The sequence below is a fragment of the Streptomyces sp. NBC_00376 genome (assembly GCF_036077095.1).
Classification (GTDB): domain Bacteria; phylum Actinomycetota; class Actinomycetes; order Streptomycetales; family Streptomycetaceae; genus Streptomyces.
In genome coordinates this window covers 1,319,145-1,376,560 of the sequence record NZ_CP107960.1, presented here as the reverse complement: position 1 = coordinate 1,376,560, position 57,416 = coordinate 1,319,145, and the positions used below count along the sequence as shown (strand labels likewise).

General features: G+C 71.8%; 49 protein-coding genes and 1 pseudogene (2 of these 50 cut by a window edge). 25 read left to right on the top strand and 25 right to left on the bottom strand.

Annotation, left to right across the window (positions count from 1 at the left end; translation table 11 throughout):
- Positions 1-102: the 5' end (the start) of an NADP-dependent oxidoreductase gene (locus tag OG842_RS06280; protein ID WP_266728221.1), read on the bottom strand. 816 nt of this gene lie to the left of the window's left edge; 102 of the gene's 918 nt are visible here — the first part of the coding sequence; the start codon lies at positions 100-102; its stop codon lies beyond the left edge, outside the window.
- A gap of 122 nt (positions 103-224) precedes the next feature.
- On the opposite strand from OG842_RS06280, the gene OG842_RS06275 reads away from it, so the two are divergent.
- On the top strand, positions 225-674 hold the full coding sequence (locus OG842_RS06275; protein WP_266728219.1) for a winged helix-turn-helix transcriptional regulator: 450 nt from the start codon (positions 225-227) through the stop codon (positions 672-674).
- A gap of 218 nt (positions 675-892) precedes the next feature.
- On the opposite strand, the pseudogene OG842_RS45170 reads toward OG842_RS06275, so the two are convergent.
- Positions 893-1,275, bottom strand: a pseudogene (locus tag OG842_RS45170) (Tn3 family transposase); the annotation flags it as partial.
- A 276-nt stretch (positions 1,276-1,551) separates the two neighbouring features.
- Here OG842_RS45170 and OG842_RS06265 point away from each other — a divergent pair.
- The 7 genes from OG842_RS06265 (at position 1,552) to OG842_RS06235 (ending at position 9,396) form a co-directional block, all read left to right on the top strand.
- A complete protein-coding gene (locus tag OG842_RS06265) occupies positions 1,552-2,568 on the top strand; it encodes a LacI family DNA-binding transcriptional regulator (RefSeq protein WP_266728215.1) in 1,017 nt (338 codons plus the stop codon).
- Positions 2,565-4,124: a sugar ABC transporter ATP-binding protein gene (locus OG842_RS06260; RefSeq protein ID WP_266728213.1), complete on the top strand. Its 1,560-nt coding sequence runs from the start codon at positions 2,565-2,567 to the stop codon at positions 4,122-4,124. Before OG842_RS06265 ends, OG842_RS06260 begins: the two co-directional genes overlap by 4 nt.
- Complete coding sequence (locus OG842_RS06255) at positions 4,114-6,087, top strand: ABC transporter permease/substrate-binding protein (RefSeq protein ID WP_266728211.1); 1,974 nt, start codon at positions 4,114-4,116, stop codon at positions 6,085-6,087. Before OG842_RS06260 ends, OG842_RS06255 begins: the two co-directional genes overlap by 11 nt.
- A 44-nt stretch (positions 6,088-6,131) precedes the next feature.
- Positions 6,132-7,052: a ribokinase gene (locus OG842_RS06250; RefSeq protein WP_266728209.1), complete on the top strand. Its 921-nt coding sequence runs from the start codon at positions 6,132-6,134 to the stop codon at positions 7,050-7,052.
- Positions 7,049-7,438 carry a D-ribose pyranase gene (gene rbsD, locus OG842_RS06245; protein ID WP_266728207.1) on the top strand — a complete coding sequence of 130 codons (390 nt, stop codon included), beginning with the start codon at positions 7,049-7,051 and terminating at the stop codon, positions 7,436-7,438. Before OG842_RS06250 ends, rbsD begins: the two co-directional genes overlap by 4 nt.
- A 177-nt stretch (positions 7,439-7,615) precedes the next feature.
- Entirely contained in the window at positions 7,616-8,563 is a 948-nt protein-coding gene (locus tag OG842_RS06240; RefSeq protein ID WP_266728205.1) for an ATP-grasp domain-containing protein, read from the top strand.
- Positions 8,564-8,571: 8 nt separating this feature from the next.
- Positions 8,572-9,396 (top strand): ATP-grasp domain-containing protein, encoded by an 825-nt coding sequence (locus tag OG842_RS06235; RefSeq protein ID WP_323185705.1) that lies wholly within the window; start codon positions 8,572-8,574, stop codon positions 9,394-9,396.
- Between the two features lie 99 nt (positions 9,397-9,495).
- On the opposite strand, the gene OG842_RS06230 is transcribed toward OG842_RS06235, so the two are convergent.
- The 5 genes from OG842_RS06230 to sph all read right to left on the bottom strand — a co-directional run bounded on the left by OG842_RS06230 (position 9,496) and on the right by sph (position 14,619).
- Positions 9,496-10,140: a class F sortase gene (locus OG842_RS06230; protein WP_266728201.1), complete on the bottom strand. Its 645-nt coding sequence runs from the start codon at positions 10,138-10,140 to the stop codon at positions 9,496-9,498.
- 78 nt (positions 10,141-10,218) lie between these two features.
- On the bottom strand, positions 10,219-10,662 hold the full coding sequence (locus OG842_RS06225; RefSeq protein ID WP_266728199.1) for a hypothetical protein: 444 nt from the start codon (positions 10,660-10,662) through the stop codon (positions 10,219-10,221).
- 152 nt (positions 10,663-10,814) lie between these two features.
- Positions 10,815-12,791: a sensor histidine kinase gene (locus tag OG842_RS06220; protein ID WP_266728197.1), complete on the bottom strand. Its 1,977-nt coding sequence runs from the start codon at positions 12,789-12,791 to the stop codon at positions 10,815-10,817.
- The gene (locus OG842_RS06215) at positions 12,781-13,491 is read right to left on the bottom strand and encodes a response regulator transcription factor (protein WP_266733456.1); all 711 of its coding nucleotides are present in this window, start codon (positions 13,489-13,491) and stop codon (positions 12,781-12,783) included. Before OG842_RS06215 ends, OG842_RS06220 begins: the two co-directional genes overlap by 11 nt.
- 147 nt (positions 13,492-13,638) lie before the next feature.
- Positions 13,639-14,619, bottom strand: coding sequence for a sphingomyelin phosphodiesterase (gene sph, locus OG842_RS06210; RefSeq protein ID WP_266728195.1), 981 nt, complete (start codon positions 14,617-14,619; stop codon positions 13,639-13,641).
- A 180-nt stretch (positions 14,620-14,799) separates the two neighbouring features.
- Here sph and OG842_RS06205 point away from each other — a divergent pair, with 180 nt between their 5' ends.
- Complete coding sequence (locus tag OG842_RS06205) at positions 14,800-15,636, top strand: maleylpyruvate isomerase family mycothiol-dependent enzyme (RefSeq protein ID WP_266733454.1); 837 nt, start codon at positions 14,800-14,802, stop codon at positions 15,634-15,636.
- A gap of 19 nt (positions 15,637-15,655) precedes the next feature.
- Here OG842_RS06205 and OG842_RS06200 read toward each other — a convergent pair whose 3' ends face one another.
- The gene (locus OG842_RS06200; protein WP_266728193.1) at positions 15,656-17,485 is read right to left on the bottom strand and encodes an AAA family ATPase; all 1,830 of its coding nucleotides are present in this window, start codon (positions 17,483-17,485) and stop codon (positions 15,656-15,658) included.
- 364 nt (positions 17,486-17,849) lie between these two features.
- On the opposite strand from OG842_RS06200, the gene OG842_RS06195 reads away from it, so the two are divergent.
- Positions 17,850-19,982 (top strand): tetratricopeptide repeat protein, encoded by a 2,133-nt coding sequence (locus OG842_RS06195; RefSeq protein ID WP_266728191.1) that lies wholly within the window; start codon positions 17,850-17,852, stop codon positions 19,980-19,982.
- A 33-nt stretch (positions 19,983-20,015) separates the two neighbouring features.
- On the opposite strand, the gene OG842_RS06190 is transcribed toward OG842_RS06195, so the two are convergent.
- Both OG842_RS06190 and OG842_RS06185 read right to left on the bottom strand, forming a co-directional pair.
- On the bottom strand, positions 20,016-21,416 hold the full coding sequence (locus OG842_RS06190; protein WP_266728189.1) for a hypothetical protein: 1,401 nt from the start codon (positions 21,414-21,416) through the stop codon (positions 20,016-20,018).
- 553 nt (positions 21,417-21,969) lie between these two features.
- Positions 21,970-22,461 carry a GtrA family protein gene (locus OG842_RS06185; protein ID WP_266728187.1) on the bottom strand — a complete coding sequence of 164 codons (492 nt, stop codon included), beginning with the start codon at positions 22,459-22,461 and terminating at the stop codon, positions 21,970-21,972.
- Between the two features lie 233 nt (positions 22,462-22,694).
- On the opposite strand from OG842_RS06185, the gene OG842_RS06180 reads away from it, so the two are divergent.
- The gene (locus tag OG842_RS06180) at positions 22,695-23,519 is read left to right on the top strand and encodes an SAM-dependent methyltransferase (protein WP_266728185.1); all 825 of its coding nucleotides are present in this window, start codon (positions 22,695-22,697) and stop codon (positions 23,517-23,519) included.
- A gap of 121 nt (positions 23,520-23,640) precedes the next feature.
- Complete coding sequence (locus OG842_RS06175) at positions 23,641-24,471, top strand: SAM-dependent methyltransferase (RefSeq protein ID WP_266728183.1); 831 nt, start codon at positions 23,641-23,643, stop codon at positions 24,469-24,471.
- Between the two features lie 84 nt (positions 24,472-24,555).
- Here OG842_RS06175 and OG842_RS06170 read toward each other — a convergent pair whose 3' ends face one another.
- The 6 genes from OG842_RS06170 to xylB form a co-directional block, all read right to left on the bottom strand.
- Positions 24,556-27,228, bottom strand: a complete 2,673-nt coding sequence (locus OG842_RS06170; RefSeq protein ID WP_266728182.1) for a glycoside hydrolase family 31 protein — start codon at positions 27,226-27,228, stop codon at positions 24,556-24,558.
- Positions 27,229-27,520: 292 nt separating this feature from the next.
- The gene (locus OG842_RS06165) at positions 27,521-28,042 is read right to left on the bottom strand and encodes a DUF4232 domain-containing protein (protein WP_266728181.1); all 522 of its coding nucleotides are present in this window, start codon (positions 28,040-28,042) and stop codon (positions 27,521-27,523) included.
- 191 nt (positions 28,043-28,233) lie between these two features.
- On the bottom strand, positions 28,234-29,601 hold the full coding sequence (locus tag OG842_RS06160; RefSeq protein ID WP_266728180.1) for a cytochrome P450: 1,368 nt from the start codon (positions 29,599-29,601) through the stop codon (positions 28,234-28,236).
- A gap of 209 nt (positions 29,602-29,810) precedes the next feature.
- Positions 29,811-30,656, bottom strand: coding sequence for a hypothetical protein (locus OG842_RS06155; RefSeq protein ID WP_266728178.1), 846 nt, complete (start codon positions 30,654-30,656; stop codon positions 29,811-29,813).
- A complete protein-coding gene (locus OG842_RS06150; protein WP_266728176.1) occupies positions 30,656-31,930 on the bottom strand; it encodes a VWA domain-containing protein in 1,275 nt (424 codons plus the stop codon). Before OG842_RS06150 ends, OG842_RS06155 begins: the two co-directional genes overlap by 1 nt.
- 63 nt (positions 31,931-31,993) lie before the next feature.
- Positions 31,994-33,475: a xylulokinase gene (xylB, locus tag OG842_RS06145; RefSeq protein ID WP_266728174.1), complete on the bottom strand. Its 1,482-nt coding sequence runs from the start codon at positions 33,473-33,475 to the stop codon at positions 31,994-31,996.
- Between the two features lie 219 nt (positions 33,476-33,694).
- Between xylB and xylA the strand changes: the two genes are divergently transcribed.
- On the top strand, positions 33,695-34,864 hold the full coding sequence (gene xylA, locus OG842_RS06140; protein WP_266728172.1) for a xylose isomerase: 1,170 nt from the start codon (positions 33,695-33,697) through the stop codon (positions 34,862-34,864).
- Positions 34,865-34,903: 39 nt separating this feature from the next.
- Here the strand turns inward: xylA and OG842_RS06135 are convergent, their stop codons facing one another.
- The 3 genes from OG842_RS06135 to OG842_RS06125 form a co-directional block, all read right to left on the bottom strand.
- Positions 34,904-36,145 carry an ROK family protein gene (locus tag OG842_RS06135; RefSeq protein ID WP_266728170.1) on the bottom strand — a complete coding sequence of 414 codons (1,242 nt, stop codon included), beginning with the start codon at positions 36,143-36,145 and terminating at the stop codon, positions 34,904-34,906.
- Positions 36,146-36,214: 69 nt separating this feature from the next.
- The gene (locus OG842_RS06130) at positions 36,215-37,213 is read right to left on the bottom strand and encodes a formylglycine-generating enzyme family protein (protein ID WP_266728168.1); all 999 of its coding nucleotides are present in this window, start codon (positions 37,211-37,213) and stop codon (positions 36,215-36,217) included.
- Positions 37,210-38,457 (bottom strand): ROK family transcriptional regulator, encoded by a 1,248-nt coding sequence (locus OG842_RS06125; RefSeq protein ID WP_266728166.1) that lies wholly within the window; start codon positions 38,455-38,457, stop codon positions 37,210-37,212. Before OG842_RS06125 ends, OG842_RS06130 begins: the two co-directional genes overlap by 4 nt.
- A gap of 210 nt (positions 38,458-38,667) precedes the next feature.
- Here OG842_RS06125 and OG842_RS06120 point away from each other — a divergent pair, with 210 nt between their 5' ends.
- From OG842_RS06120 to OG842_RS06100, 5 genes are read left to right on the top strand one after another with little or no spacing between them, the layout of a single operon-like run.
- Positions 38,668-40,194, top strand: coding sequence for a sulfatase-like hydrolase/transferase (locus OG842_RS06120; protein ID WP_266728164.1), 1,527 nt, complete (start codon positions 38,668-38,670; stop codon positions 40,192-40,194).
- Positions 40,191-41,048 (top strand): ABC transporter permease, encoded by an 858-nt coding sequence (locus OG842_RS06115; RefSeq protein ID WP_266728162.1) that lies wholly within the window; start codon positions 40,191-40,193, stop codon positions 41,046-41,048. Before OG842_RS06120 ends, OG842_RS06115 begins: the two co-directional genes overlap by 4 nt.
- Positions 41,049-41,050: 2 nt before the next feature.
- A complete protein-coding gene (locus OG842_RS06110) occupies positions 41,051-41,833 on the top strand; it encodes an ABC transporter ATP-binding protein (protein WP_266728160.1) in 783 nt (260 codons plus the stop codon).
- Positions 41,830-42,861, top strand: coding sequence for an aliphatic sulfonate ABC transporter substrate-binding protein (locus OG842_RS06105; protein WP_266728158.1), 1,032 nt, complete (start codon positions 41,830-41,832; stop codon positions 42,859-42,861). Before OG842_RS06110 ends, OG842_RS06105 begins: the two co-directional genes overlap by 4 nt.
- Positions 42,858-45,149 carry a DUF4838 domain-containing protein gene (locus OG842_RS06100; protein ID WP_266728156.1) on the top strand — a complete coding sequence of 764 codons (2,292 nt, stop codon included), beginning with the start codon at positions 42,858-42,860 and terminating at the stop codon, positions 45,147-45,149. The genes OG842_RS06105 and OG842_RS06100 overlap by 4 nt, the downstream gene beginning before the upstream one ends.
- Positions 45,150-45,232: 83 nt before the next feature.
- Here OG842_RS06100 and OG842_RS06095 read toward each other — a convergent pair whose 3' ends face one another.
- From OG842_RS06095 to OG842_RS06085, 3 genes are all read right to left on the bottom strand, one after another.
- Positions 45,233-45,859 (bottom strand): DUF305 domain-containing protein, encoded by a 627-nt coding sequence (locus OG842_RS06095; RefSeq protein ID WP_401876991.1) that lies wholly within the window; start codon positions 45,857-45,859, stop codon positions 45,233-45,235.
- A 26-nt stretch (positions 45,860-45,885) separates the two neighbouring features.
- The gene (locus OG842_RS06090) at positions 45,886-46,536 is read right to left on the bottom strand and encodes a DUF3105 domain-containing protein (RefSeq protein WP_266728152.1); all 651 of its coding nucleotides are present in this window, start codon (positions 46,534-46,536) and stop codon (positions 45,886-45,888) included.
- 88 nt (positions 46,537-46,624) lie between these two features.
- Positions 46,625-47,047, bottom strand: a complete 423-nt coding sequence (locus tag OG842_RS06085; RefSeq protein ID WP_266728150.1) for a hypothetical protein — start codon at positions 47,045-47,047, stop codon at positions 46,625-46,627.
- A 94-nt stretch (positions 47,048-47,141) separates the two neighbouring features.
- Between OG842_RS06085 and OG842_RS06080 the strand changes: the two genes are divergently transcribed.
- Complete coding sequence (locus OG842_RS06080; RefSeq protein WP_266728148.1) at positions 47,142-47,411, top strand: hypothetical protein; 270 nt, start codon at positions 47,142-47,144, stop codon at positions 47,409-47,411.
- Positions 47,412-47,524: 113 nt separating this feature from the next.
- Positions 47,525-48,133 carry a GNAT family N-acetyltransferase gene (locus OG842_RS06075; RefSeq protein ID WP_266728146.1) on the top strand — a complete coding sequence of 203 codons (609 nt, stop codon included), beginning with the start codon at positions 47,525-47,527 and terminating at the stop codon, positions 48,131-48,133.
- Positions 48,134-48,186: 53 nt separating this feature from the next.
- On the opposite strand, the gene OG842_RS06070 is transcribed toward OG842_RS06075, so the two are convergent.
- On the bottom strand, positions 48,187-49,713 hold the full coding sequence (locus OG842_RS06070; protein ID WP_266728144.1) for an APC family permease: 1,527 nt from the start codon (positions 49,711-49,713) through the stop codon (positions 48,187-48,189).
- Positions 49,714-49,940: 227 nt separating this feature from the next.
- On the opposite strand from OG842_RS06070, the gene OG842_RS06065 reads away from it, so the two are divergent.
- Positions 49,941-50,681, top strand: a complete 741-nt coding sequence (locus tag OG842_RS06065) for a GntR family transcriptional regulator (protein ID WP_266728142.1) — start codon at positions 49,941-49,943, stop codon at positions 50,679-50,681.
- Between the two features lie 56 nt (positions 50,682-50,737).
- Positions 50,738-51,943: an amidohydrolase gene (locus OG842_RS06060; protein WP_266728140.1), complete on the top strand. Its 1,206-nt coding sequence runs from the start codon at positions 50,738-50,740 to the stop codon at positions 51,941-51,943.
- A gap of 30 nt (positions 51,944-51,973) precedes the next feature.
- Here OG842_RS06060 and pcaB read toward each other — a convergent pair whose 3' ends face one another.
- Both pcaB and OG842_RS06050 read right to left on the bottom strand, forming a co-directional pair.
- Positions 51,974-53,335, bottom strand: coding sequence for a 3-carboxy-cis,cis-muconate cycloisomerase (gene pcaB / locus OG842_RS06055; RefSeq protein ID WP_266728138.1), 1,362 nt, complete (start codon positions 53,333-53,335; stop codon positions 51,974-51,976).
- A gap of 45 nt (positions 53,336-53,380) precedes the next feature.
- Positions 53,381-54,148, bottom strand: a complete 768-nt coding sequence (locus OG842_RS06050; protein ID WP_266728136.1) for a VOC family protein — start codon at positions 54,146-54,148, stop codon at positions 53,381-53,383.
- 140 nt (positions 54,149-54,288) lie between these two features.
- On the opposite strand from OG842_RS06050, the gene OG842_RS06045 reads away from it, so the two are divergent.
- From OG842_RS06045 to thrS, 3 genes are all read left to right on the top strand, one after another.
- On the top strand, positions 54,289-55,998 hold the full coding sequence (locus OG842_RS06045; RefSeq protein WP_266728134.1) for an FUSC family protein: 1,710 nt from the start codon (positions 54,289-54,291) through the stop codon (positions 55,996-55,998).
- Positions 55,995-56,501 carry a MarR family winged helix-turn-helix transcriptional regulator gene (locus OG842_RS06040; RefSeq protein WP_266728132.1) on the top strand — a complete coding sequence of 169 codons (507 nt, stop codon included), beginning with the start codon at positions 55,995-55,997 and terminating at the stop codon, positions 56,499-56,501. Before OG842_RS06045 ends, OG842_RS06040 begins: the two co-directional genes overlap by 4 nt.
- A gap of 230 nt (positions 56,502-56,731) precedes the next feature.
- Positions 56,732-57,416: the 5' portion of a threonine--tRNA ligase gene (thrS, locus tag OG842_RS06035; RefSeq protein ID WP_266728130.1), read on the top strand. Its footprint extends 530 nt past the window's final position; only the first 685 of its 1,215 coding nucleotides appear in the window; its start codon is at positions 56,732-56,734; the stop codon falls past the right edge of the window.

Below are 57,416 nucleotides of genomic sequence, written 5' to 3'. Positions count from 1 at the left end.
CCGGCCGGGGCCGGGCTCGACGACGGGCGCCTCGATGACCTCGATCGAGTCGGGCCCGTTCGGGATGCGGACGACGGCGGTGCGGAAGGTGGCGGTGCCCATGGTTTTGTTCCTTTGCGGTGGGGTGATCGTTTCCGTGCTCCCATGCTCGTTTCGTGGATTCCGCGGCGGAAGAAGGCACTTGAAAGTGCGTAAGCTGCCGCCAGGTACGGAAGGGGAGATCGATGTCGACGCAGACGGCGGCTCAGCAGCGGGCTGAGGCGAAGGCGAGCTACAACGCGTTCATGGAGGGCTGCCCCAGCCGCCAGTTGCTGGACCGAATCTCCGACAAGTGGGTCGCGTTGATCCTCGCGGCGCTCGGCAGCGACGGCCCGCACCGCCCCGGGGTCGACCACGAGGACGGGCCCCGGTCGATGCGCTATTCCGAACTGTCCCGCCGGCTCGCGGGCGCCAGCCAGAAGATGCTCACCCAGACCCTGCGTTCCCTGGAAGTAGACGGCCTGGTCACCCGTACCGTCACGCCCACCGTGCCCGTCACCGTCACCTACGAACTGACCGACCTCGGTCTGTCCCTGAACCACGTCATGGCCGGCCTCAAGGACTGGGCCGAAACGCACATGACCGACGTACTCGCCCACCGCGAGGAACACCACCGCAGGGCAGCCGAGCACTGAGCGCGCCGGTTGAACCCGCAGCCGGACGAACTGGGGCGTTCAGCGGTGTTCCGTGAATCGCGTCCGCGCGGTCGGGCTTCGCCGGTGTTGCTCAAGTTCTTCGAGATTCGCGCGTGGTTCTCGAGTTTCCTCCGGAACCGCTGGTCCCGGGATTGTTCAGGGTGCCGATGGAATGGCGACGGCCCGCAAAGGCTGCAGGTGGGCAACCAGGAAGTCGCGCGCGACGGCTTCGCCCCGGTGCGCGACGTCTTCTCCAGCTGCAGCAGCGTCGACAGCCTCACCTTCTCCGTCTTCCGCTTCGCGGTGCCCGGCAACCGGGTGGCCATGAGGACCAGGAACAGGGCCAGGGCCTCGTCGATCGCCTTCGCCTCCAGGTGCCGCACAACCGTGGTGAGCATCGCCGTACGCTTGGGCTCCGCCGCCCGTTCCGGCAGCGGCGCCTTCGGCCCCAGCGCCTGCCGGGCCGGCGCCGCCGTCCGGTTCGGCGGGATCTGCGACAGCCTCAGCCGGCCGAGCTGAACGAGCCGATCTCGGCCACCCGCTCCGGCGCGTGGGCGAACGCCGTCCCGGTCGTCGGCGGCCGGCGCACCCGCTCCAGCTGGTGGTGCTTCGTCCGCCGCAGGGCGATCAGGTCCCGGTCCGCATCGTCCGGGAAGAAGAACCGAACCGTTCCAGCTGCTCGGGCCTCGTCGGCTCCTCGGTGAGCTTTCTCTCCGCCGCCCGCGCTTCCGTCCCGCTCGTCACGATCCGGTCTCGGACAACGGGTGGGGGCTTGTTTTCGGCCGTGTAATCGTTTCCAATCTTCCGTGTAATCGATTCCACGGGTTCGGCCCGCTGGTTTCGAGGCTCACGGAAACCACAAGGAGGTGGTCCGGACGTGACGAGCATCAAGGACGTCGCGGCTCAGGCAGGGGTCTCTGTCGCCACGGTCTCCCGCGTTCTCAACAGTCATCCCTCCGTCAGCCCGGACGCGCGGACCCGGGTCCTCGCCGCCGTCGACGCCCTCGGCTACCGGCCCAACGCCGTCGCCCGTTCGCTGCGCACCGATCAGACGCGCACCCTCGGCCTGGTCATCAGTGATGTGCTCAATCCGTACTTCACCGAGCTGGCCCGCTTCGTCGAGGAGGAGGCCCGCGCCCTCGGCTACAGCGTCATCATCGGAAACGCCGACGAGCGGCCGGAGCTGCAGGACCACCACGTCCGCACGCTCCTCGACCGAAGGATCGACGGGCTCCTCGTCTCTCCCGCCGACGGCGACTCCCCGCTGATGGCGGACGTGGCGCGCGCCGGAACCCCGATGGTCTTCGTGGACCGCTGGATGCCCGGCGTCGACGTCCCCGTAGTACGCGCCGACGGCCGCCACGCGATCCGCGACCTGGTCGCCCATCTGTACGCGCTGGGCCGCCGCAGGCTCGCGATCATCGCCGGCCCCGCGGCCACCACCACGGGCGACGAGCGCGTCGAGGCCTTCCGCGAGGCGTTGCGCGCGCACGAGCTCGGCCTGCCGGAGGTCTACATCGGCCAGGGCGACTTCCAGGCGGACAGCGGCCGGCGCGTCACCGAAGGCTTCCTGGCGCTTCCCGAGCCGCCCGAGATCGTCTTCGCCGCCGACAACCTGATGGCGCTCGGCGCCCTGGACGCCATCCGCGCCGCCGGCCTGCGCGTCCCGCAGGACATCGGGCTCGCCGCATTCGACGACATCCCGTGGTTCGTCCACACCGACCCGCCGATCACCGCGATCGCCCAGCCGACCGGCGAACTCGGCCGCGCCGCCGTCCGCGCACTGGTCGACATCGTCGAGGGCCGGTCCCCGCAGTCCGTCACCCTTCCCGCCCGCCTCGTCGTACGCCGTTCCTGCGGCGAGCCCGCTTCGGACCAGAGGAGCAACTTGTGAGCAAGCCGGACGAGTTGCTGCGCATCGAAGGCGTACGCAAGACCTTCCCCGGTGTGGTCGCGCTGGACAGCGTCGACTTCGACCTGCGCAGCGGCGAGGTGCATGTCCTGCTCGGCGAGAACGGAGCGGGCAAGAGCACCCTCATCAAGATGCTCTCCGGTGCCTACCGCCCGGACAGCGGGCGGATCTTCGCCCAGGGGCGCGAGGTCCGCATCCACAGCGCGCAGGACGCCGAACGGCTCGGCATCGCGACGATCTACCAGGAGTTCAACCTGGTGCCCGATCTGACGGTCGCCGAGAACATCTTCCTCGGCCGGCAGCCGCGCCGTTTCGGGATGATCGACCGCCGCCGCATGGAGGCGGACGCCGAGGTGCTGCTGCGCCGGGTCGGCCTGCACGTCTCGCCGAAGGCCAAGGTCCGTGAACTGGGCATCGCCAGGCTCCAGATGGTGGAGATCGCCAAGGCGCTCAGTCTGGACGCGCGTGTCCTGATCATGGACGAGCCGACCGCGGTCCTCACCTCGGAAGAGGTCGACAAGCTCTTCCGGATCGTGCGGCAGCTGCGCGAGGACGGGGTCGGGGTCGTCTTCATCACCCACCACCTCGAAGAGATCGCGGCGCTCGGCGACCGGGTCACGGTGTTGCGCGACGGCCGGAGCATCGACCGGGTCCCGGCCTCGACGCCCGAGGCGGAGCTCGTACAGCTGATGGTGGGACGCAGCATCGACCAGCAGTACCCCCGTGAACGCCCCGAGACCGGCGAGCCGTTGCTCGCGGTGCGCGGTCTGACCCGCAACGGTGTCTTCCACGACATCAGCTTCGAGGTGCGGGCCGGTGAGGTGGTCGGTCTCGCCGGTCTCGTCGGCGCGGGCCGTACCGAGGTCGCCCGCGCCGTCTTCGGCGCCGACCCCTACGACGGCGGCACCGTGGACGTCCTCGGTGAGCGGCTGGCCAAGCACGACGTCACCGCCGCGATGGGCGCCGGGATCGGCCTCGTACCCGAGGACCGCAAGGGGCAGGGCCTGGTGCTCGACGCCTCGGTGCAGGAGAACCTCGGCCTGGTCACCCTGCGTTCGGCGAGCCGCTCCGGACTCGTCGACCTCAAGGGGCAGCGCCTGGCCGCCGCCCGGATCGCCGAACAGCTCGGCGTACGGATGGCGGGTCTCGGCCAGCACGTCCGTACGCTCTCCGGCGGCAACCAGCAGAAGGTCGTCATCGGCAAGTGGCTGCTCGCCGACACCAGAGTGCTGATCCTCGACGAGCCGACGCGCGGCATCGACGTCGGCGCCAAGGTCGAGATCTATCAGCTCATCAACGAACTGACCGCATCGGGCCACGCGGTTCTGATGATCTCCAGCGATCTGCCCGAAGTCCTCGGCATGAGCGACCGGGTGCTGGTCATGTCCCAGGGCCGGATCGCCGGAGAGCTCCCCGCGCACGAAGCCACCCAGGACGCCGTGATGGCCCTCGCCGTCAGCGCGGCCCCCATGACACATCTGCCGGCCGGCCCGACCGGTCCGGCAGCGAACGAAGAGGAGAGCCCCCGTGGCCACTGACACGCTCAAGAGCGATACGGGCGCCAGTGGCGCCGCAGGGCGCACGGTCCGCCGGCTCCTGCTCGACAACGGCGCACTGAGCGCCCTGGTCGTACTCCTGGTGGCGATGTCGCTGCTCTCCGGCGACTTCCTGACCACGCAGAACCTGCTGAACGTCGGTGTACAGGCCGCCGTCACCGCGATCCTCGCCTTCGGTGTCACCTTCGTCATCGTCTCGGCGGGCATCGATCTGTCCGTCGGCTCGGTGGCCGCGCTCTCCGCGACGGTCCTCGCCTGGTCGGCCACCTCGCAGGGGCTGCCGGTCTGGCTGGCGCTCGTCCTCGCCGTCGTCACCGGAATCGCCTGCGGTTTCGTCAACGGGGCCCTCGTCTCGTACGGCAAACTGCCGCCGTTCATCGCGACCCTGGCGATGCTGTCGATCGCGCGAGGTCTGTCCCTGGTCATCTCCCAGGGGAAGCCGATCGACTTCCCCGGCTCGGTCTCCGTGCTCGGCGACACGCTCGGTGGCTGGCTGCCCGTCCCCGTCCTCGTGATGGTCGTGATGGGACTGATCGCGGCGCTGATCCTGGCCCGCACCTACATCGGCCGTTCGATGTACGCCATCGGCGGCAACGAGGAGGCGGCCCGCCTCTCCGGACTGCGCGTCAAGCGGCAGAAGCTGGCCATCTACGCCCTCTCCGGGCTCTTCGCCGCCGTCGCGGGCGTCGTCCTCGCCTCCCGGCTGACCTCCGCGCAGCCGCAGGCCGCGCAGGGGTACGAACTCGACGCGATCGCCGCGGTCGTCATCGGCGGCGCCAGCCTCGCCGGCGGTGTCGGGAAGGCGTCCGGGACGCTGATCGGCGCGCTCATCCTCGCCGTGCTGCGCAACGGGCTGAACCTCCTCTCCGTGTCCGCCTTCTGGCAGCAGGTCGTCATCGGTGTCGTCATCGCCCTCGCGGTGCTGCTGGACACCGTCCGCCGCAAGGCCGGATCCGGAGCCGTCGCACCGGGCGGTTCGTCCGCCGCGCCGGGCTCGCCGGGATCCGGCCGCAAGGGGGCGGGCGCGGTCAAGTTCGGCATCACCGCACTGTGCGTGGCCGTCGTCGTCGGCGCGGTGTCCTACTTCAACTCCGGTTCCTCCGGCGGCAACACCAAGGTGGGCATGTCGCTCTCCACGCTCAACAACCCCTTCTTCGTGCAGATGAAGGCGGGCGCGCAGGCGGAGGCGAAGACGGCCGGGGTCGACCTCACCGTCACCGATGCGCAGAACGACGCCTCGCAGCAGGCCAACCAGCTCCAGAACTTCACTAGTTCGGGCATGAAGTCGATCATCGTCAATCCGGTGGACTCGGATGCGGCGGGCCCCGCCGTCCGGGGCGCCAACAAGGCGGACATCCCGGTGGTCGCCGCCGACCGAGGGGTCAACAAGGCACGGACCGCGACGCTCGTGGCATCCGACAACGTCGCCGGTGGCAGGCTCGCCGCCAAGGCGCTGGCCGACCGGCTCGGCGGCAAGGGCGGCATCGTCGTGCTGCAGGGGACGGCCGGTACCTCGGCCAGCCGTGAGCGCGGCGCGGGCTTCGCCGAGGGGCTCAAGGCGTATCCGGGCATCAAGGTCGTGGCCAAGCAGCCGGCGGACTTCGACCGCACGAAGGGGCTGGACGTCATGACCAACCTGCTCCAGTCCCACCCCGGGATCACCGGTGTCTTCGCCGAGAACGACGAGATGGCGCTCGGTGCGGTCCGGGCGCTCGGCAGCAAGGCGGGCAAATCGGTCTCCGTCGTCGGATTCGACGGAACTCCCGACGGTCTGAAGGCGGTTGGTGCGGGAACGCTGTACGCGTCCGTGGCCCAGCAGCCGAAGGAACTGGGCCGGATCGCCGTGCAGAACGCGGTGAAGGCCGCTGAGGGCAAGAAGGTCGACAGCACGGTGAAGGTGCCGGTCAAGGTCGTCACCAAGAACAACGTCGCCGATTTCTCCTGAACAGCGCCCCTTCGCGCAGCGTCCGACCTCGGAAAGCAGGAACAATGCACGTCAACGATCAGGACCGGTACGACCTGCTGGTCGTGGGCTCCGCCAATGCCGACCTGGTCGTCGGCGTCGAACGGCGCCCCGCCGCCGGTGAGACCGTGCTCGGCTCCGACCTGGCCGTCCACCCGGGCGGCAAGGGCGGGAACCAGGCGGTCGCCGCCGCCCGCCTCGGAGCCCGCACGGCACTGCTGGCCCGGGTCGGGGACGACGCGCACGGCCGACTGCTGATGGAGTCGCAGAAGGCGGCGGGCGTCGAGACCGCCGGCGTCCTCGTGGGCGGGGCCCCCACCGGGGTCGCGCTGATCACGGTGGACCCCTCGGGTGACAACAGCATCGTGGTGTCGCCGGGGGCCAACGCCCGCCTCACCCCGCAGGACATCCGGGCGGCAGGCCCGCTGTTCGCTGCCGCCCGGGTCGTCTCCGTACAGCTGGAGATCCCGCTGGAGACGGTCGCCGAGGTGGCCGCCGCGATGTCGGCCGATACTCGGCTGGTGCTGAACCCGTCCCCGCCCGCGCCGCTGCCCGATCATGTGCTGGCCGCCTGCGACCCCCTGGTGGTCAACGAGCACGAGGCGCGCTACATGCTGGGCGACGACGCGGGCAGCACACCCGAGGAGTGGGCGCGCGCACTGCTGGGTCTCGGCCCGCAGTCGGTCGTGGTCACGCTGGGGGCGGCGGGGGCGCTCGTCGCGGACGGCCGCACGGGCGAGGTGGTGACCGTGCCGAGCCTCAAGGTCGAAGCAGTGGACACGACCGGGGCGGGCGACGCCTTCACGGCAGCACTGGCCTGGCGGCTCGGCCTCGGCGAGGAACTCGCCCAGGCCGCCGCGTTCGCCGTGCGGGTGGGGGCGGCGGCCGTCACCAGGCAGGGCGCGCAGGCGTCCTTCCCGACCGCCCACGAGGTCCCGGCCCCGTGAAGAAGGCAGGAATTCTCAACCGGCACCTCGCGGGGGCCCTGGCCGAACTGGGCCACGGCGACGGAGTGCTGATCTGCGACGTGGGCATGCCCATCCCGCTCGGCCCCCGCGTCGTCGACCTGGCCTTCCGGGCCGGCGTCCCGTCGTTCGCCCAGGTGCTCGACGGCCTGCTGGACGAACTCGTGGTGGAGGGAGCGACGGCGGCCCACGAGGTCACGGAGGCCAACCCGGAGGCCGCGCGTCTCCTGGACGACCGCCTCCCGGGACTCGTCCACATACCCCACGACGAACTCAAGGCACTCTCCGCGGGAGCCCGGCTGGTGGTACGGACGGGGGAGGCGCGGCCGTACGCGAACGTGCTCCTGCGGTGCGGGGTCTTCTTCTGACAGGGACACACGGCGAATCACAGGGCCGCAAGGCGAAGGAACACACCATCAGTAACCCACGGCCGAGCTTGCCTTGGGGCGGACGTGACGTAGCGTTGCCCTTTTGGTGGTGTTCGAAGGAGCACCGCGAGGCACCGTTGTGCCCCCATCAGTCATGGGGCACCGAGGGGTTTTGGGATGAAGCTCTGCTTCCTCGTCGAAGAGCTGTACCGGCATGACGGCATGCCGCTCGACGTCGTCCGGCAACTGACGTCGTGGGGACACCAGGTGGACGTGGTGCGCCCCGGCGGCTCACTCCTGCGGATATCGGAGGAGGTGCGGGCGGGGACCCACGACGCCTGGGTACTCAAGACCGTGTCCGGCGGCCCCGGGCTCACCCTGCTGGAGGCCGCGGCGGCGGTGGGACTGACCACGGTGAACGACGCGCGGTCGATCCGCGCGGTACGTGACAAGGTCCTCGCCTCGGTCATCGCCCGGCAGCACGGGCTGCCGGTCCCGGTGACCTATTCGGCACCGAGGGCCACACTCTTCGCGGACGTGCCCGAGGAACTCTTCCCCCTGGTGGTCAAGCCCGCGGACGGCAGCTCGGGGCGCGGGGTACGGCTCGTGTCGGAGCCGGGGCGGCTGGCGGACGCGGAGCAGGCGGACGAGGGGCAGCTCATCGCGCAGCCCTACGTGTCCAATGCGGGCTCCGACCTCAAGGTCTACTGTCTCGCGGGCGAGTTCCACGCGACCGTGCGCCGCTCCCCGCTCCACCCGGACGCGCCGGTCGACGAGAGAGCCGTCCCGCTGCCCGCCGAAGTGGCCGAGGCGGCGGCGAAGGTGGGAGCGGTCTTCGGCCTCGATCTCTACGGCATCGACGTGGTGCTCGGCCCGGACGGCCCCGTGATCGTCGACATCAACGACTTCCCGAGTTTCCGCCAGGTCCCGGACGCCGCATCCCGTTTGGCCGGAGCCGTACTCGAGCTGGCCAGGACCGGCGGCACGGACCGGAGGGGCGCGATCGCCCCCGCCCCGCGCGTTCCCGTGCAGCCGGAGATCTCCCACGCACGGCACCGTCCGCACCCCACCGTCGGCCCCGAAGCGGCCATGGTGGCTGCCGTACCGGAAGGCGCGCGGATATGAGGGTCTGTGTGCTGACCGACAAGCCGGATCATCCGCTGCTCGTCGCGGCCGCCGCCGCGCTGACCGGGGCGAAGCACCAGGTGAAGTTCCTGAACCCGGACGCCGGAACGGGATCGCCTTCGCAACCGCCGGCCCCGGACGATCTCGCCGACGTCTACCTCCTCAAGGCCCATACCCACCGGGCACTCGCGCTGGCCCGTCTCCTCGAAGGGCTTGGCGCCCGGGTGGTGAACTCCGCTGCCGCGACGGAGCTGTGCCAGGACAGGAGCCGGATCGCCGCCGTGGCGGAAGGCGCCGGTCTGCCGATGCCCCGCACATGGACACTGAACGCGCTGTCCGAAGCCCTCCACGGACCGGAGCCGGCCGAGAGCGGCTATCCACTCATGGTCAAGAGCCGCCACAGCCGCCGCGGGGACCTGGTCGCCCGCGTGGACGGCCCCGCCGGTCTCCGGGCCCTCGCTGCAGAGTGGTCCGACGAGCCCGTCGTGCTGCAGGAGTTCATCGCGAACAGCGGCTGGGACCACAAGCTGTGGGTGATCGCGGGAGAGGTGTTCGCAGGCGTGCGCCCCGCGGCTGTGGGCGCACCGCCGGGCGGCGCGCGGTCCGCCCCGCTGATACGCGACCTGCCGCAGAGCTGGACCCGGCTCGCCCTGCGCACGGGAGACGTCCTCGGCCTGGACGTCTACGGTGTCGACCTGCTGGACCGCGAGGGGGCGCCCGTGGTCGTCGACATCAACGCCTTCCCGGGCATCCGCGGCCCGGAGGGCGCCCCGGAGGCGTTGGCGGCCCTGGCGCTGCGCCCCCGGCCCGGCCCTCCCGGCTACGAGGCCTGAGACACCCCGGCCTCCACCAGGAACTCGCTCGGCGTGCCCGACCACGATGCCCTCGCCCGGGTGTCCCGCATCGCCGGCACGGTCCTGGCCGCCCCGCCGTCAGCTCCGGTTCGCGTAGACGATGAGGTTGTCCACCGGGTGGCCCTGGGCGTCGAAGGCGCCGTCGCAGGTGATGAGGCGCAGGGCGCGTGTGCCGGTGGCACCGTAGACCTTCTCGGTCGGGAACGCCTTCTTGCTCACGGTCTCGGTGCCGGTGACCCGGAAGTGGAGTTCCGCGCCGCGGTCGTTGCGGACGGCTATGTCCGCCCCCTTGTCGATCTCCTTCAGATCGTGGAACACGGCCTTCCCGTAGCGGGTGTCGTTGTGTCCGATGATGACCGCGGCACCGGGCTCGCCGGGAGTGGCGCCGCCGGTGTACCAGCCTGCGGTCATGCCCTTCTCGGCGGGCGGGACTTCGACGGTGCCGTCCTGGTTGAGGCCGAGGCGCATCAGCTCGCTGTGGATGCCGAGCGACGGGATGCTGACGCTGACGGGGACGGCTGTGGAGGAGTGGGTACCGTCGGACTTGCCCGCTCCCTTCGTACCGGTCTGCTTCGGGGCGTCGGGAGCGGTGCTCGCGGCGGCGCCGGGTGCGGCGGTGGACGAGTCGTCCACGGCCTCGGCGGAGCAACCGGCGAGAAGGAGGCAGGCGAGCACCGGAAGCAGGGCGCGTCGGAGCGAGGGCGAGGGCGAGGTACGGGGCATGAGGGCTCCAGGGCCGGGCGGAGATGGGCAGTGGCGCCGCCCGGGAACGGACGGCGCCACGAAGTGAAGGGCGGTCGGTCAGCCGTTGCGCTGTGCGGCCGAGCGGCGGCGCAGCACGACGGTTCCCGCTCCCGCGAGGAGAAGCGCGGCGGCGGCCGAGCCGGCGATCGTGGCGGTGCTGTCGCCCGAGGTCGAGGTTCCGACCGCTCGCTCACCCGCGGCGACACCACCGCGCGGCACGGGCACCGGCGAAGCCTTGGGGTCGCCCTTCCCTTCCCCGGCCACGGCGGGAGCAGGGCGGTCGCCGGCGGCCACACCGCCACGCGGCACCGCGGACGGCTGCGCCCTCTTGGCTGGAGCGCTGCCGGACTTGTCGGCAGCGGCTGCCGCGGCCGTACGCTCGACGGACGGAGCCGACGGCGAGGGCGCGGCGTCGGCGAACGCCGCGGCGGACGGGACGAGCACCGCGCCCGCCGCGACGGCGGCGAGGACGGCGGTGCGCAGGGACAGACGGTTGGGCATGGGGATGACTCCATTCCAGTTCGGCCTCGATGGCGCCCGGCGTCCGGTTCGCCATGGCTGGTCCGCGGCGTCTGGACCGCACCGGGCACGAGGCATGCCGACAGGCTGGCGTGAAGTTATGAAGAAGCTGTCAGAACGCTGTGGTCATCGCATCAGACCTGGTCCGGGCCGTACCGACCCCCGTCGTCCGGACTCCTGGTTCCTGCTGCCTCTGCTGTTCCCGCTGCTTCCGCCGCATCCGTGGGCAGGCGGAGTGTGAACACCGAACCCTTCCCCTCGACGCTCGCCGCGCTCGCCGAACCCCCGTGTGCCTCCACCAGTTTCCGTACGATCGCCAGTCCCAGCCCGCTGCCCCCGGTGCGGCGGCTGCGTGACTTCTCGGCGCGCCAGAAGCGGTCGAAGACGTGTGGCAGGTGCTCGGCCGAGATGCCGCTGCCGGTGTCCGCGACCTCGACCACGACTTCCCCACCGGGCGCCGTCGCGGACGACGCCCCGTACGCGCGCACCGTCACACGTCCGCCCGACGGGGTGTGCCGCACGGCGTTGGCGACCAGGTTGCCGATGGCCTGGCGCAGCCGGACCGGGTCGGCCCACAACGCGGGGGAGGGGGCGTCGGCCATCGCCGGGAGCGCCGTGAGCGTCACCCCGGCGGTCTCCGCCCGTGCCTGGTGTGCCGCGGCCACCTGTGCGAGCACGTCCTCGACGCGTACCGGTTCGGGGTGCAGACGCAACGCGCCCGCGTCCGCCGCGGCGAGGTCCTGGAGGTCGTCGATGATGTGCTGGAGTTGAACGGCCTCCGTGTGCAGCGAGGCGATGAACGCCGGGTCGGGCTCCGCCAGGCCGTCCTGGGCCGCCTCCAGCCAGCCCCGGATGTTGCTCAGCGGGGTCCGCAGTTCGTGGGCGACATCGCTGACCATGTCCTTGCGCTGCGTCTCCAGGCGCGCGCGGTGGTCGGCCATGTCGTTGAAGGCCGCGGCGAGCCGGCCGATCTCGCTGTCGTCGGTGACCTGCACGGGCGCGGAGTCCTCCCCGTCCCGCATCCGCTGCGCCGCGCCCGTCAGGGCGTGCAGCGGCCGTACGAGCCGGGATCCGGCGAGCACCGTCGCTCCGACGGTGAGCGCGAGGACGAGTGCCGCGGCGCCCGCGATCTTCGCGGTGTTGGCGGGGGAGAGGTCGAAGCCGGGAACGGTCGTGCCGCCCTCGTCGCCGATGAACAGCAGCGCGGGCGAGGCGACATAGGAACCGAGCTGTTCCCGGCGGGCCGTGTCCACGCACGAGGCGGCGGCACGGTCGTCCTCGCCGGTCCGGACGCTCGGCACAGGGACGGGAACCGCGGCTGAGACACCCGCGGCGGCCTTCGGCGCGGAGCCGTCGCCCCAGGACAGGTCCAGGTTGAGCTGTATGCCCGTGCGGTTCTGGCGCTTCAGGCAGGCGTCGGCGAGTTCATTGAGGGTGGCCAGGGCCTTCCGTTCGGTCGTGGTCGGGGTGTCCAGGTCCTCGGACGCGCACCGGGTGTCCTGAACGCGGTCGGGGTCATTGCCCACGACCTGCACCCGCGGGCGTCCGCTCGGGCCGCGGACGACGTCCGCAGCGATCCCGACCCGGTTCAGGCACTCCGCGTTCCGTTCGGCGGCGCGCTGCAACGCCGTACGTTCGGCGGTGGGCAACCGGAACGGACCGACCGCACGTGGGTCGACCCGGTCGGCCGCGCCACCCGTCCGGTCGGCCGTCCGGGAAAGGGCCGTGTCCACGGACAGCGGGTCGACGATCGCCGACGCCTGGGGCGGCAGCGCGGGCGGTGACGACCGGGAGGCGGAATCGGCCAGCGGGCGGCGCTGCTCGGTGGTGAGCGCGATCCGCCGGCCGGACTGCCGCGCCAGTTCGCGCACCGTGCTGTCGACGCCCTCCCAGGTGGGATGGCCCGCCGCGTAACCGAGCAGGCTGTCGTAGATCCGGGCGTCGGCGGTGAGGTTCTGGCCCTGCTCCTGTCTGATGGCGCCGGAGGTGGTCTGTACGGCGATCCAGGCCGTGGCGGCCACCGAACAGGCGGCCACCAGCGCGGACACCGCCAGCAGCCGGACGAACAGGCTCTTGCGGAGCGGCGGCCGGGTCCGCCGGTCACGAGGCACGCGAAGCGTTCCTCGCCGGGTCCGTCAGCTTGTAGCCGACACCGAAGACGGTGAGCAGCCGGGCGGGCCGGCGCGGTGCGGGTTCGATCTTCTTGCGCAGGTTCATGACGTGCACGTCGACCGTGCGGAAGCTGATGTACCGGTCGAAGCCGTGCAGCTCCTCCAGGAGCCGCTGCCGGGTGAAGACCCGGTCGGGCTCGGTCGCCATGGCGGCGAGGATCCGGAACTCACCGGGTGTGCAGTCGACCGGCCGGCCCTCCACGGACACCTCGTGCCGGTCCGGGTCGACGACGAGCGCACCGACTCTCAGCGCCTGGTCCGCGGCGGTCCCGGCGCCCTCCACGCTCCGTCGGCTGCGCCGCAGCAGGGTCCGTACCCGGGCCATCAGTTCACGCGGGCTGTACGGCTTGGTCATGTAGTCGTCCGCGCCGAGATCCAGCCCCAGCAGCAGGTCGTCCTCGGTGCTGCGGGCCGTCAGCATCAGCACCGGCAGCTCCCGGTGCTCGGCGCGCAGCACACGTACCACGTCCAGACCGTCGGCCCGCGGCATCATCACATCGAGCACCAGCAGATCGGGCTCCCGGTGCCGGACCTCGGCGAGCGCCGCGAGGCCGTCACCGACGACCGTGACGGTGTGGCCCTCGTGTTCGAGGTAGCGGCGTACGAGTTCGGCCTGTTTCTCGTCGTCTTCGGCGACCATGACGTTTGCGCACACGCGAACGATCGTAGATGACCACGAAGAGACCGTTCATGGCGCCGGATTGCGCGAGCCGGACCACCGCGGTGCGGGGGAGTCCGCACCGAGGCCGGGAGCCGGCTCGCTCCTGAACGCGCGGTGCCGGTACCGCTACCGCACCGACGCGACCACCGGGTAGTGGTCGGAGAGATTGGTGTACGTGTAGCTCGTGCCCCAACTGGACACGGTCCAGGGCGCGCTCTTCTCCTTGACCACCTCGTTCGTCCACCCGGACGGCTTCGCGTGCCCGGCGCGGTGCAGCACGTAGTCGAGGTCCTCGCGGGGATCGTCGGGGTAGCGGTCGGCGGCGATCGAGTTGTCCTGGGTGTCGAAGGAGTACGGGTGCCCGGTGCGGGCGTCGGCCGCGGTCAGTCCCGCGTCGGTGAGCATCGAGGCGTACTCGGAGGAGTGCGAGTCGACGTTGAAGTCCCCGGCCACGATGACCTGTTCGGAGGCCGGAATGTTCTTGGCGTCCAGGAAGGCGTCGATCTGCTTGAACTGCAGGCTGCGCTTGGCGGCGGCCTCGCCCGCCTTGCAGCCGGAGTCGGTCGACTGCGTGTGGGTTCCCACGACATGGACCCGTGCGCCGCCGACATTCAGCTCGACGTAGGCGAACCCCTTGTTGGACCAGCTGTCGCTGCCGCAGGCGTCCTTGTAGATGTGCTGCTCCTTGCGGACGACGGGCCACTTGCTCAGCACGGTGACACCCCCGTCCTCCGGAGTCACCGCCGAGTACGCCCCGCTGGTCGCGTCCCAGCCGCTCTTGCTCCGGCCCACCACGGGGGTCTGGTACGGGTACTGGGCGGACGCGTTGCGCAGCAGGGCGTCGGAGGCGGAGTTGTCGAAGGCCTCCTCCAGCACGACGACGTCATTGTCCTGGAAGAACGACGTCTTCGGTATCTCCGCGGCACGGTGGTCCTGGCCCCAGTTCGGGTACAGCGTCTTGCTGAAGATGAACGTGTTGTACGTGAGGACGCGCAGCGACGGAGTCTCGGCCGCCGATGCCTGCGGTGCGTTGGCGGCCAGCGTCGCCGCGGCGAGCGCGGCAGCCAGGGTCGCGCCGGAGATGCGGCGGATCGCGGGATTCGGCACAGGATCTCCTCGTGTGGGGGGAGGGGGCGGAAGACGGTGCCACCCATCAAAGCAGGGGCAGTTACCCGTGGGTAGACATTGGATGCCCTCAGACTTGCCACGACCGTACGAATGGGTAAGTTCGGCGCAGCGGGTTCGGCCGGAGCGGGTTCGGCCGAGGTAGGGAGAAGCGTGGAACCAGTGACCGGACGCGACGCACGGGGCACACTGCCCGAAGGGCTCGGCGACGCTCTGCGGTCCACCGCCGAGGAGATCGCGGCGGTGGTCCGCGGGTTCGCCGACACCGGCGTTCCGGTGCCCCGGTCGGAGTGGACCGTCGGGGAGGCCGCGGCACATCTGGCGCAGGCCAACGAGCTGATGGCCGACCTCGCGGCCGGGCGGGAACGCCGGTACGGGGACGGGACGCCGCAGAGCCTGGCCGCCGCCAACGAGCGTGCGCTCGCGGAGTTCGACGAGCGGGCCGCCGAGCCGCTGGCGGAGATGATCGTGGCGCACACGGACGCCTACCTCGCCGCCGTGGGGCGGTGCGCGACGGACGGCACCGGGGCCGACGGTGCGGCCGGGAACGTGGCCACGCCGCTGGGGTCGATGAGCCGGGCGGTGCTGGGCTCGTACCTGCTGACGCACATGCTCGGCCACGGCTACGACCTCGCCCGGGCGCGGGGCCGTCGGCACATGATCGACCGCACACGCGTCGAACTGTCCCTGCCGTTCCTGATCACGGCGATGCCCCGGGTCACCGATGCCACCACCACCGCAGGGCTCACCGCCGGCTACGCGATCCGGCTGTGGGGCGGCGCCCGATTCGGCGTCACGTTCACCGACGGCGCCGTGACCGTCACTTCCCGGCCGCCGGTCCGCCCGGACTGCACCATCCTCATCGAGCCGGTCACCTTCTTCCTGATGGCGCTCGGCCGCGTCGACCCATGGGGCGCCATGGCCCGGGGCCGGGTGTTCGCCTGGGGCCGCAAGCCCTGGCTCGCACCCCGTTTCCCCGGGCTGTTCAAGGCACCCTGATCCGCCGGACAGGCCCGCCCTACGCCGGGTTCCCGTGGGACTCCATGAGCTCCTGGTGGGCCGCCGTCACATCCTCGGTGAGTACGGTGACGATCTCCTGCCTGGTGGGCGTCGTCCCGCCCGAGTGTTCGGCGTACAGACGCAGATCCCGTTGCGCGGCGGCCTTCTGGCAGAGCTCGCGGGCGAAGCGGGCGTTGCCCAGGGTGTCGGCCATGCCTCCGTCCACGGCCGAGGCGAAGAACGAGCCGAGTGCGGCCGCCGCCCCCTCGTCGGGTTCGTCGCCCTGGCCGGACAGGACGGACCGGGCGATCAGGAGCAGTTCCTGGGCGGAGTAGGAGGGGAAGTCGACGCGGGTGTTGAACCGGGACACCAGGCCCGGGTTGGCGGCGAGCAGACCGGTCATCTCCTCGCGGTATCCGGCCAGTACGACGACGAGCCGGTCCCGGTCGTCCTCGGCCCGCTTCAGGAGCACCTGGAGCGCCTCGTCGCCGAACGCGTCGCCACCGCTGTACCCGCTGTTGGACAGGGCGTACGCCTCGTCGATGAACAGCACGCCGTTCAGGGCGGAGTCGATGACCTTGCTGGTCTTGATCGCGGTCGAGCCGAGGTGCTGCCCGACGAGGTCGACGCGCTGGGCCTCGATGACATGGCCGGACCGCAGCAGCCCCAGCCCGGCGAAGACCTTGCCGATGATGCGGGCGACGGTGGTCTTGCCGGTGCCGGGCGGTCCCGCGAAGACGAAGTGCCGGGGCCGGGCGCCGCTGGGCAGGCCCTGCTCCTCGCGGAGTGCCGCCATGCGCAGCTGTGCGATCAGCGTGAGCACCTGCCGCTTCACCGGCTCCAGACCGATCATGCCGTCCAGCGCCTGCTGGGCCTCCGCGAGCAGGCGCGCCATCTCCTCCCGCGACAGCCCGCCCGTCCCGTCCGTCTCCGCCGATGCGGAGTCCGGCCCGGCGCCCGGAGCGGCCACCGGGGCAGCGGGTGCAGCGGGTACGGGGGAGGGCGCGGCCGTGCGGGGCGGCGGGGGCCCCTCCGGGGAGGGGGGCGGGGACGAAGGCGCGGGGGACTCCCCGGCCACGGACGAAGCCGTCGGAGCCGTGGAACGTGCCTGCGCCCTTACGTTCACGTCCAAGAGGTTCGGCGCACACCGGAACGCGTACTGGTACCGCTTCAGCGCCTCCTCCGGCCGGCCCAGCGACTCCAGGGACCGGCCCATGAAGTACTTGACCTCCGCGTCGAAACGGCTCCCCGTCTCCAGCTTCTTCGGCAGCTCCGCCAGCACGTTCAGGGCCTCGTGGCAGACCCCCTGCGCGAACAGCGCCGCCCCCACGTACAGCTGCGCCTCGTCGTGCAGGAACGCGTCACGGATGCCCGGGGCGAAACGGAGCACGAGGGCCCAGTCCTCCTTGAGGAAGGCGTACCGCGTACAGACGAACCGGGTCTCGTCGCAGTCCAGTTGGGCCGTGGACAGCCCGGCCCAGGCCTCGTCGAGCTTGCCGGCGTCCAGCAGCGAGGTCATGGCCGCCACCCACAGGTCACGGGCGTTCTCCAGCCGGAACGTGACGTAGTGGCCGAGCTGGAACCGGGACCGCAGCGGCATCCCGAACTTCGAACGCAACGCGCCGAAGAAGCCGGACGCCCGGACCATGCCGTCCAGCGCCTCCTTCTGACGCTGCCCGGTCGCATGCAGCCCCAGCCATGCGTCCGCGGCCAGAGGATCGTGCGCGGCGGCGAACGAGAACCGTTCGGCGGCTGCCGCTTCATTGCCCTGGTTCAGCAGGGCCACTGCCTGCTGCCACGCCTGCTCGGCCTTCCTGGGCGAACCCCGGCCTGCGGCTGTTCCCTGCACCGATACTCCCCTCGACGGGCCCCGGCCCGTGCGCCGACGGCCGACGGGGCTCGCCGTGACGACCTGGAACAACCGCCAGGATATCCAAGACATCCATCATGACGCGGCGGCCGGTGAACACACTCGGCGCCCCTTCGACCGCGTCGGCACAAGGGTGGCGAAGGGCGGCGATGAACCGGACGTCGACGTCTACGAAAGGTCGCTTTCAGGACAGTTGGACGGTTGGCGCACGCCAGGACGGCGATCACCCCGCGATGCCCGGAGGAGATCGGCCCCTCTGACGCTAACGTTGATCCGCACGGTGACAGCGACGGTGCCGGGGAGGGCGCATCGCGCGGAACACCGGGAACGAGGAGTGCGCGACATGCTCGATCCCACTTCGGTGGCGGCGATTTCGGCGGTGCTCGGTGCGGTCGGCTCGGGGATGGCCAACGAGGCCGGCAAATGGGCCTGGGAATCCACCGGTGGTGTCGTGCGGAGAATCGTCGGCCGCGAGGTCCCCGCGCCCGAGGCCCCGGACGAACGGGACGACGTGGCCCGCATGGTCCACGACCGGATCCGTACCGATCCGCAACTCGCCGCCTCCTGGACCGCTTTCGCCACCCACATGCGACGCGAGCCCGCCCCGGTCCGGGCCGCGCGGTCGAACCTCCCCGCCTCCATAAGGTTCTTCACGGATCGCAAGGAGGCGCTGAAGCAACTCCAGCGGGAGGCGTCCCGCCGTCCGGACGGGCGGCCCCGGCTCGCCCTGGTGCACGGTCCGGACGGCATGGGTTCAAGCACCCTCGCCGTGCACTTCGGCGCACAGCCGACCCGCCTCTTCCCGGACGGCCAGATCTACGTCGACCTCGGGGGCCGCGGAGCCGGTGGCGCGCGCGACGTCGGAACCGTACTGCGTGCCCTGCTGCGCCAACTGCGGGTGCCGGACGAAGAGATGCCGACCGGGACCCATGAGCTCGGCGAGTTCTTCCACCACCGCGTGGCGGACCTGAGACTCCTGATCGTGCTCGACCACGCGTACTCCGCCTCGCAGGTGCGGCCGTTCCTCACCCCGGCACCCGGGGTGTTCACGGTCCTGGTCGCCCGCGCGCCCTTCCCCGGCATCGACGCCGTGCGGGTGCCCGTCGGCCCGCTCTCGGACCGGGACGCGGTGCGGCTGCTCACCGACATCACCGACAAGTCCACGGTCGCCGCCGCCCGTGCCACCCTGCCGTCGCTGCTCCAGCGCTGCGGCGGGTCGCCGTACGCCCTGCGCGCCGCGGCGTACCAGCTCTCCGCGCCCACCCTTCCGCCACGTCGCGCCGAGCCGGACGGCGACCCGGTCCGGGGCGCCGCCGAGGACAACTACCGGCTCCTGACGCCGGAATCCGCCCGGCTCTACCGGCTGATGGCGCTGCGCGACTGGCCCGCCTTCGACGCCGCCACGGCCGCCCGGACCACCGGCCAGGACCCCGACCAGGCGGCCGGGCTCCTGGAGGACCTGGCCGACCGGATGCTGCTGGAACGAGGCTCCGGCGCGGCCGGCAGCGGCCGCTACCACTACCGCCACGCGGTCCGTGCGCACGCCGAGGCGGCGGCGATCCGGGACGACGGGATCGCGGCGTGCTCCGCGGCGCTCGCCCGTACCCTGAGCGCCTACGCCGACCTGGCCGCATCGGCCGCCCACCAGGCGCTCCCGGAGAGCTGGCGGGTCCCCGCGCCCGCCGAGGACCGCACGGGGCAGACGTATGCGGACCGGGGCGCCGCCCTCGATGCCCTGCTCGCGGAATCGGGCAACCTGGTCGAGGCGGTGCGCTGCGCCGAGGAGTCCGGCGACCCGGACACCGCCGTACGCCTGTGCCGTGCGCTGTGGCCGCTCCAGCTCAAGGCCGGTCACCACGAGATGCTGCTGCCGGCGCTCCGCATCGGCACGCGCCTGGTCGACACCCATCGACCCATGAGTGCCGACGCCGGAGCGCTGCACGCACAACTCGCCCACTCGCTGACCGAGTTGAGGAGCTGGCAGGAGGCGGGGGAGCAGGCGCGGGCGGCGGCGGGGGCCGAGGAAGCGGCGGGCCACAAGCGGGGCCATGCCTCGGCCGTCGAGTTCCTGGGGCTGCTGCGACTGCGGCAGTGGCGGTACCAGGAGGCGTACGACTGCTTCGAGGAGGCCGGCGCCATCCTGGGCACCATGGGCGGGCAGGACGAGGGGACTCGCGACGTGCCGCGTGCCGAGGCCCTGCTGGGGCGCCATCGCGGACGGGCGCTGCGCGGCCTGGGGCGACGGGATGAGGCCCGGCGGAGGCTGGAGACCGCGCTGTCGTACTTCCGGTCGAGCGGCGACACGTACAACACGGCCCGGACCCTCACTGATCTCGCCGAGACCTGGCTGGACGAGGAGAACACCGGGGCGGCGCTCCCGCTGGTCGAGGCGGCGATCGCCACCCTCGACGGCCAGCGCGCGACGTACCACCTGGCACATCTGCGAACCCTGCGGGAGCGCTGCGTGGCTGCCTGACTGCGTGGTCGCGGTCCTCGTACCGCGGTGCTCCTAGCCGACCGGGTCCGGCGGTGTCAGAGGAGCGACGCGTACGCGATGGAGCCGGTCGCCCGTCCGCAGGACGAGCCCGTCGGTCACGGCCCGCGCCAGCCGCGCCCGGGAGGTGACCGCCTCCCGGCTGTCCGAGGCCAGCCAGGCGTTCAGGGCGGAGGCGTACACGGCGGGGTCCGCGCCGGACACGTCCTCCGTTTCGGCGTCGGGCACCGCCACCATCCGGAGCGGCTCCTCGCCGCGCACCCGGACCACGCACTCGGACGGGCCGGTCACATAGGCCGCCAGGGAGCAGCCCCGATGGCGGCGGAGCACCTCGGCGGTCCAGAGCGACGGCGAGCCGAAGCGCGGATCGTCGGGTTCGCCGTCCCGGAAGATGACATCGGCCAGCTCCAGCCGGTCCATCTCGCGGGTGTCCTCGTGCACGGCGACGTGCAGTTCGCCGCCCTGGTCCCACCCCGGGCCGGACCGCCGGCCCGCCCACCGGCTGACCGCGACCTCTCCCGGCCCGAGCACCCGGGTCAGGACCCGCAACGGCACGGTGACCGTTCCGGCCTCGTACCCGGGCAGTGGGAGCGGCTCCAGCGAGGCGGGCCGGCCGGGCTCCGGCGCCCCCATCATCGAGTAGAAGAGCTTCCGGAGCCGGACCGCGGATTCGCCCGGCACGGAGGTGGTGTACTCGGCGGGGCCGGGCAACGGCCGGTGAGAGCCGATGACTTCATCGATCTGTGCCGCCAGGGACGCGTCGGGGTCGAGCCTCGGTGCCTCCCGCATGAACGCGGAGATCGGCGCGTCGGGGTCCAGGGCGTGGAGGGGCGCGGCGCCCAGGAGCACCGGGGTGCCGAGGGCGGCCGCGTAGAAGGTGACGGATCCGTGGTCACCGATCACGGCATCGGCCGCCAGCAGGGCCTGTCGCCACCCGGTCAGCGGATCGATCAGGGCCAGCCCGCCGCGCCGCGCCCGATCGAGCCAGGCACGGATCTGACCGGGGCCGTGCCCGTGCCAGATGTTGGGATGCAGTACGGCCGCGAACCGGTACTCGTCCACGGGGAACTCGTCGGCGACCCGGTCCAGCAGGGCGGCGACCACATCGCCTCCGCACCAGCCGTCCCCCGGGACCTCGGCCCCGTCACCGAAGAGCGACTCGGAGTTCCAGGTCGAGTTGAGCAGGACGAGCCGCTGACCGGGCCGGACTCCCAACGCGCGGCGGAAGCGTTCGCGGCGCGGTCGTGCGGCGAGCATCCGGTCGAAGCAGGGGTCTCCGGCGAGCACGGCGGTCGGTGCGGCCTCGGGGCAGGCGAGGCGCAAGCGCTCGACCTGCTCGGGGTGGGAGAGCACGAGCGCGTCCGCGACGGGAGTGCCCCGGCTCGACAGCAGCCACGGAGGCGCGAGCCCGAACACGGGCGCCCCCGCCCCCGATCCGGTGTCCGGTGTCCGGTGTCCGGTGTCCGGTGTCCGGTGTCCGGTGTCGCCAGCCTTTTAGTGTATCCAACACCGTGCGAAAGGACGGCCAACTTCCCGGACAACGCCTCCAGTTGACCGCCGAAGCTGGCGGATACGACCAGGTCCACCCCGGTCTCGACCGCCTGCTCCCACGGCAGCACCGGCACCCCCGTGTCGGCCAGCAGCTCGGCCGTGCCGGCCGCGAAGGCCGAGGAGCCCGTGCAGGTCACCAGCAACTGGACCCGCAGATCGTCGTCGAACAGGGGCAGCACATCGAGCAGCCGCGTCGCGGCGGTCACGTTGTGCACGACGACCAGCACCCGCAGGCACTTCCCCCGGGTCGCCCACCGTGCGGCGTCGTCCCCCACCGGCACCCGGACCCACCCGGCCCGCCCGTACTCCATCCACAAGCCCCTCATCCGCCCCGGCCCGCCCGCAGGCTCCGTACCGCCCGTGCGACCGGCCACGCCAGTCAACCAGCACGATCGCCGGTCGGGCCACCGAGGGGGCGTCACACGGCCATCGCCACGGAGGACTTGCCCAGAGTGTCGTCGTGCGGAGCGCGCCCGCGCCCCCTCCGCGTGCGGTTCCCGAAGACGACGACCCGCAGCAACACGAACCGTCCGACCCCCGCCAGAGCGGACGCCGACAGATAGACCGTCTGCGCCAGCAGGGGGGAGGGAGCAGGCTGCACGGCGAACAGGCACAGCAGCGCCCCCGTCGTGAACGCATAGCTCACGGCGACCGTCGCCCCGGACTGGAGATGGACCCCCCACCCCCTACGTTCGCTCCGGAACGAGATCCGTCGGTGCAACTCGGTCGCGACGACCGTGGAGACCACGGTGACCAGTGCGTTCGCAACGGCCATCGGCATGCGCGCGCTGAGCAGCACCACCGCCGCGCTCGACGCCAGCCCGACCCCGCCGCCACACACGACGAACCGCGCGAAGGCCGCGAGGAGTGGCCGAAGGGCGCGCGTCCGCAGACGCGTTGGGGCGGTCACTGACGGGCCTCCGTAAATTCTGAGGGGGAACGGTGGATCGAATCCACTTCAGAACCTACGGATTCGGCGCCGTTCGAGCGACTCGATAATGTCCGGCTCAAGCGGGGGACAACCCGGAACCCACCCCGGGCCGAACACGGGAGACATGTTCGGTGACGTATGTGGCCATAACTCTCGCGACGCCCAGGTAGGTTAAGGCCATAGCTTGATCACTTTCGCGTCCGGAGGTCTCCATGAGTGAGCAGCAGCCGTCCGTCACCCCTCCCGCCAGGCCGGTGTCGGAACGGATCGACACCACCAGGCCTCATTCCGCCCGCTTCTGGAACTACTTCGTGGGCGGGAAGGACAACTACGAGGTCGACCGTGAGATCGGTGACCAGATCAAGGCGTTCTTCCCGGGACTCGTCGACGTGGCGGTGGCGGGGCGGCAGTTCCTGCGGCGTTCGGTGAGCCACCTCGTTCAGGAGCGGGGGGTCCGGCAGTTCCTGGACATCGGGACCGGCCTGCCCACCGCGGACAACACCCACCAGGTGGCCCAGGACATCGCGCCCGAGGCGCGCATCGTGTACGTCGACAACGACCCGCTCGTGCTGACGCACGCCCGCGCGCTGCTGACCAGTTCGTCCGAGGGCGTGACCGACTACATCGACGCCGACCTCTACGACCCGGACAGCATCCTGGCCGAGGCGGCGAAGACGCTCGACTTCGACCGGCCCGTGGCCCTGATGCTGCTCGGCATCCTCGGTCACGCGGACGACTTCACCAAGGCCCGCGAGGTGGTCGGCCGGCTGATGGCGGGGCTGCCGGCCGGCAGCTACCTGGTGGTGTACGACGGCACGCGCACCAGCGAGGGCATGATCGCCGCGGAGAAGGCGTACATCGAGAGCGGCGCGGTTCCGTACTACGTGCGCGAGCCGGACGAGATCGTCACGCTCTTCGACGGGCTGCGGATCCTCGACCCCGGCTTCGTCCGGCTCAGCGAGTGGCGGCCCGACGCCGACAGCGCGACCGTGCCCGCGGACGTCGACGCCTTCGGGGGGATCGGCGTCAAGGAGTGACGTGGCCCGCAGCCCGATGCGGGTGGCCGGCCGTCGGATCACGCGTGTCCGCGCGGCCGGCCGGGCGACTGCTGCAAGATGTTGGTGCAGGTGGTTGACCAGTACCTAGGGGGAACGCCGGATGACAGGGTACGGATCCGGTGCGGACTGCATCGACACCACCAGGCCGCATCCCGCGCGGGTGTACGACTGGATTCTCGGCGGGACGGACAACCATCCCGCCGACGAGGAGCTCGGGAGACAGATCGCCGGGCTCTCACCGGACACGAAGCACATCGCACGGCACAACCGGTGGTTCATGCACCGCGCGATGCGCTGGCTCGCGGGCGAGGCGGGGATCCGGCAGTTCCTCGACATCGGTTCCGGCATTCCCACCGAGCCCAATCTGCACCGGACCGTCCAGAGCACGGCTCCCGACGCCCGGGTCGTGTACGTGGACAACGACCCCGTCGTCCTGGCCCATGCCGGGGCGCTGCTGAGCGGGAGTGCCGAAGGAGTGACGGCGTACCTGGACGCCGATGTGCGGGAGCCGGAGAGGATCCTCGAACTGGCCGCCGACGTCATCGACTTCGACCGGCCCGTCGCGCTCTCCCTCATCGCGCTCCTGCACTTCATCGACGACGGCGATGAAGGTGGCGGCGGCGAGGGAGCGTACGCGCTGGTGGAGCGGTTGACGGAGCGGCTTCCCGCCGGAAGCTGCCTGGTGCTGTCGCAGCTCACCGGTGACTTCGACCCCGGGAGCGTGGAGAAAGGGGTGGCCTCGTACGCGGCGGGCGGTATGACGCTCGTCCCGAGGTCGCACCGGGGCGTCAGCCGGTTCTTCGACGGGCTGGAACTGGTCGAACCCGGCCTGGTGTCGGTCGTCGACTGGCATCCGGAACTCAGCCTCGGCGAGCTCCCGGTGGAGACACAGCCGGTGCCGATCTACGGTGCGGTCGCCCGCAAGCCGTAGCGTGAGACGGGCGCGGGGGGCCGGGGACCGTCCGGAGACGGCCCCCGGCCCCCGCATTGCCGGGTTCGTCGGCTGCTTCCGCGGCTACTTCCGCAGTTCGACCGTGAAGCCGCGCCCGGTGGAGACGGACGGTGTCCTGACCTCCGTGATCCCGGTCGCGGGGTCGGTGAACCAGCCGGATCCGGCCCTGGCGAGCTCCGCCGCCGAGTTCACCCGGCGCAGGCGGCTGTGGCCCATGACGACCTGCGACGGTGCGTGCTCGCCGTGCACGGTCAGGTCGTACGAACGGGCGGCCACCTTGCCCTTGTAACTGCCCACGCTCGCACCGATCCTGACGGTGGTGCCACCCTCCTTGCCCCGGGCGGGTGCCTCGACCCGTACGTGCTGGGTGGCCGAGGCACCCTGCGCGAACTTCCTCGTCACGCCGTCGTCCTCGTAGAGCGTGTACTGCGTGGTGCCCTGCGGGTGGATGTCGTAGCCGAGCCGGGTCCGGTCCCGGGACTCCCAGGACATCGTGCCCTCGGGCCACATCGGCACGATCGATCCGCCCTTGACGAAGAGCGGCAGGGTGTCGAGCGGCGCCTCGTAACCGTCGATCGTGGTCGGGCCCTGGTACGTCCGGCCCGTCCAGTAGTCGGTCCAGGTGCCCTTGGGCAGGTAGATGCCGTTACGGACGTCCGTGTCGCTGTACACCGGCGCCACCAGGAAATCGGGGCCGGCCAGGAACTCGTACTTGGCGTCGGGACCGAGCGCCGCCGGGTCGTCGGGGTACTCCAGCGCGAGCGGCCGGACCGCGCCGACACCGGTCTTCGTGGCCTCCTTCGACAGGGTGTACATGTACGGCAGCAGCCGCTCCTTCAGCATCAGGTACTTGCGGTTGATGGAGGTGTACGGCTCCCCGTCCAGCCACGGCTGCTGGTCGTGCGGCTTCTTGGTGGTGATGTCACTGGCCCAGCCGTCCATGGTCATGATGGCCGGGAGGAACGCCTTCCACTGGAGGTCGCGGGTGTACATCTCGGGGTCGTGACGGTAGATGCTGCCGACGTCACCCGTGTTGTACGCGATGCCGGACATGGTCGCTCCGGCGTACGTCGGGATCTGCCAGCGGATGAAGTCCCAGGACAGGCTCTGGTCCCCGCTCCACAGCACACCGCAGCGCTGCGCACCTGCCCAGGACACGGGCAGCCAGACGAAGCCGCGGGCGTCGCTGTTGTTCTCGATGCCGGCCTTGGCCTGGTCGCAGGCGTCCAGCGCGAAGCCGTAGCCGCCGCCGACCCAGGCGACGTCCAGCTTGCGGACGCGTACCCCGGCCTTGGCCTCAGCGGCCTCGTCGGGCAGACCGTTCTGGGTCCAGAGCCCGAGCTGGGCGTGGTTCTTGTTGAGCCCCGCACCCGTCTCCGACAGGTTCTCGTAACCGCAGCCGTAGCCGTCGTTGACGAGCATCCAGCCGAGCGGCATCCCGTTGCCGACATAGCTGTCGGAGACCTTCAGGGCGTCCAGGGTGTGGCGCTCGCCCCGGTTGGCGTTGTGGAGGTAGCAGTCGGCGGATCCGGGCTCCAGCCCGTACACCGGGGGCATGAACGGCTTGCCCACCAGGGAGGTGTACTTGCCGATGACCGACTTGGTGTCACCGGTGAAGTAGTAGGCGTCCAGGCGCCGTTCCTGCTGACCGGTCCGCACCGGGGAGTCGAAGTCGTAGATGCCCGGCGTCATGGTGTTGCGGAACACGCCGTAACCGGCCGTGGAGATGTAGAACGGCTGGGAGTTGTTGTAACCGCCCTCGTTCCAATTGGTGTTGTTGCCGACGTTCATGAGCCGGCCGCGGTGGGAGAAGCTGCCGTTCTGCTCGCCGCCACCGAAGAACTGCTCGTCGGCGCCGCGCTTCAGGCTCTGCCGCATGCCACCGCCGGTCCAGCGCAGCGGATCGGCCTCCTGCCAGATGGCCGTGCGGTTGTCGGCCTTGTAGAGGCCGAAACGCAGCGGCTTCTTGTACACGCGAAGCACCACGCCCTTGGAACGGATGCCGTAATAGGTGCCCGCGTCGAAGGACTTGGTGTGCGGTTGCGCGGTGGGCTGCTGCCGGATCATGTGGCTGTCCTTCGGGTCGGCGAGCACGCCGTCCGGGGATGCCTGGAGCCGCAGCGTGTCGTCGGTGAAGAACTCGGCGCGGGCCTTGAGAGCACCTGCCTCGATCTCGTACCTGCCGTGCGAGCCGCTGAGACCGGTGAGGTTCCCGGCATCGGTGGCCTCGGGCAGATATGCCTTTCCGCTGAAGGAATTGTTGTGCACGTCGTAGGGGACGACCACCACGTGGTAAGTCCCGGAAGCCTTCGGTATGACCGCGGACTCGGGGTCGGCGGTGCCGGCGCTGGAAGCCACCTGCTTGTTGGCCGAGTCGTAGATGTACATGTCGAAGTCGTCCGTGGGCGTCTCCCATTGGATGGAGACGGGGACGCCGCCCTCGGGGTTGTCGTCCCACTGGCCCTCGGGCGGGTCGACGGTCAGGTCGAACCGGGCACAGACCGCATTCTCGGGGTCTTCGGCGGCCGTGCCGCACTTGCTGGGCGAGTCGACGGTTCCCTTGGCGTACACCGGGCTCTGCCACGTAACGGTCTTCGTCGCGCTGTCCAGGGTGCCCGAGGGTGTGGCCGCGGCATGGGCCTGCGGGGCCGGGCCGGTCAGGGCGGTGAGTGCGAGGACGATCACCGACAGCGTGCCGAAGGCCGCTTGGCCGGGACGGTTCTTGAGTATCCGCAAGGAGTGTTCTCCGTTCGTACCGAACAGCGAAATAGGTGACACCTGCGCAGTCGTGATTGGAACTCTGGAGATTCGAGCATCAGAATTCACCGTACGACCGGTGCATGTCAACGCTTGGCCGGTGCTCCGGCCGGCGTTCCGGGTGCCACCCGATGCCGTCCGTCCGCTTCACTGCCGGGGCCGAGCGCCGACGTCACAACGGCCCCCGACCCGCGGTGGACCGTCGGCGGTACCGGCTACGGTCTGTAGCCGCCGCTCACCCCGGCGCGCCCTTCGCCTCGGTGTGCCCCGCTCACCCCGGCGCGTCCGCCAGGGCGCTGTCCGCCGCCGCGCGCGAGTGCTGCCAGACGGTGGTCACCGGCACCCACACATGGACGCCCTCCGGCATGCCGACGGTGGCCGCGCCGAAGGTGACGCCAAGGTGGGAGGGGTCCGCGGCCACGGAGAGGCTGCCGACGACGTGGCCCTCGGTGGCCGCCGGGTCGGCGGTCCGTACGGCGGCGTACGCCCGCTCGCCCGGGGACAGCTCGTAGGGGCCGCTGCCGGCGGGCGGGACGACTTCGGCGGAGCCGTCGAGGCCCCGGAAGGTGATCGTGGGGATCCGGTCCACCGCGCAGGACCGGCCGCCGTTGTTGACGACGCTGATCCGGGCCGTGTTCCGCTGTCCGCCGGGTGCGGCGTGCACCGTGAGGGCCTTCTCCTGGCAGGTCGCCGGGCGGCTCGCGGCGTCGGTCGTCGCCGACGCCGTGGTGCCGGTCAGTGGCAGGGTGGCCGCGACGGCGAGTGCGGCGGTGAGGGCGGGGCGCAGACGCATGGTGTTTCTCCCGTTGGATCGACAGCCTGCGGGTACGGCCGGACGGCCCGCCGGCCGGTGCGGCCGACATGGACAGTGTGAACCGCATGACCTGATCTCCGCGACAGATCGGACATATCGGTTCGGTGTGTCCGGTGCGGGGGCGGTCCCGCAAGGGACCGGCGCGGCCACCGGGCCCGCCCCGCGCGACGTCAGCGGGTCCGGACCGTCGCCATCACTTCCCGGTCCGGTTGCAGCGTGAGCGAAGGGACCGGCTCGATGACACCCGGGTCCACGTCCAGCTCGAAGCGGCGGGCCAGCACGGCCAGGATCAGCACGGACTCGACCATCGCGAACCGGGCGCCCAGGCAGACCCGGGGGCCGCCGCCGAACGGGAACCAGGCGTACTCCGCGATGCTGTCGCCCTCCTCAGGGTCCCAGCGCTCGGGGCGGAACTCCTCCGGCTCGGGGAACCACCGTGCGTCGCGCTGGGTCGCCCACTGGCTGGTCCACACCCGGGTGCCCTCCGGCATCGGCACACCGCCGATCTGCGCTCCGGCCTTGGCGACACCGGTGACCAGCCAGATCGTCGGGTAGAGGCGCAGTGTCTCCTTGACCACGGACTGGGTGTACGTCAGCCGCGCGTAGTCGTCGAACTCCGGTTCCCGGTCGCCGAGCACCCGGTCCAGTTCCTCGGCGAGCGCGGCACGCACCCGCGGGTTGCGGGCCAGCAGATACCAGGCCCACACCAGAGTGGAACTGGTCGTCTCGTGCCCGCCGATGTACAGCGTGACCGTCTCGTCGCGGATCTCCTGATCGGTGAGGCGCTCACCCGTCTCGTCGACCGCCGTCAGCAGCCGGCTCAGCAGATCGGGGCGCTCGTCCCCGCCGTCGCGGTGACGGGCGACGACCCGGCCCACCTCGGCGTCGATGACCGTCGCGGCCTTCTTGATCCTGGCTCTGCCGGGGGTCGGCACCCAGTCCGGCAGCAACGCGCCGATACCGGCGAACTCCTTGCCGATCTCCTGCTGCGCCACATCCATCGCCCGGCCCATCGCCTCGGCGTCGGCCGCCGTGTCGACGCCGAAGATCGTGCGCACGGCGATCCGTTGGGTCAGCGCCGCCATCTCCCGCTTGATATCGATGCGTTCACCGCCCGACCAGGTGTCCGCCAGCTCCACCGTGCTGCTCGCCATCGTCGCCGCGTACGACCGCACCTGCTTGGGCCGTACGGAGGGCTGCACCAGCGACCGCTTCCGCCGCCAGTCCGTGCCGCGGGCGACCACCACGCCGTTGCCCATCACGGTCCGGAAGGCGATGCCCAGGGCCGGCTGGTCGAAGGAGCGTTCCGTCTCGGTGAGCAGCTCACCTATGCAGTCCGGATCCGCTATGTACACACAGGAGTTGGGGCCGAATCGCCAGCCCACCATGTCCCCGTGGGAGCGCAGCCGCTCGAAGAAGGCGAGGGGGTTCTTTCCGAACTGCGGCAGATTCCCGATGAACGGCAGCCCCTTCGGGCCCGGCACGATCCGGTGGCTCCGCGGCTCGGCGTCGATGGCCGGGCCGGTCTCCGTGGACATGAATGTCTCCGCTCCCTTGTGGCGCACCCGATTCGGTGCGCGGCGACCTGACTTCAGCGGTACCGCACGCCCTGGAACCTGTCATCGGCCTTGTGCGGTACGTGAGTTGTCGAGGGTAGTCGCTGTCAGCCACCGCCGGCCCGGCCCGGGAGCGGGCCGGGCCGGCGATGTGCCGGGCACCTGTACGGAGCCCGGGCCGCGCTGCGCGGTCAGACGCCCGGCGGGACCCGGGACGGGCGGCCGCTGCCGCGCGTGAGGCGGTAGCCGAACACGGCCGCGAGCGCACCGAGCACTCCGCCGCCCACCGTCCACAGCCAGCGGTCGGTCCACCAGCCCGACGCCCAGCCGTCCTCCGGCGCACTGGCGAGCGGGGCGTCGGACGAGCTGTCGTCGCCGTCGGCCGAGTCGTCCGAGGCCTGCGCGACGGAGGACACACCGGGGACCAGCGGCTCGGCGAGCGTGCCGTCCACATCGCCCGCGCCGCCCTTGTCGGCGGCCGTGACCTCGATCTCGGTCTTCACCGGCAGGCCCAGGTCAGCCGACGGCAGATCGACGACCGTGAGGCGTACGTAGTAGCTGCCCGGCAGCGGGTCGTCGGCCCACGGCTCGGACCAGGCGCGGACGGTCCGCAGTACGCAGGTCAGCTCGACCGCCGACGCGTCGGCCGCGGCCTTGCCGGTCTGGCGGCCGTACATGCAGGCCTGGCGGCGCCGCAGCCCGTCGTACACGTCGACCTGCCAGGTCGACGCGCCGTGCCGGGTGGCGCTCTCGGGCAGGGTGATCTTCGCCTTGACGGTGGCCCGCTGGCCCGCGTCGGCGGGGAACACCCAGTACAGGTAGTCACCCGTGGACGCCCCGGCGGTGGCGAGCTGGTCCGGCTTGATCGCCGTCGCCGTACGGAAGGTGGTGCCGGCCTCGGTGGGGCCGGAGCCGTCCTCCGAGGCGCTCGGGCTCGGGCTCGCCGACGGGTCGTCGGCCACCGCGGCGCCCGCCGACGTCAGCAGGGCGATCCCGGCGAGCAGCACGCCCGCCAGTGCACGTGTCCTACGCATCATCAGTTGGTCCTCCAGACAGCGACGCGCCAGCGCGAGATCCAGCCGAAGACCAGGCCCGCGACCAGCCCGGTGAGCACCAGGACACCCAGCAGCCACCAGCCGCGGCCGAGGCCGAACGCGGCGGCGTCGGCGGCGTCGTCCGGGGCGTCCACCAGGTCCACGGTCAGCTCGACCGGCATACCGGGCGAGGTCTTCACCGAGGCGGGCGCCGAGAAGGAGTTGCTGACCTGGAGGCACACGGTCTCGGCGGCCGGCTTGTCGCTGTCCGAGCCGTCCACATCGGGCTTCGGGTAGCGCAGGCCGGAGGAGATCGCGTCCGTACGGCCGGTGCCCGACTCCGAGCCCCGTACGATCTCGCGGCCGTGCACGGTCAGTGCGCGCATCAGCACGCCGTAGTCGTTGTTCACGGCGCGATCGGCGAAGACGCTGACCGAGGCCCGCAGTTCCTGGCCGGGCAGCACGTCGACCCGGTACCAGCGGTGCTGGCCGAACTTCTCGCGGTCGGTGTAGAGGCCGGCCTCCAGCTTCGGAGCCGAGGAGCAGCTGTCCGCACCCTCGGTCGCCACCGGGGTGACGACGGGCTCGGCGGCCCGGTCGACCAACTGCTTGACGCGGCCGGAGAGTTCATCGGTGTGCTGGACCGCGGTGTACGTTCCGCCGGTGGCCTCGGCGATGCAGGTCAGCTGTTCGCGGATCTTCGCGTTGGGCACCAGGCCCAGGGTGTCGATGACGAGGTGGATGCCGCGGGCGGCGATGTCACGTGCGACCTCGCACGGGTCGAGCGGGCCGCAGGTGTCCTCACCGTCACTGATCAGTACGATCCGGCGGGTGGAGTCGCCGCCTTCGAGGTCGTCGGCGGCGCCCAGCAGGGCCGGGCCGATCGGGGTCCAGCCGGTGGGGGCCAGGGTGGCGACCGCGGTCTTCGCCTCGGTGCGGTCCAGCGGGCCGACCGGATAGAGCTGCTTGGTGTCCTTGCAGCCGACCTTGCGGTCGTCGCCCGGGTAGTCGGCGCCGAGCGTCCGGATACCGAGCTCCACCTGCTCGGGCACCGCGTCCAGAACCTCGTTGAACGCCTGCTTGGCGGCTGTCATCCGGGACTGGCCGTCGATGTCACGGGTCCGCATGGAGCCGCTGACGTCGAGCACCAGCTCGACCTTGGGGGAAGCTTTGGCGGGGGCTTCGTCGGCGGCGGCGGGGAGTGCCGTGCCGAGCCCGGCGGTCAGGGTGGCGAGCAGGATGCCCACCCCGGCCGTCAGCCTTTTTCTTATGATCATCGCCGGATACTAGTGAAGATCGCCGTGCTTACCCAAACCGGTCCCAGGACCGCCGGGGAACCGTCAGAAACCGCCGAGCAACGGCCCCGAGGCCCGCTCCAGCACCGAACCGACCCGCTCCCAGGTGGCCGAGTCCCGCTGGACGGACGGCAGTCGGACATCCTCGCCGGTACCCCAGCCGGCGGCGATGGCGACCGGGTCGGCGCCGGTGGCCGCGGCCGCCGCCAGTGCGGCGGCGCCCAGAGCCACATGCTCGTCGCTCCCGGGCACGATCACGGGACGCCCGGAGAGCCGCCGTACCGTCTCCACCCAGGCCCGTCCCCGGGCGCCGCCGCCGATCAGCCGCAGTGGGCGGGCGGCCACCTCGGGGTCGGACGGGTCGAGACCGCAGGACCGCAGCAGCTCGTCGAGGGCGCGCACCACGGTGACCACGGCGCCCTCGTAGGCGGCGCCGAGGAGCTGACGGGGCGTGGTGTCGTGCCGGAGCCCGGTGAGCAGACCGGCGGCGGTGGGCAGATCGGGGGTGCGTTCGCCGTCCAGGTAGGGGAGGAGCACCGCCTCGCCGCCGGGGGAGGCGTCGTCGCGGTCCAGGCCGAGCAGCGCGGCGACCTTGTCCACGGCGAGCGTGCAGTTGAGGGTGCAGGCCAGCGGGAGGTACGTGCCGTCCGTCGCGGCGAAGCCGGAGAGCGCCGAGGATGCGGGCCGGGTCCGGGACGCCGCGAAGACCGTTCCCGAGGTGCCGAGGCTGAGGACGGGGTGGTCCAGCAGTCCGGCGCCGCCCAGCCCGAGGCCGACGGCGGCGCTCATGTTGTCCCCGGTGCCCGCGGCGACGGCGGTCGTGGCGGGCAGACCGAGAGCGTCGGCCGCCCCGGCGGTCAGCGAACCGACACGGGTCGCCCCGGTCGGGGCCACTTCGGGGAGCAACGCGGCGTCCAGGCCAAGGAGTTCGAGGAGTACGGGGTCGTAGACGCCGGTCGCGGTGGAGTACCAGCCGGTGCCCGAGGCGTCGCCGGGGTCGGTGGCGGCGGTGCCCGCGAGCCGTTCGGTCAGGAAGTCGTGGGGCAGGCGTACGGCCGCGGTCGCGGCGGCGATGTCCGGCTCGTTCTCCCGCAGCCACCGCCACTTCGACGCGGTGACGGCGGCCACCGGCACCGATCCGGTACGCGCGGTCCAGGCGTCGGGGCCGCCGAGCGCCGCGGTGAGCGCGGCGGCCTGCGGGGCGGAGCGGGTGTCGTTCCACAGCATCGCGCGGCGCAGTGGACGGCCCGAACCATCGAGGACGACCAGTCCGTGCTGCTGTCCGGCGACCGCGATGCCGGTCACCGCCGACGCGGCGGCTCCGGACTCCTTCAGCCCGGCGGCGACGGCGTCGCGCAGCGCCCGCCACCACACCTCCGGGTCGCTCTCGCGGGCCCCCGCCGCACCATGGACGACATGCGGCGCGCGGCCGACGGCGAGCAGCCGGCCGCTCGTGGCGTCGACGAAGGCCGCCTTGGTGGACTGGGTGGAACTGTCCACGCCGATGACGACGGTACGCGGCGGCATGGCGCCCTCATTCCTGTGCTGCGGGCCCGTGCGGTGGTACCGCACGGAGTTTGGACATGGTCGAAACAAAATACGCGACCGAGTCTCCGTCGAACAGTGCTCATGTGAGGGGTTACGCGCCCGAGGTGGCGCATGCATCATTAGTCATGACAGTGAACAAATGAGGTCCGGGGCGGTTCGACCAGCCCAGGGCCCGACGGCACCGAAGGCGGTCACACGATGACGGAACGCTTCACGCCCACCCCCGAGGACCGGTTCACCTTCGGACTCTGGACGGTCGGCTGGCAGGGGCGCGACCCGTTCGGCGACGCCACCCGCGCGGCGATCGACCCGGCCGACTCCGTGCGGCGGCTCGCGGAACTGGGCGCGTACGGCGTGACGTTCCACGACGACGACCTGATCCCGTTCGGTTCGACGGACACCGAGCGCGAAGGGATCGTGAAGCGGTTCCGGCAGGCGCTGGACGCGGCCGGGCTGGTCGTCCCCATGGCGACGACCAACCTCTTCACCCACCCGGTGTTCAAGGACGGCGCGTTCACCGCCAACGACCGCGACGTACGCCGTTACGCCCTGCGCAAGACGCTGCGCAACATCGACCTCGCCGTCGAACTGGGTGCCACCACCTATGTCGCCTGGGGCGGCCGCGAGGGCTCCGAGTCCGGTGCTGCCAAGGACGTGCGGGTCGCCCTCGACCGGATGAAGGAGGCCTTCGATCTGCTCGGCGACTACGTCACCGGACAGGGCTACGACCTGAGGTTCGCCATCGAGCCCAAGCCGAACGAGCCGCGCGGTGACATCCTGCTCCCCACCATCGGCCATGCCCTCGCCTTCATCGAGCGCCTGGAGCGGCCGGAGCTGGTCGGCGTCAACCCGGAGACCGGGCACGAGCAGATGGCCGGGCTGAACTTCCCGCACGGCATCGCGCAGGCCCTGTGGGCGGGCAAGCTCTTCCACATCGATCTGAACGGTCAGTCGGGCATCAAGTACGACCAGGACCTGCGCTTCGGCGCGGGTGATCTGCGCCAGGCGTTCTGGCTCGTCGACCTGCTGGAGACGGGCGGCTACGAGGGCCCCCGGCACTTCGACTTCAAGCCGCCGCGCACCGAGGACCACGACGGGGTCTGGGCCTCGGCCGCGGGCTGCATGCGCAACTATCTGATCCTCAAGGAGCGCGCCGCCGCGTTCCGCGCCGACCCAGCCGTCCGGGAAGCACTGCGCGCCTCCCGCCTCGACGAACTGGCCCGCCGCACCGCCGAGGACGGTGTCGCCGGGCTGCTGGCCGACCGGTCGGCGTACGAGGAGTTCGACGTGACGGCGGCGGCGGAACGGGGGATGGCGTTCGAGGCCCTCGACCAGTTGGCGATGGACCACCTGCTCGGCGTCCGCTGAACCCGGGGCGCGCCCGCCGAACCCGGGCCGCCCGGCCGCTCAGCCGGCCGGGCGGCCCGCGTACGCCACCGGGTCGGCCAGCGCCTCCGTCAGCACCAGCGCCGCCGCGCCCCGGGCCGCGTCACCCGCGACGGACGAGGCGCGCAGCCGCCCGCTCCCCGGGGACCAGAGCCCCGACACCACACGGCCGGTCAGTTCCTGGTCGGCGGGCGGCGACAGCCACGGCATCAGGTTCCGGTAGATCCCGCCGAGCACCACCGCGTCCGGGTCGAGCAGATTCACCGCCCCGGACAGCACCCGCCCCAGCATCCGGCCGGCCTCCGCGACAGCGGCCACCGCCCGTCCGTCCCCCGCGCGGGCGCGCCGTTCCAGCTCGGCCACCCCGGCACCGCTGCCGGACTCCGCGATCCCGGCGGCCCGCAGGAGCGCCGCCTGTCCCGCGTACTGCTCCAGGCAGCCGCGCGAGCCGCACCGGCACTTTGGCCCCTCGGCGTCCACCACCACATGCCCGATCTCCCCGGCGAATCCGTGCGCCCCGCGCAGCAGTTCACCGTTGACGACCAGCGCACCGCCGACACCGATCTCGCCGGTCAGGTAGAGGAAGCTGCGCAGGTCGTCGAGTCCGCCGAACCAGAGCTCGGCCAGCGCCGCCAGATTGGCCTCGTTCTCGGAGGCCACCGCCAGCGCCTCGTGTCCGGGGCGGGCGCGGGCGAGCGCGGCCGCGAAGAGGTCCTCGGCCGGAACCCGGTTCCAGCCCAGGTTGGGCGCCTGGCGCACCGTACCGCCGGAAACCAGTCCGGGCAGGGCGAGGGCCACGCCGACCGGGCGGAGCTCCTGTTCGCGCGCCGACTCCAGGGTGCGTGCGGCGATGCCGGCGGCCCGCGCCAGGACCTCTCCGGGCGGCGCGCCGCGGTTGTCGAGGTGCTCGGTGAGCCGCACCCGTCCGGTGCCCGCCAGGTCCACGACACACACCGACACGTAGTCGATGTTGACCTCCACACCCAGCCCGGCGGGCCCGGTGCGTGCCACCTTGAGCGCGGTGCCGGGGCGGCCCGCCTGACCGCTGAACGTCTTGCCGGACTCGGTGAGGAAACCGGTGGCGAGCAGCTGCTCGACGAGCGAGGACACCGCGGCCCGGGTCAGCCCCACCCGTGCGGCGACCCCGGCTCTGGTCGCCCCGCCCTCGGCCTCGTCGCGGACGGCGCGCAGCACCAGGCTGAGGTTGCTCCGGCGCACGGTGTCCTTGTCGGCCTTGGGCCCCAGCGGTGTGATGCTCTTCATGTCGGAGCCGAGCCTATGCGATCCCTTGTGCGACTCCCGGGTGCGATCCCTTCCGCGGCCCCGGCCCGCTCAGAGCGCGCAGCGGAATCCGCCGTGGCCCGTCGTGCTGTCCGGCGTGTTGGAGGTGCGGGCGGCCACCCGGTAGCGGGTGCAGTAGGAGCTGTGACAGAGGTAGGAGCCGCCGCGCAGGACCCGGTTCGCGCCGACCGGCGGCCCGACGGGATCGATGCGGGAGGCCGGGCGGTCGGCGACGTGCCAGTCGACGCTGAACCGGTCGGCGCACCACTCCCACACATTGCCCGAGGTGTTGTACAGGCCGAAGCCGTTGGGCGGGTAGGAGTTGACGGGGGCCGTGGAGAGGAAGCCGTCCTCGCCGGTGTTGCGCACGGGGAAGTCGCCCTGCCAGATGTTGCAGCGGTGCCTGCCCCCGGGGGTGAGCTCGTCGCCCCACGGGAAGCGGGCCCGTACCAGTCCGCCACGGGCCGCCTTCTCCCACTCGGCCTCGGTCGGCAGCCGCTTGCCGGCCCATCGGGCGTAGGCCGTCGCGTCGTTCCACGACATATGGACCACGGGGTGATTCCGGCGGTCGCCGATCGAGGTCCCGGGACCCTCGGGCGCCCGCCAGTACGCACCGCTCACCGCTCGCCACCAGGGTGCGCCGGGGACGATGCCGGGCAGCACCGCGTGGCGTGCCTGCGGGGGTACGAAGGAGCCGAACACATAGGACCAGCCGATGAGTTCGGCCTCGGTGCGGTAGCCGGTGGCCTTCACGAACACGGCGAACCGGGCATTGGTCACACAGGTCGCGTCGATGTGGAACGGGCGGACGGCGACCTCCCGTACCGGCCCCTCACCGTCCGCCGCGAACCCGTCCTCGTCCTCGCCGCCCATCAGGAACGGGCCGCCCGGGACGGCGACCATGCCCCGAAGGACCTCGGCCGGACGGCGTACGGGGACGGCGAAGTCCGCCGGCGGAGGGCAGGGCGAGCCGTCCGGCGGCGGGGCGGCGAGCGTGGAGTCCGCCGGGTCCGTCGCCTGTGCCCGGGACGGTCCGCAGCACGCGTTCATCGTGACGCCCCGGTGACGAGGGGCGAGCCGTCCTCGGTGGCGTCGCCGGGAACGGACCTGTCGTCGAGCAGCCCGGCCAGTTCCTGCCCGGTGGTGCGCAGCAGCAGGGCCACCCCGCCGAGCGCGGCCGCGTCGCCGCTGAGCGCGGAGCCGCGCACCTCGACGGTGCGGGGCGCGGTAGGCAGGGAGAGGGCGGCGAGCTGTTCCCGGATCGGGGCGAGGACGAGTTCGTCCAGGGCGGCCGGTTCACCGCAGACCACGATGCACTCGGGGTCGACCTGTGCCGCGAGGGCCGCGAGGACCCGCCCGGCGGTGACGGCCGCGCCGCGGAACACATCGGCGACGTCCGGCCGGCCCGCCGCCGCGAGCGCGACCATCTCCTCGGCGTCCTCGACCATCACGCCCCGGTCGGCGCAGGCCGCGAGCAGAGCGGGAAGGCCGATGAGGCCCTCCAGACAGCCGCGGCCACCGCAGTGGCAGGGCTTTCCCTCCGGGTCGCAACTGGTGTGGCCGATCTCGCCGGCCGCGCCGTGGGCGCCGCGCACCAGCTGGCCGTTGACGACGAGCCCCCCGCCGACCCCCTGGGACCACCCCAGGTAGACGGTGTTGTCGAGGCCGCGGGCCGCACCCCAGGTGACCTCGGCGAGCGCGGCGAGCCTGGAGTTGTTGTCGGTGAGTACGGGGGCGTCGAAGTGCCGGCCGAGTTCGGCGGCGACGTGGCTGGCGAAAGGCGTCATGTTGCGCGGATCGCCGGAGGCCGGATTCTGGACGAATCCGGGGAGCCCGAGGCCGATGCCCTGGACCGGAGCGAGGCTGATGTTCTCGCGCCGTACCAGCTCCTCCACGGCGGCGACGGCCTGCGCGGCCCGCTCGGGGGCGCCGCTGTCCGGCGGGGCGGGGACGCTGTACCGGCCGACGATCTCGTGGGCACAGTTGGCGACGACCACATGGATCCGGTGGCGCTGGAGGTCGATGCCGATCAGCTCGGCACCGCGCGCGTTCAACGCGATCTCCAGTGCGGGCCTGCCCCGGCCGCGCGGATGTTCCGGGTCCGGGGCGGGCTGCTCCACGACGGCCTTGCGTTCCAGCAGATCGGAGACGATCGCGAACAGGGTGGTGCGGGAGAGCCCGACCCTCGCCTTGAGCTCGCCGCGGCTCAGCGCGCCCGACCTGCGCAGTTCACCGAGTACGGCGGCTTCATTGGCCCTGCGCAGACGTTGCAAGGCATCGGTGCGTTCCGTCATGCACGCATGGTCGATCGGCCGAGGTGTTTCTGTCAACGCGCCGGAAGAATTCACACGCTTTTTATTCCCAAGGGTTGACGTAAAAAAGTCGCCGTCCCTACAGTTCCGGTCACTTGCCTGCCCGAGCACGTGCTTCGGCACCGGTCCGAGCGCCTGCTCGGGCCCTCGGCGGCACCAACGTGAGCGACCCGTCGAAAGGGCGAACAGCCAGTGGCTCCGCGCAACGTCCTGTTCCTGATGACCGACCAGCACCGGGTCGACACCCTGGGCTGTTACGGCAATCCACTCGTCGACACCCCGGCTCTGGACGCCCTGGCGGCCGAGGGGACCCGGTTCGACCGCTTCTACACGCCGACCGCCATCTGCACCCCCGCCCGTGCCTCACTCGCCACCGGCCTTCACCCGTTCCGCCACGGCATGCTGAACAACCCCGAGCGCAACGGCGGCAGCAAGGACGAACTCTCCGACGAAAGTCCCATGCTCTGGCGCCAGTTGATGGACCGGGGCTACCAGGTCGGCCACGCCGGCAAATGGCACATCGGCCGCGAGCGCGGCCCCGAGTTCTACGGCCTGGACGGCGAACACCTGCCCGGCGCGCTCAACCCCGTACACCATCCCTCGTACGAGAAGTGGCTGGAGGGCAACGGCTTCCCGCCCTTCGCCGTGCGCGAACCCGTCTTCGGCACCGCCGCCAACGGCACCGGACGCGGCCACCTCATCGCCGGCCGGCTCCAGCAGCCCGTCGAGGCCACCATCGAGGCGTTCCTCACCGACCGGACCCTCGCCCTGCTGGACCGGTACGCCGCCGACTGGAAGGCGAGCGGCACGCCCTTCATGCTGTCGTGCCACTGGTACGGCCCCCACCTGCCGTATCTGATCCCCGACGAGTACTACGACCTGTACGACCCCGCCGACGTGCCGTTGCCCGCCTCCATGGCCGAGACCTTCGCGGGCAAGCCCGATGTGCAGCGCCAGTACAGCGCGTACTGGTCCTCGGACGATTTCGACGACGCCGCCTGGCGCAAGCTCATCGCCGTCTACTGGGGCTACGTCACCATGATCGACCACCAGATCGGGCGGCTGACCGACGCGCTCCGGGAGCACGGGCTCCTGGACGACACGGCGGTCTTCTTCACCGCCGACCACGGCGAGTTCACCGGCGCCCACCGGCTCAACGACAAGGGCCCGGCGATGTACGAGGACATCTACCGGATCCCCGCGATCGCCCGTGTCCCGGGCGCTCCCGCCCAGGTCAGCGACGACTTCGCCAACCTCATCGACCTCAACCCGACCATCCTCGACCTGGCGGGCGCCCCGATACCCGAACTCTGCGACGGGGAAAGCCTGTTGCCGCTGCTGATGGGGGAGAGGCCCGGGGTAGCCGGGACCACCCGGGGATCCGCGACGGCCGCAGGGAACGCCCGTGACCAGATCGTCGCCGAATTCCACGGCCACCACTTCCCCTACTCCCAGCGCATGATCCGCGACCGGCGCCACAAACTGGTGCACAACCCGGAGAGCGTGCACGAGCTGTACGACCTGGAGACCGACCCGCACGAACTGCACAACGTGTACGAGGCACCCGCCTACGCCGGTGTCCGGCGCGACCTCACCGTGCGGCTCTACCGCGAGCTGCTGCGCCGCGGCGACCCGGCCTACTCCTGGATGAGCTACATGGCGGACATCGGTGGAGACCGCGCGGCGGACGTCGACGGAGTCGCGGAGGAAGTCGCATGAGACAGAAACTGCTGCCCGGCCACGCACCGGCGGACGAACCGGCCGCGGCCGCACCGGTGAAGAGCCCGAATCCGGCGAAGCACCCGGAGAAGAAGGCCCGCAGCACGGGCCGGATCCGCTCCCTGCTGCTCGGCCTCGCCTCCGCCGCGCTCGGCCTGGCGGCCTGGTCCGTCCTCGCCAACAGCGGCATCGACGGCTTCCCCGGACCCGTCGAAGTGGCCCGCCGGGCCATCACCCTCATCGGTGACGGCACGCTCCTCGCCGACGCGGGCGCCAGCCTGAAACGGGTCCTCATCGGCTACGTCCTCGGCGTCGCCCTCGCGATCCCCGTCGGCTTCCTGATGGGCTGGTACCCGGTCGTCCGCCGGCTGATCGAACCCTGGCTGCAGTTCTTCCGCATGGTGCCGCCGCTCGCGATCATCCCGCTCGCCATCGTCCTCATGGGCATCGACGAGACCCCGAAGATCTTCGTCATCTTCCTGGCCGCGTTCCTCAGTTCCGTCGTCTCCACCTTCCAGGGCGTCGTCGCCGTCGAAGTCACCCTCGTCGACGCGGCCCGGGTGCTCGGCGCCCGCGACCCACAGGTCTTCCTCGGCATCGTCGTCCCCGCGTCCACGCCGTTCATCCTGGTCGGCATGCGGATCGGCCTCGGCGCCTCCTGGGCGACCGTCGTGGCGGCCGAACTCATCGCGGCCCAGGGCGGACTGGGCTTCCGGATGCAGCAGGCCCAGCTCTACTACGACCTGCCGACCATCTTCGTCCAGCTCATCGCCATCGGAACGATCGGCCTCGTCATGGACCGGCTGCTGCTCCTCGCCGAGCGCCGGCTCACCCACTGGCAGGAACGGCGGTAACCATGCCCACCATCAACTTCCACGAGGTGTCCAGGGGCTTCACCGTCAAGGACGGCGAGTTCCTGGCCCTGGACCGGGTCGGACTGGACATCGAGGACGGCGAGTTCGTCACCGTCGTCGGCCCGTCCGGCTGCGGCAAGAGCACCCTGATGAACATCGCGGCCGGTCTCCTGGACGCGACCGGCGGCGAGGTCACCGTCGACGGCGTCCCCGTCCGCGGACCGGCCCCCGAACGCGGCGTCATCTTCCAGCAGTACGCGCTCTTCCCCTGGATGACCGTCACCGCCAACGTCGAGTACGGACTGAAGGTCGCCGGAGTCGGCAAGGCCGAACGCCGCCGCCGGGCCCAGGAGGTCATCGAACTCGTCGGCCTCACCGACTTCGCCGACGCCCTGCCCAAAACCCTCTCCGGCGGCATGAAGCAGCGCTGCGCCATCGCCCGCGCCTACGCCGTCGACCCGAAGGTCCTCCTCATGGACGAACCCTTCGGCGCGCTCGACTCACTGACCCGGGTCCGGATGCAGGAATCCCTGCTCGACACGTGGAGCCGCGACCGGCGCACCGTCATGTTCATCACCCACGACGTCGACGAGGCGGTCTTCCTGGCCAACCGGGTCGTCGTGATGGCCGCCCGTCCGGGCCGCATCCACACGGTCATCCCCGTCACGCTGCCCTACCCGCGCACCGAGGAACACCGCCTCTCGCCCGAGTTCGCAGCGCTGCGCGCGCAGGTCTGGCATGCCGTCCACCGTCAGCCCGCTCCCCTCGAAGGAACAGCGTCGTGAAGAAATCCCGGTTCATCGGCCGCCGCACGGCAGGTCTCCTCCTCGCCCTCGCCATCATCCCCGCCGCCACCGGATGCGGCGGCGACTCGTCCGCCGGCTCCTCGGGCGGTGACAGCAACAAGGTCCGCTTCGGCTACATCGCCGACTACAGCGGCTCGGCGGCGCTCGCCGTCGCCCAGAAGCAGGGTCTGTGGAAGAAGGCGGGCATCACCCCCGAGCTGAAGGTCTTCACCAACGGCCCGCTCCAGGTCCAGGCACTGGGCTCCGGCGACCTGGACTTCGGCTACGTCGGTCCGGGCGCGCTCTGGCTCCCCGCCTCCGGCCGCGCCTCGATCGTCTCCGTCAACATGCTGGGACTCGCCGACCGGGTCATCGCCCGGCCGGGCTCAGGCATCGACAGGCCCGCCGACCTCAAGGGCAAGAAGATCGCCGTCGCCGAAGGCACCTCCGGCGACATGATCCTCGACCTGGCGCTGCGCGAGGCCGGGTTGGAGCAGAGCGACGTCACCAAGGTCGCCATGGACGCCTCGACCGTCGTCACGGCCTTCTCCTCCGGCCAGGTGGACGCGGCCGCCACCTGGTACCCGCTGATCGACACGATGAAGAAGAAGGTCCCCGATCTCAAGGAGATCAGCCGGACCGAGGACTACTACCCCGAGCTGACCTTCCCGAACGTCTTCGTCACCCAGCCGAAGCTGGCCTCCGGAAACCCGGAACTCGTCAAGAAGGTGACCGGGGTCCTCAAGGCGGCCGGCGACTGGATCGCCGCACACCCACAGGAGTCGGAGACCGTCGCCGCCGACTTCCTCGAACTGCCCGCCGGTCAGCTCAAGGGGTCCACGAAGTACGTGAAGATCCTCCCGTCCGCCGAGCTGACGAAGCTCAGCCAGGACGGCACGGTCGACGGCTGGTTCGACGGACTCGCCGATGTCTTCGTCCGGATGAAGAAGCTGCCCGAAGCAGGCAGGGCCAAGGACTACTACCTCGCAGACCTGTACGCCACAGCCGGAAAGGCGGACCACTCATGAACGACCCGAGCGCCACGGACGACGGATACGCCTCCCGCCACCTGAACACCATGAGCGCGCCCGGACGGCGGGGATTCCTCGCCGGAGCCGCGGGCCTCGCCGGTGCGGCCGTGCTCCCCTGGACCACCGCCACCGAAGCCGCGGCGGCCGCGCCCGCCACCGCGACCGCCCTCCGTGTCGTCACGGGCGGACGCGCCCGTGCCACGGTGCTGTGGTGGGGAGCGGGCAGCGCCCGGTTCGCCGCCACCGAACTGCGGGACTACGTCCAGCGGATCACCGGTGTCCGGCTGCCGCTGCGAGCCGCGAACGCCCCCGGCACCGCCGTTCCCGAAGGCATCACCGGCCTGGTGAGCCTCGCCCCGGGCACCGGCCGGGAGACCACGGTCCCCGCGAGCCGGCTCGCCGACGCCGGCCGGGAACTCTCCGGCTCCCCCGAGGACTCCTTCACCCTCCTCGGCGACCACACCCACCTGCTGCTGACCGGGATCGGCGACCGGGCACCGCTCTACGCCGTCTACGCGCTCCTGGAACGGCTCGGCGTACGGTTCTTCGCCCCGTCCTTTCCCGCGTACGAGGGCCACGCCGAACAGATCCCCAGCACCCCGGCCCTCACCCTCCCGCCCGTGCGCAGCACCGACCGGCCCGACTGGCAGCTGCGCCGGCAGTACGCCGAGGAGGGCTTCAGCCACACGGAAGCCAGCCTGCCGCCGCTGCTCGACTGGATGGCGAAGAACCGGCTCAACACCTTCGTCCATCCGACCGACTACCTGGGCCTCGGCGTCACCACGTACGACAAGGTGCGGACCGTCCTCACCCGCGAGGCCACCAAGCGCGGCATCCGCATCGAGACCGGCGGTCACGGCTACGACAGCTTCCTGCCGAAGGCCGACCACCCGCAGTACTACGAGTCCGGCGGGCCGCTCTTCGACATCTACAACCCCGAGGCGCTCGACGCCTACATCGACCGCGTCGTCACCTTCCTGCGGGACCGACCCGAGATCACCGTCTTCGACTGCTGGCCCCCGGACGTCGGCGCGTTCCAGAAGGCGATCCTCGACCGGTACGGCAAACCCGCCAACGCCGAATCGGTGGTCGTCAACAAGCTCGTCCAGGTCTTGCGGGAGGAGCTGCCCGGTGTCCGGGTCGAACGGATCGCGTACGCGTCCACCGTCCGGCCGCCCGATCCGGAGTACGCCTGCGACCCCGAGGTCATCGTCGACTTCGCCCCGTACTCCCGCAACTACGACGGGAATCTCGGCGACCCCGCTGTGAAGGCCAACACCGGGCTCGCCGACGCGCTGCGCGAGTGGCGGTCCGCGTTCCGCGGTTCGCTGGTGATGTACGAGTACTACCGGCGCTACCGCTGGCGCAGCCTGCCGGTGCGTCCGATCGCCACGATCGAGGGCGACGTCGCCTTCGAGTCCCGGCTCGGCCTGAACGGCATGGGCATGTACAGCGAACCGGGCGACTGGATCACGTACGAACCCGTCCAGAGTCTCGTCGCCGCACTGGCCTGGGACAACAGCCTGGACGCGGACGCGTATCTCGACGGCTACCTGCTGGCGCGCTTCGGCGAGGAGACCTTCACCGCGATACGTCGCTACTACGACCTGACCGGTCTCGACCCCGACACCCACGCGGTCACCCGGCTCACCGACAACTACACGCAGGCCCGCGACGCGCTCCGGGAGGCCACCGGCCTGGCGAAGGACGCCGCGGCCCGCACGGTGCTGGACCGGCTGACCCGCAACATCGACATCGCGCTGGCCGACATGCGCATCGGCCTGGCACCGGCGAACAGCGCCGAACTCGCCGCGGCCCGCCGGGAGTACCGGGCGCTCGTGCACCGCAACCGGTTCAACGGCGTCTGCCTGCCCAACGTGCAGGCCTGGTGGCGCTGGAACGGCCCGGCGGGGCAGACGCCGTACGACGATGCCACGGTCCGTCAGGAAGTCGTCGACAGCTACGCCGCCCCCGCCGCCGGATTCGGTGACCCGGGATTCCTCGCGCTGGCACGGGACGGTGATGCCGCGGCCCTCGTCGTCGAGGCACAGGACGTCGACTTCACCGGTCACACCGTCCAGTGGACGGCGACCGCGCCCGACGGCGTGGTGCTGGAACCGGCGAGCGGCACGCTGAAGGTGCACGGCACCCGGGGTGCGGCCGCCACGGTGACGGTGCGCGCCACGGCCGGGGCGGCGACCGGAGCCCAGCGGATCACGCTGGACTTCCGGCTGCCGGACGGGACCGAGCTGGTCCCCGCACGGGTGGAGGTCGCCGTGTCATGACCGGGGCCGGCCCGTTCGAGGCGGAGGAGCCCGCCGCGAACGGGCCGGCCGCGCGGGGTGCGGGAAGCGGGAAGGTCCGGCGCTCAGGCCTTCGAGCCGCGCTCCTTGAGCATGTCCGCCATGAGCGCCATCTCCGACTGCTGGCCGCGCACCATGCCCGCCGCCAGGTTCCTGATCTCATCCGTGTCCGCCGAGGTGGCCGCAGCCGCGGCCATCTCCACACCGGCCTGGTGGTGCGGGGTCATCAGCTTCAGGTACAGCACTTCGGCTGCCCTGCCCTTCGCCGCCCGCAGCTCGTCGAGTTCGGTGTTGGTCGCCATGCCGGGCATCAGCGAACCGTCGCCCCTCGGGGTGAAGGGGTGGTTCATCCACTTCATGGGCACGGCCGAGGAGGACTTCGCCCGGCCCCACATCTCCAGCCAGCCGAGCATCATGCCCCGCTGATTGGCCTGCGTGTTGATGATGTCGTAGGCGAGCCGGCGCACCGCCTCGTCGGACGTGCGGTCCCGGACGATGAACGACATCTCGACCGCCTGCTGATGGTGGATCGACATGTCACGGGCGAACCCGACATCGACCGAGGTGTCCGAGGGTGCGGTCGCGGCGGAACCCTCGGCGGAGGGGGAGCCCGCCGACGAGGACGGCCGTACGAGCATGAGCGCGACCAGGGCCGCCGCCAGCAGCAGCACCACGCCGCCGGCCAGCATCATCGGGCGCGAGGAGCGGACCGAGGACGTCACTGGGCGACTCCGCCCGTGCAGGCCGCGCCCGGCTCCGGGGTCTGCGGGCCCTGCACGTACTTGGTGAAGAACTGATCGACGCGCGCGTCGGCGGCGCCGTTCACCGTGACCTGCTTGCCCCAGGCGCTGAGCATGAGCGGGTCGGCCTGGTCCTCTACCGGGCTCATCAGGGAGTACGGCGTCGCCTTGACCCGCTCGCGGAGCTTCTCGATGTCGGCCGGCTTCGCCTTGCTCGTGTACGTGACCCAGACCGCGCCGTGCTCCAGGGAGTGGACGGCGTTCTCCTTCGGTATCGCCTTGGTGTAGACGTCGGCGTTGCAGTTCATCCAGATCGGGTTGTGATCGCCGCCGACCGGCGGGTTCATCGGGTAGCCGACCTTCTTGTCGACGTGGTTCTGGGTGAGCTTGTCCCAGGTCCGCTCGCCCTTCACCGGAGAGGACTTGGCCTCGGTCTCGGCCTTGTCCTTGTCGTTGGCGGCGGACATCAGATAGCCGCCGCCCGCGACGAGCGCGGCGACCACGGCGACGGACGCGGTGATCGTGATGATGCGATTGCGCCGCTCACGGGCCCGTTCCTTGCGGCGGGCCTCCTCCAGCTTGGCGCGGCGTGCGGCGGCAGAGGTGTTCTGTTGCTTGGCGGATGCCATGAGGGGGGTCCTTCGGTTCAACGGAAGTGAGGGAGCTGAGGGCATGCGGAGTCCGTTCCCCGGGTGTCGCGGGGAACGGGGCCTGCCTCTAGATCCGCTGAACCTGCAGACGGAGATGGTCGACTTCCCGCACGGCGTCGTTGGACGGGCCGCGGATCGCGGCGGCGCCGGTGAGCGGGGCGACAGGAACGGTGACGGTCGTGCCGGGGAGGGCGGCGGGTGCGCTCTGGCCGGGCAGCACGACCGGGGTCGAGTGCTCGGAGCTTCCGTGGCAGGAGCTGCCCATGCCCCGGTCCTCGGGGGAGTCGGCCACCACGATGCGCGCGAGCGCCTGGTGCGTGGGCGTGATGGTCCGGGCGACGGCCGTCGGCTCGGCGGCCGAGGCGTGCGCGGCCGGGGCCGTGATCGAGCAGCACGAGACCATGGCGAAGAGCACGAACAGCCAGCCGAACACGGCCGACGCGCAGGTGCCCTGCGTCCGTCGGCGCGTCGCTTCGCTCAGCCCGGTCATCCCGTCATCGTACGCGGTGTGTGAAGTTTCAAAGAGGGGTGGGAGGGGGCGGACCGGGCGGATGTCGTACGGGTGCCCCCTCGCACGATCGTCCGTGCAAGGGGGCACCCGGGGCAGCGGGACGTCACGGGGCGGAGCCCACCTCGGCCCCGGGCAGGGCTCCTCCACCGGTTCCGCCCGCGGCTTCTCCTCCCTCGGCCCGAGCCGGCCGAACACGGCCGCGAGGACCACCGCGGCCAGCGCCCCGGCGGTCACGCCGCTGCCGAAGACCGTGCGGACCCAAACCGGCAGCCCCGCGTGCATCTCCGCCGCGAAGACCGGCATCGCCGACCACATACGGGCGACCGACGAGCAGGCCGGCTGACGGACGGGCCGACGGGCGGGCAGGTCGGCTGACGGGCAGGCAGACCGGGCGGGTACGGGCCGACCGGCGCGCGAACGGCCGCGACGGCTTCCGCCCCGTGCCATGATGCGCCCATGCCGTACTTGGTGCCGCCCCACATTCCCCCGGGTCGCCTCGCGGACTCCGCCCAACCGGCTCTCGCCGTCGCCGACGACCTGCTTCTGCGGCCGTGGCGGTGCGCGGACGCCCCGTCGGTCGTCGCCGCCTTCTCCGATCCGGCTATCCAGCGCTGGCACATGCGCCGGGCCGACAGCGAGGACGAGGCGCGCGGCTGGATCGAGCAGTGGCAGAAGGCCTGGCACGGCGAGACCGCGGCCCACTGGGCCGTCGTGCGTCCCCAGGGGGCGGGTGACGGAATCGGGGAAGTCCTCGGCCGGATCTCGCTCCGCTCACTGATCCCGGAGGGCGGCCAGGCGGAATGCGCCTACTGGGTGCTGCCGGCCGCCCGCGGACGGGGCGTGGCGCCGCGGGCCGTCTCGGCGCTCGCGCGCTGGGCGTTCGACGAGATCGGGTTCGAGCGGCTGGAGATTGAGCACTCCGTGCTGAACGAGGCGTCCTGCCGGGTGGCGGCCAAGACGGGGTTCGCCCTGGAGGGCACCCGGCGCCACTCCCAGCTGCACGCCGACGGCTGGCACGACATGCATCTGCACGCCAGGCTCCGCGGGGACGACGCGAAGGGCTGACCGCGGCCGGGGCGGTGCACGCCGTTCGCGTCGTCCCCGCCGAGCCGCGCCGCTCAGTCCCGTTCCACGTCCACCTCGGTGAGCCGCGCGTACCGTCCGGGGTCGGCGCGCCTGATGCGCAGCGCCACCACGGCCCCGGCCACGAGCACCACCGGCAGCGGCAGCAGCAGCGCCACATTGACCGCACCCGTGCGCCCGGTGAGCAGGTCGAAGTGGAGTATCGCGAGCACCGACAGGAGCGCGAGACCCACGAAGGCGATCAGCGGTGCGACCGCGACCCGCCAGACCGACATGCCACGCCGCTCCCGGCGGAAGAAGAAGCAGACGGCGAGCGCGGCCAGCGCCTGCATGATCATGATGCCGAGCACGCCGGTGCTGTTGGTCCACAGGAAGATCTCGGCGTACGGATCCGCGTCGATCAGGGCACCGCCCACGACGATCACCAGGCCGAAGACGGTCTGCACGACGACCGCCGCCACCGGTGAGCCCTGCCGGGGCGACACCCGGCCCAGCCGGCGCGGCAGCAGACCCTCGCGGCCCAGGGCGTAGAGGTAGCGGGCCGCGGCGTTGTGGAAGGCGAGGGTCGCGGCGAACGCGCTGACCACGATCAGCACATGCATGGAGTCGGCGAGCCACGGGCCGACGAACCGGTCGGCCGCGTGGAACGTCAGCTGCGGGCCGTCCGAGGAGCGGGCCATCGAGACCGACTCGTCCGTGCCGAAGCTGCCCATCAGGATCCACACCCCGGCGGCGTAGAACAGCGCCAGGAATCCGATCGCGACAAAGGTGGCACGGGGCACCGTGCGCTCCGGGTCACGTGCCTCCTCGGCGTAGATCGCGGTCGCCTCGAAGCCCGTGAACGCGCCGATGACCAGGACGAACATCCCCGCCATGCCGCCCGAGGAGGTCAGCACGGACGGGTCGAAGGACGTGACGTCCAGGGCGGCGGTCCCCCGGTCCGCCAGCACCCCGACGTCCATCACCAGCAGCACCAGGACCTCCAGGACCAGCGCCACCCCCAGCACCTTCGCGCTCAGTGTGACCCGCAGCCAGCCCAGTACCCCGGTGCCCAGCACGCAGATCGTCGCCAGCGGCCACCAGGGCAGTTCCGCACCGGTGAGATCGCTCAGGGTCGTCGAGGCGAAGTAGCCGAACCCGGCGGCGACACCGGGGGCGATGAGGTTGTACGAAAGCGTCGCCAGGTAGGCCGTGGCGACACCGAGCGTACGGCCGAGCCCTCGGGCCACGTACGCGTAGAAGGCCCCGGCGTTGCGCACGTAGCGGCTCATCGCGGTGAACCCGGCGGCGAAGAGCACCAGCAGCGCACCGGAGACCAGATAGCCGAGCGGGGTGCCCGGACCGCCGATCCCGATGGCGAACGGTGCGACACCGGCCAGCACGGTCAGCGGTGCGGCCGCCGCGACGACGAAGAAGACCAGATCGAAGGTGCCGATCTGCCCCTTGGCGAGGCTTCCGGACGGACCGCCGGAAGGCGGGGCGGTATCCCGGAGGGCCTCGGGGGCCGAGGCGGGGGAGGCGGGGGAGGCGGGCGGCGGGACGGCCGTCGAGGGTTGCGTCATCGGTGGTTCCTCAGGTGCGAACGGGCGGCTGGACGCCGAAGGCGATGCCTGCTCCAGGCATGGGTCGGCGGAAAAGACCAGTTCAGGGCGGCCGGATTGGGCGCGGCGCTCAAGCTATCTGGTATACCGAATACCAAGCAAGGGGGTACGGAAGGTTTCCGGAATCTGCGATGATCGCGGCACGGGAGCCGGAAAGAGACCGGCTCCGACGGGCAGGAAGCGAGTCCATGAGCAGCAGCCGAACCGCCGGCCCCATCGCCACCGGCACCATCGGTGCGGCACATCAGTCGCTGCGCGACCAGGTCTATGTGGAACTGCGCGAGCGGATCATCGACGGCCGCTACCCCTCCGGGCACCGGGTCGTCGAGCGGGAACTCGCGGACGAGCTGGGCGTGTCCCGTATCCCTGTACGGGAGGCGATCCAGCGGCTGGAGACCGAGGGGTTCATCGCGGCGCAGGCGCGCAAGGGCGCGTTCGTCGCCCCGCTCGGCCCGGCCGAGGCCGCGGACTTCTTCGACATCCGGGAACACCTGGAGGCGCTGGCGGCCGCGCTGGCCGCCCAGCGCGCCGACCGGGCCGGCCTGCGCACCCTGGAGAAGCTGCTGGAACGGGCCCGCCGCGCCGCCGACTCCTCCCGCCGGACCCGCGAACTGGGCTCGGTCCATGCCGACTTCCATCAGCAGATCGTCGTCATGTCCGGCAATCCGCTGCTCCAGGGCCTGATGGCACCGCTCGACGGGCGGCTGCGCCGCCTGTTCAGCCTCACCTCCGAGCCGGGCGACGGTCCCATGATGTGCGGGGAGCACGAACTGCTCTACGAGGCGATCCGCAGCGGTGACGCCGAGGCGGCGGAACGTATCGCCCGCCGTCATGTGGCCGGGACGCGCGAGACCGCGATGCAGATGCTCGCCGCCGGCACGGCCCCTGTTGCCGAACCCGCGGATCCCGGCCCCCGGCGCCGGCCCTGACCCGGACGACCGACCCGCGCACCACGTCACGCACCACCGAAGGAGACCACCGCCCCATGGCGACGCCCGCCCCCGCCCGCCCCCATGTCCTCTTCACCGCCGTCCGCTGCGCCGACGGGCGCATCCGTGACCTGCTGGTCTCCGAGGGCCGGATCGCCGCGTACGACCCCGCGGAGCTGCCCGACGGCTGCGCGACCGTGGACGCCCGGGGAGCCCTCGCCCTGCCCTCGCCCGTCGACGCGCACATCCACCCCGACAAGTCGACCTGGGGCGGGCCCTGGCTGAGCCGTGAACCTGCCGAAACGCTCCGGGACCTGATCGAGGGCGACGTACGGGCCAGGACCGCCTTCACGGATCCGGTGGCGGAGCGGGTCGGGGCCCTCATGGACCGGGCCATCGCCCGTGGCACCCGCGCCATGCGGGCCCATGTGGATGTCGCCCCCGTCCACGGCCTGTCCGGAGTGCATGGAGTGCGGGCGGCGGCCGATGCCCGCAAGGACCTCATCGACGTCCAGATCGTCGCCTTCCCCCAGCTCGGTCTGTTGAGCGAGCCCGGCACCGCCGAACTGATGGAGCAGGCCCTGTCCGAGGGCGCCGATGTGGTCGGCGGCCTCGATCCGATCGGCATCGACGGTGACATGGAGGGCCAGTTGGACTTCGTGTTCGGGCTGGCCGCCCGCAAGGGCGTACCGCTCGACATCCATCTGCACGACGGCGGACCGGCAGGCATCCGCCAGGTCACCGAGATCGCCCGGCGTACCGTCGCGGCGGGGATGCAGGGACATGTCACCCTCGGCCACGCCTTCGCTGTCGCCGAGCTGGACGGCGCCGGGAACGAGTCCGTCGCCGCGCTGTTGGCCGGGGCCGGTGTCTCCCTGGTCACGTGCGCGCTGGGCGGTGACCCCGTCCTGGACCCCGCGCGGCTCACCCCGCACGGTGTGCGGCTTGCCGTCGGCTCGGACGGTGTGCGCGATGCGTGGACGCCGTTCGGTGACGGCGACATGATCGCGCGGGCCCATCTGCTCGCGTACCGCACGGATGCCCGCACCGATGCCGAACTCGCCGCCTGCTACGAGGCGGTGGCGCAGGGCGGCGCCGCCCTGCTCGGACTGCCCGCCTCCCGGCTGGAGACCGGCGACCCGGCCGACTTCGTCCTGGTGGCCGCGGGGTCGCTGCCCGAGGCCGTGGTGGACCGCCCGGTCCCGTCCCTGGTCGTACGCGAGGGCCGAATCATCGCCCGCGAGGGCCGGCTGGTCCGGTGAGCGCGGGGTTCGGCGCGGCGACGGGGCCGGTCAGCCGCGATCGAGCGCGCGATCGGTGAGGGCACCCGCGCAGCCGGTGTAGCGGGCGGGGTCGGTCAGTTCGCCCAGGTCGAGACCGGCGAGTTCGGGCTCCTCGTCGAGCACGTCGGCGAGGACGTCGGACAGGTCCGTGGTCTCCGCGCGGGCCCGGTCGGCGGCGCCGGCCAGAACCTCCTGGGCGCGCTTGCGGCCGATCCGTTCGGCGAACACGGCGGCCAGCCGTTCCGAGACGATCAGCCCGTCGGTGAGCTGGAGATTCTCCCGCATGGCGTACGGGACGACGCGCAGGGCCCCGGTGAGTTCGGCGGCGCAGCGCGCGGCCCCGCCGACGAGCCGCAGCAGCTCGCGCAGCGGCTCCCACTCGGCGTGCCAAGCCCCGGCCGGCCGCTCGTCCTCGGCGGCGAGCGATCCGTACAGCGTCGCCGCCAGCCCCGGGGCGCGACGGGCGGCCGCCGCGATCAGCGTGGCGTGCACCGGACCGGCCAGGTGCGCCATGGCGGACGAGTCGTCGCCCTGCCCCTCGGCGACCTCACCGATCTCGGTCCGGGAAAGGCTGAGCACATCGGCCGCCGTCTTGCCGAGCGCACCCGCGGTGAAGGCGAGCGCGCCCGCCAGGTCCGCGATCGGGGTGCGCAGGGTGTGCCACGGCAACAGCGGTTCGGCCAGGCCGAGTTCGCTCGCGAACGCCTGGATCAGGGGCAGTCCCGGATCGATCGCGTCGATGTCCTCGCTGGGCGCGTACGCCTCGAAGGCGGCCAGCGTTCCCGCCACGCCGCCGAGTTGAACGGGAAGCGACTCCCGTACGGCCGCGAGGCGGTCCCTCGCGTCGAGGATCAGCGCCCGCCACCCCGCCGCCTTGAGCCCGAAGGTGGTCGGCACGGCGTGCTGGGTGAGGGTCCGGGCGGCCATCGGGGTGTTGCGGTGCACGGTGGCGAGCCGGGCCACCGCGTCCGCGGTCCGCGCCAGGTCGTCCAGGAGCGGAGCCAGGGTGCGTGCGGCGACCAGCATGGCGGCGGTGTCGAGGATGTCCTGGCTGGCCGCGCCCCGGTGCACGAACGGCCGGTTGTCCGGCGACACGGCGGCGACGAGGTCCATGACCAGCGGGATGACCGGATCGCCGCCCGCGCGTGCGCGCAGCGCCAGATCCCGTACGTCGAACCGGCCGGTGTCGGCCGCCGCGGCCGTCACCGCCTGCCCCGCCCCCGCGGGGGCGAGCCCGCACTCGGACTGGGCACGGGTGAGCGCCGCCTCGGCGTCGAGCATCGCCTGCAGGAAGGCGCTGTCGCCGGTGGCCGTCTCGGCGGGGAAGCCGGCCCGCCCGGGGGCGAGCAGTCCGGCATCGCTCTCGTACATCGACTCAACTCCAGAAGACCCCGGCCATGATCCGCAGGACAGACCCTAGCCTTCGCCGCCCATCCGGTGGATGCCGAACACCGCACCCTGCGGGTCCCGCACGACCGCGATCCGCGGCCCGTCGGGGATGTCGGTCGGCGGCATCAGCAGTTCGCCGCCCGCACCCTGGGCCGTGGCGGCCGTCGCGTCGACATCCGCCACGGCGAAGTACGGCAGCCAGTTCGGCGGTGCCTCCGGCGGGAACCGGTCGTCCATGACCAGCATCCCGCCGAAGTCCTCACCGGCCACGCCCCACTGCGTGTACCGGTCCGACGCGGCGTTCACCGTCCACCCGAAGACCGCGGGGTAGAAAGCGAGGGCCGGGTCGGCCTCGCGGGTGACGAGCTCGACCCAGCCGAGCGCGCCGGGGTCGTTCAGCCGCTCGGCACCGGCGAAGGCGCGCCCCTGCCACAGCGAGAACACCGCACCGGACGGATCGGCGACCACCGCGAACCTGCCCTGGTCGAACACGTCCATCGGGCCGACCAGGAGCGAGCCGCCCGCCGACTTCACCCGCTCGACGGTGCCGTCCGTGTCGTCCGTGGCGAAGGAGACCGTCCAGGCGGTCGGCTGACCGGGCTGGTAGACCGGGCTGAGCGCGGCCACGCGTGCGTCGCCGAGGTGCGCCATCGTGTAGCCGCCCGCCTCCTCGCGCGGGTCGGTCTCCGGGCGCCAGCCGAAGAGTGCCGTGTAGAACGACTTGGCTGCTGGGATGTCGGGGGTACTCAGCTCGACCCAGCAGGGGCCGCCGGTCACCGGTTCGGTGAGCTTCATTCGGTTCCTCCGTGGCTGCGTGGACACGCACGTGGGCCTGCGGCTGCCGGTCCTCGCGCAGTTGAACGCTATGGCCTCGGGCAGGGTGCGGCCATCGGGGAAAAATGTTTTACGAGTGTAATACCTGCTAAAATATTTGGGTGAGTGATACAACTACCCGGTCCCGGCGGCCCTCCGCCCGCAGACTCCCGCTGGCGGCCCCGCTGCGCCTCGCCCGGCCCTCGGACATGTGGTTCAAACCGGCACTGAGCGTGGTCGTCGCCACCGCCGTACCGGATCTGGTGCTGTTCGCCATCGACCGGCTCGACCTCGTGATGTACACGATGGCCGGTTCGCTCTGCGCGCTGTACGGCCACAACCTGCCGTACGCCCGGCGTGCCCGCGCCGTCGCCGGAGTCGTCGTCTCCATGGTCGTCGGCCTGGCGATATCCCTGGTCGCGGCCTCTCTCACCGGGTCCACCGCCGTACTGATCGCGGTGGGGGCGCTGCTCGCGGCGGCGCAGAAGACGCTCTGCGACGCCACCCGCATCGGCCCGCCCGGACCGGTGATCTTCACCTTCGTCACCTCCGCCGCCCTCTTCGTCCCACAGCATCCGGGCCAGGTGCCCGGCCATCTCGCGCTGACCCTGGCGGCGGGCGCCATCGCCTGGCTGGTCACGGCCGGCCCCGCGCTCGTCCGCCGGGAGGGTCCGGAGCGCCGGGCGACGGCCCGCGCCCTCGACGCCGCCGCGGCGTACCTCACCGACCCCGGCCACCGCACCCGGCACGCCGCGGCCGCCACCGTGCACGCGGCCTGGCAGACCCTGCTCGCCGCCGGACGCCCCTCGCCCGTACGCCGGTCACTCGAACGGCTCGTCGTGCACGCCGAAGCCGCCCTCGCCGCAGGCACCCTCGGCGACGTACCGGCCCTCCCCGCTCCCGCCCCCGACCCGGAACAGCTCCGCGCCTGGGCCCGGCGGACCCGCGCCCGGGGCCCCGTCCCCACACCGCCGCCCGCCCCCGGCACGACGGAGGAACTCTTCGGCATCGATGCCGAACGGGCCGCCCGCGGCACAAGCCGCCGCGAGGCCCGCCGCGCGCTGCTGCGCAGCCTCGCCCCGGGCTCCCCGCTGCTGCCCATCGGCGCCCGCACCCTCGTCGGCTGCGCCCTGGCCGGCTACGTCTCCCAGGCGGCCGGCGTCGGCCGCCCCTACTGGGCGATCGTCACCGCCGCCTCCCTGTACCAGGCCAATGTGACCCTGTCCTGGAACCGGGCCCTCCAGCGCACCCTCGGCAATCTGCTCGGTGTCCTCGTCTTCGCCGCGATCCTCCCGGTCAGCCGCACCGGCCCGCTGGCCCTCATCGGCTTCTGCCTGTTCTTCGGCTTCGCGGCCGAGGCCCTGATCACCCGGAACTACTGGCTCGGCTCCGTCGCCGTCACCCCGATGGCACTGCTGGTCCTGGAATTCGGCGGCACCCACCCGGCCGGTGAACTCATCGGCGACCGGGTCCTGGACACCGTCATCGGCGCCGGGGTGGGCATCCTCGCCGCCATGCTGGTGACCAACCGCCGCGCCGCCGGACGCCTGGAGAAGGCGCTCGCCGCCACCGACCTGGCCCGCGCCCACGCCGTACACGCACTGGCCGCCCCGCAGCCGACGCCCGCCGCGCTCGACGCCGCCCGCCGCAGGCTGACCGGATCGCTCGTCGAACTGCGCGAGGCCGACGACACGGCGGCGGGCGAATGGTGGCAGCGCGCCCTGCCCCAGGAGCGGGTCCTCGCGGCCGAGCAGGCCGGACACCGTACGCTCGCCGCTACAGCAACACGGCGGGGGCCGATCGCCCGCGCCCCGGAGAACGGAGCGGTGTGACCGACGACATCGTCGCCACGGTGGTACGGCAGTGGCAGGCCGTCAACCCGGAACTGGACACCGGACCGATGGAGCTCATCGGCCGCATCAACCGCTGCGCGGCCCTGCTCCAGCAGGCCGAGGACGCCCCGCTGCGCGAGGCCGGGCTGACCCGGGCCGAGTTCGACCTGCTCGGTGCCGTACGCCGGACCGACCGCGAACTCACCCCCGGCGAACTGGCCAGGGAGACGTTCTCGTCCGGCGCCGCCGTCACCAAGCGGCTGCGGGTCCTTCAGGAACGCGGTCTCGTCGACCGCCGCGGCGACGACCGCGACCGCCGGGTCAACCACATCCGCCTCACCGAGGAGGGGCGCGCGCTGGTGGACATGCTGCTGCCCCGGCAGCTCGCGTACGAACGCGCGGTGCTGTCCGGTCTCGACGAGCAGTCCCGTGCACAGCTCAGCGCCCAGCTCAGCGAGTTGCTGCTGCAGTTGGAGGGGCGGATCGGCGGCGGTCGGCGCTGAACCGGCGCCGGTCCGGGGCGGCACGCGGGTCCGTGCCCACGGCACCGGGAAAAATGCCGTGCGGACGGTGGTGCACCGCTGCTAGCGTCCGCCGCATGAAGCGCGCTGCCATGACGACGACGCCGGAGAGTGTCCCGGCGCGCTGACAGCTGTGCAGTGAGAAGCCCCGGGGCGAGTGCCCCGGGGCTTCGCCCTGCGGTCACCCGCCCGACGACCGCGAGGAGACCGCCATGCACGACCACCGCAAGCTCGGCCGCGAACTGGGCCTGTTCGACACCGACCCGCTGATCGGCGCGGGACTGCCCTACTGGCTGCCCGACGGCGCCGCCGTGCGCCACACCCTGGAGGAATACGTCCGCACCGCCGAACGGCGGGCCGGATATCGGCATGTGTACTCGCCGGTGCTCGGCAAGCGGGAGCTGTACGAGATCTCCGGGCACTGGTCGCACTACAGCGACGACATGTTCCCGCCGATGGACCTGGGCGGGGAACAGGTCGTGCTGCGGCCGAGCCTGTGTCCGCACCACGCCGTCATCTACCGCTCCCGCTCGCACAGCTACCGCGAACTGCCGCTGCGCATGGCCGAGCTGGGCGGCATGTACCGCTCCGAGCTCTCCGGCGTGCTCGGCGGACTGACCCGGGTGCGTTCCATCCAGCTGAACGACGCGCACATCTTCTGCACCCCGGACCAGGTGGCCGAGGAGGCGCGCGCCGCCCTGGAGCTGATCGACGCGGCGTACCGGGCACTGGGCATCAGCGCGGCCCGCTACCGGCTCTCCCTCCCGGGCGCGGGGGGCAAGTACGTCGACGATCCCGGGATGTGGCAGAAGTCCACCGCCCTGCTGACCGAGGTACTCGACCGCTCGGGAGTGCCGTACGAGGCGGCCGAGGGCGAGGCCGCGTTCTACGGTCCCA

Excerpts from the sequence above, each read along its gene's own strand:
- OG842_RS06125 (WP_266728166.1), bottom strand. The coding sequence starts at position 38,457 with ATGACGGAACGCACCGATGCCTTGCAACGTCTGCGCAGGGCCAATGAA.
- OG842_RS06240 (WP_266728205.1), top strand. The coding sequence starts at position 7,616 with ATGAAGCTCTGCTTCCTCGTCGAAGAGCTGTACCGGCATGACGGCATG.
- OG842_RS06115 (WP_266728162.1), top strand. The coding sequence starts at position 40,191 with ATGAGACAGAAACTGCTGCCCGGCCACGCACCGGCGGACGAACCGGCC.
- OG842_RS06250 (WP_266728209.1), top strand. The coding sequence starts at position 6,132 with ATGCACGTCAACGATCAGGACCGGTACGACCTGCTGGTCGTGGGCTCC.
- OG842_RS06215 (WP_266733456.1), bottom strand. The coding sequence starts at position 13,491 with ATGGTCGCCGAAGACGACGAGAAACAGGCCGAACTCGTACGCCGCTAC.
- pcaB (WP_266728138.1), bottom strand. The coding sequence starts at position 53,335 with ATGTACGAGAGCGATGCCGGACTGCTCGCCCCCGGGCGGGCCGGCTTC.
- OG842_RS06230 (WP_266728201.1), bottom strand. The coding sequence starts at position 10,140 with ATGCCCCGTACCTCGCCCTCGCCCTCGCTCCGACGCGCCCTGCTTCCG.
- OG842_RS06225 (WP_266728199.1), bottom strand. The coding sequence starts at position 10,662 with ATGCCCAACCGTCTGTCCCTGCGCACCGCCGTCCTCGCCGCCGTCGCG.
- OG842_RS06070 (WP_266728144.1), bottom strand. The coding sequence starts at position 49,713 with ATGACGCAACCCTCGACGGCCGTCCCGCCGCCCGCCTCCCCCGCCTCC.
- OG842_RS06175 (WP_266728183.1), top strand. The coding sequence starts at position 23,641 with ATGACAGGGTACGGATCCGGTGCGGACTGCATCGACACCACCAGGCCG.
- OG842_RS06155 (WP_266728178.1), bottom strand. The coding sequence starts at position 30,656 with ATGATGCGTAGGACACGTGCACTGGCGGGCGTGCTGCTCGCCGGGATC.
- OG842_RS06160 (WP_266728180.1), bottom strand. The coding sequence starts at position 29,601 with ATGTCCACGGAGACCGGCCCGGCCATCGACGCCGAGCCGCGGAGCCAC.
- OG842_RS06100 (WP_266728156.1), top strand. The coding sequence starts at position 42,858 with ATGAACGACCCGAGCGCCACGGACGACGGATACGCCTCCCGCCACCTG.
- xylB (WP_266728174.1), bottom strand. The coding sequence starts at position 33,475 with ATGCCGCCGCGTACCGTCGTCATCGGCGTGGACAGTTCCACCCAGTCC.
- OG842_RS06275 (WP_266728219.1), top strand. The coding sequence starts at position 225 with ATGTCGACGCAGACGGCGGCTCAGCAGCGGGCTGAGGCGAAGGCGAGC.
- OG842_RS06060 (WP_266728140.1), top strand. The coding sequence starts at position 50,738 with ATGGCGACGCCCGCCCCCGCCCGCCCCCATGTCCTCTTCACCGCCGTC.
- OG842_RS06130 (WP_266728168.1), bottom strand. The coding sequence starts at position 37,213 with ATGAACGCGTGCTGCGGACCGTCCCGGGCACAGGCGACGGACCCGGCG.
- OG842_RS06065 (WP_266728142.1), top strand. The coding sequence starts at position 49,941 with ATGAGCAGCAGCCGAACCGCCGGCCCCATCGCCACCGGCACCATCGGT.
- OG842_RS06150 (WP_266728176.1), bottom strand. The coding sequence starts at position 31,930 with ATGATCATAAGAAAAAGGCTGACGGCCGGGGTGGGCATCCTGCTCGCC.
- OG842_RS06085 (WP_266728150.1), bottom strand. The coding sequence starts at position 47,047 with ATGACCGGGCTGAGCGAAGCGACGCGCCGACGGACGCAGGGCACCTGC.
- OG842_RS06135 (WP_266728170.1), bottom strand. The coding sequence starts at position 36,145 with ATGAAGAGCATCACACCGCTGGGGCCCAAGGCCGACAAGGACACCGTG.
- OG842_RS06075 (WP_266728146.1), top strand. The coding sequence starts at position 47,525 with ATGCCGTACTTGGTGCCGCCCCACATTCCCCCGGGTCGCCTCGCGGAC.
- OG842_RS06090 (WP_266728152.1), bottom strand. The coding sequence starts at position 46,536 with ATGGCATCCGCCAAGCAACAGAACACCTCTGCCGCCGCACGCCGCGCC.
- OG842_RS06195 (WP_266728191.1), top strand. The coding sequence starts at position 17,850 with ATGCTCGATCCCACTTCGGTGGCGGCGATTTCGGCGGTGCTCGGTGCG.
- OG842_RS06110 (WP_266728160.1), top strand. The coding sequence starts at position 41,051 with ATGCCCACCATCAACTTCCACGAGGTGTCCAGGGGCTTCACCGTCAAG.
- OG842_RS06050 (WP_266728136.1), bottom strand. The coding sequence starts at position 54,148 with ATGAAGCTCACCGAACCGGTGACCGGCGGCCCCTGCTGGGTCGAGCTG.
- OG842_RS06165 (WP_266728181.1), bottom strand. The coding sequence starts at position 28,042 with ATGCGTCTGCGCCCCGCCCTCACCGCCGCACTCGCCGTCGCGGCCACC.
- OG842_RS06095 (WP_401876991.1), bottom strand. The coding sequence starts at position 45,859 with ATGATGCTGGCCGGCGGCGTGGTGCTGCTGCTGGCGGCGGCCCTGGTC.
- xylA (WP_266728172.1), top strand. The coding sequence starts at position 33,695 with ATGACGGAACGCTTCACGCCCACCCCCGAGGACCGGTTCACCTTCGGA.
- OG842_RS06180 (WP_266728185.1), top strand. The coding sequence starts at position 22,695 with ATGAGTGAGCAGCAGCCGTCCGTCACCCCTCCCGCCAGGCCGGTGTCG.